This window comes from Singulisphaera rosea, assembly GCF_054877945.1.
In genome coordinates, this window is record NZ_JBTYIP020000017.1 from 57,672 (window position 1) to 115,342 (window position 57,671).

Consider the following 57,671-nt stretch of genomic DNA (forward strand, 5'->3'; position numbering starts at 1 on the left):
GGCCTGGCCGTCGCCGGCTCGATGGCGGGGCGAGTCCCCGTCATCGGACCGCAGGTCGTCCGGCTCGTGCTCGGGGGGCCGGTCATCGGGGGCGACTCGCTGAGCCGGTTCTTCACCTTGCACGTCTTCGTGATCCCGGGTGCCCTCCTCGCGTTCGTCGGCCTGCACCTCTGGCTCGTCTTGAAGAAAGGTGTGAGCGCCCCGCCGGTCCCCGGCCGCCCGGTCAACCCCAGGACGTATGACGCCGAATACCACGAGGAGTTGAGGCATGGCGTCCCCTTCCTGGGCGAAGCCATGCTGAAAGACGCCTTCTTCTCGGCCCTGACCGTGATCATCGTCGTCACGATCGCCGCGCTCATGGGCCCCAAGGGGCCGACGGAGCCGCCCGATCCGCTCCTCCCCGGCGCGAACCCGCGCCCCGAGTGGCCGTTCCTCTGGCTCTTCGCGATGCTCTCCCTGAGCCCGCCCGCGGCGGAGACGTTCGTCATCCTCGTCTTCCCGGCCCTGCTCTTTGGCGCGTTGTTCCTCGTCCCCTGGATCAGCCATCGCGGCGAACGGGCCCCGAGCCGACGACCGGTCGCCGTGCTCTCCGTCATTGTGATTTACACCACCCTGAGCGCCCTGACCTACCTCGGGGCCACCGCCCCCTGGTCCCCCGAGATGACCGCCTGGAGCGGCGACGCCGTCCCCGAAAACCTCGTCCGAGGCCGCAGCCCGCTGGAGCTCCAGGGCGCCGTCATGCTCCAGAACAAGAACTGTCGCAACTGCCACGCCCTGGGAGGCGTCGGCGGCCGTCGAGGCCCCGACCTGTCGGCGGTCGGCACGCGCCTGACCCGCGACCAGTTGATCGACCAGGTCAGCAACGGCACCCCCGGCGGGGGCAATATGCCCGCCTACGGCAAGCAGATCACGCCTGCTGAGATGACCGCGCTGGTGGAATTCCTGGTCAGTCTCCGCCCGCCCGGCGAGCGACCCGCCAACGAGGCCTCGCCCCCGGTCTCGGTTTCGGTCTCGGCCGTGCGATGAGCCCGATCCTCGACGGATTCCTCCGCTCCTGGCCGTCCGCGCCGTGGATCGACCTCACGCTGCTCGTCTCGGCTCTCCTCTACGCACGCGGCTGGTTGATCCTCCATCGACGCGATCCCAGGGCATGGACCGTCTACCGGCTCGCCTCCTACCTCGGTGGGCTCGGCACGCTCTTCCTGGCACTCGCCTCCCCGATCGAGCCGTTTGCCGGGCTGCTGCTCCAGGCCCACATGGTGCAGCACCTCCTCTTCATGATGGTCGCCCCTCCCCTCCTCTGGCTGGGGGCCCCCCTGTTTCCGATCATCCGGGGGCTGCCGCCGTCCGTCCGCACTTACTGGGTCGTCCCGTTGTTGAGGTCGTCGAGCCTGCGTCGACTGTTCGGGCGGTTGACCCATCCCTCGGTCGCGTTACCCCTTTTTGTCGCGGCGACCTGGATCTGGCACGCTCCGCGAGTCTACGAGTCGGCGCTTCGCTCGGACGCCTGGCATACGGTCCAGCACTTGTGCTTCCTCGGTTCATCGCTCCTCTTCTGGTATCCGGTGGTCCGCCCTTATCCCAGCCGGCCACGATGGTCCCCCTGGCTCCTCTGTCCCTACCTGATCCTGGCCGACGTCCAGAACACCGTACTCTCAGCCTTACTCACGTTTTCGGACCGGGTCCTGTATCCCCACTACACGCGCGTCCCTCGGCTCGGCGGACTCTCGGCCCTACAGGACCAATCAGCCGCGGGCGTGATCATGTGGGTTCCCGGATCACTTGCCTATCTCCTTCCTCTGTTCGCGATCGGCGTCAGGCTCCTGTATGGGACGCGATCTGCACCGCAGCGGTCGGCGCCGAGGGTTGATGTCACCACGATTGCCCTCCCAGTCCTGGATGAGGTCTCGATCCGCCGATCTTCGAGGGTGACTCGATTCGATGCGCTGCGAATACCGGTCCTAGGGACGATCCTGAGATGGCGATATGCTCGCCAGGCAATGCAATGTGGGCTCGCCATCCTCGCCGTACCGGTCATCGTCGACGGCTTGACGGGGCCGCAAGTCGGGGCGATGAACCTCGCCGGGGTGCTCCCCTGGATCCACTGGCGGGGCCTCCTGATCCTCGGCCTGCTCGCCGCGGGGAACGTCTTCTGCATGGCCTGCCCGTTCACCCTGCCCCGAGCCCTGGCGAGGCGCTGGCTCCCCGAGGGGCGCGCCTGGCCTCGACATCTCCGAAGCAAATGGCCGGCCCTGGCCCTCGTCCTCCTCTTCCTCTGGTCATATGAGGCCTTCTCGCTCTGGGATAACCCCTGGTGGACGGCCTGGATCGCGGTTGGATACTTCGTGGGCGCGTTCGCGGTCGACGCGACCTTCCGAGAGGGCTCCTTCTGCAAATCCATCTGCCCGATCGGCCAGTTCAACTTCGTGCAGTCGCTCGTCTCGCCGTGGGAAGTCAAGGTCCGCGAGCCCGACGTTTGCGTCTCTTGCCGGACCAAGGACTGCATCCGAGGCCGCGACGACCTCCCCGGCTGTTCGATGGGCCTGTACCTCCCGAGGAAGGTCGGCAACCTCGACTGCACGTTCTGCCTCGACTGCGTCCGCGCTTGCCCTCGAGAGAATGTCGGGGTGCTCGCCATCGTCCCGGGACAGGATCTCGCGAACCCCGCCCGGCACTCCGGCCTGGGGCGGCTGGCGGAACGTCCCGATCTCGCGGCCCTGGTCGTCGTCCTGGTCTTCGGAGCCTTCGCCAACGCCGCGGGGATGGTCGCCCCGGTGGTCGAGTGGCAGGAACGCCTCGCCGAAACCCTCGGCGGGATACCCCCTCGGCTGATGACCAGCGTCTTCTACCTCCTGGCGCTCGTCGTCCTGCCCGCCACGACCCTCGGCATCTCGGCCGCGCTAAGCCGACGCTGGGGATTGGTCGCCGAAGGCCCCCGCAGGCTCGCGACGCGGTTCGCCTACGCCCTCGTCCCGCTGGGATTCGCGATGTGGTTCGCGCATTACCTCTTCCACTTCATCACCAGCTACGAATCCGCGATCCCCACCACCCAGCGTTTCGCCGCCGACGTCCTCGGCATCACGTCTCTGGGCAAGCCCACCTGGAGCCTGGCGTGCTGCGGGCCGGTCGTGGAGTGGCTCCCCCACCTCGAGATCCTCGCCCTCGACCTGGGATTGCTCCTCGCCCTCCACACGGGCTACCGGATTGCCCTCGGACTCACCCCCCGGCCCTCCCTTGCCGTGAAAGTATTCGCCCCCTGGGCGATTCTGAGCCTCGCCCTCTTCGCCGCCGGCGTCTGGATCGTCCTCCAGCCGATGCAAATGCGAGGCACCTTGCCTGCGATGGGTTGAAAGACCGGCAGGAGTTTCCTCCCTTGGGATTTCGAGCGAACCGCATCGGCCTCATGGTGCTGTGGCTTTCGGCGGCCTGTTGCCCTTCGAGGGCCTTCGGCGACGGCGGCACCTTGCGCTTTTGGGATCGGCTCGAGGGGTATGAGATCGCCGTCTTCACCTCGCCGAGCCCGTTCGTCGCGGGCCCGGTCGACATCAGCGTGCTCGTCCTCGATTCCGAGTCGGGGAGCCCCGTCCTCGACGCGTCGGTCGACATCGAGCTCACCCCGATCGGCCGCCCCGGTGTGGGCGTCCACCACCCGGCCACGACCGGGGCCGCGACCAACGCGCTTCTCTACGCCGCACTTTTCGACCTCGATGGGCCGGGCACTTGGGCCGTCGCGGTCTCGATCCAAGGGTCGAGGCCAACGGCCAAGGCCCGATTCGAGCTCGAAGCCGCCAGACCGTTCCCCCGTTGGTGGGCCTTCTGGCCATGGGTCGCCTGGCCGGTCATACCGATAGCGCTCTACAGCGTCCACCAGTACCTGGTCTGGCGAAAGACGCAATCCCGGCAGCGTCGGTAGGCGGAGTCTTCACCACCCACCAATGGCTTTTGCCACTACCCCCGCCTTCTGATCATCGATCCGAATCCGCGGGGAGGGGCGGTGCTGACGACCTTTATCGCCGTGATCGAAGTTTCGGTCGAGATCGCACGTCCTGAGGGATTCTCTCCCGTTCCGAGAGCGAGTAAATTATTGACCTGGGTTATGGTTTCAAGAGCCTCCCGACAGGATTTCATGGCCCGGGCGCGAGCGGCCGCATCTCCTGCGAGGCCGAATGCTCTCCGGGGACGATGAGGCGGGAGGTCGATTTGCAACCAGGCTCCACACTCTGCCGACGGGCGAAGCCGACGAGGTCGGTCCCCGTCGAATCCGCGAATCCCGCAACGAACGCACGATCCTTCATCATGAAAACCCGGCTTACACTCCCATCCGCCAAGGACGCCACCGGCGTCCTTGGCGATTCGGAGCGAGTCGGCCGGGGGGATGGTCTATGAATCCAGTCGTCTTCGCGATGCGGCATCCGATCACGACCCTGATGCTGGTCGTGGCCCTGGTCAGCGGCGGTCTGCTCTCCGTGAACCGGATGCGGGTCGATATCTTCCCCTCGCTGAATACCCCCAAGATCTACGTCTTCCTCGACTACGTCGGCATGAGCCCCACCCAGATGGAGGGGTTCATCGTCAACCAGCTCGAGCTGTATTTCCAGTACGTCGACGGCATCCAGGACATCGACACAAGGAACATCCAGCAGGTCGCCCTCTGCGAGCTCTCGTTCTTCCCCGGCACCGACATGGGCCAGGCCATGGCCCAGGTCGTGGCGATGTCCGACCGGGCCATGTCGTGGATGCCGAAGGGGACGCTCCCCCCGATGATCATGCGGATGGACGCGGGTAGCGTCCCCGTCGGCTACCTCGTCATGGAGAGCAAGGTCACGTCGCTGGGCCGGATGGGCGACCTCGCGCAGAACGTGATCCGGCCGCTGGTGCAGAAATATGTGCCGGGGACCGTCGCGATCTCGCCGTTCGGCCCGAATATGCGGTCGATCATCGTCAACGTCGACCCGGATAAGCTACGCGACTACAACCTGACGCCCTGGGACGTCGCCGAGGCGCTCCGGAAGGGGAACGCCGTCATCCCGGCGGGGAACATCTACGTCAAAGGCTCGATGCCGATGGCCCCCACCAACGCGACGGTCAATAACATCCAGGACCTCGGCAAGATCCCGCTCAAGCTCGGCGAGAACGTCTATATACGCGACGTGGCGACGATCAAGGATGACGTCGACATCACATATGGATATGCACTCGTCAACGGCAAGAAGTCGGTGTATCTGCCGATCATCAAGAAAGACACCGCGTCGGCCCTGACCGTCGTCGCCGACATCCGCAAGTCGATGCAGCTCTTCCGCGACGTCGTGCCCAAGGACGTGACCGTCAACTTCGAGTTCGACGAGTCGCCCACCGTCGTCCAGGCGGTCCGCAGCGTCGCGAGCGAAGGGGTCATCGGCGCGACGCTGACGGGCCTCATGATCCTGATCTTCCTCCGGGACCTCCGGAGCGTCGTCGTCGTCGTGACCAACATCCCGCTGGCCTTGCTCGGCTCGATGTTCGGGCTCTGGATGACGGGGAACACGATCAACATCATGTCGCTGGGCGGACTGGCCCTGGCGATCGGCATCCTCGTCGACGAGGCGACGGTGACGGTCGAGAACGTCCACGTGCAGATGCGCGGGACGTCGAACGTCGCCACGGCCGCGCTCCGGGGCAACAACGCGACGGCGGTCCCCAGGCTCCTGGCCCTGCTCTGCATCCTCTCGGTGTTCATCCCCGCGTTCATGATGGGCGACCCGCTCCGGTCTCTGTTCATGCCGCTCACGCTGGGCGTCGGGTTCGCGATGATCTCGTCGTATGCCCTCTCCAGCACCCTCGTGCCGATCCTCTGCGTCTACTTGCTCAAGCACATGGGCGAGACCGAGGAGTCGGGGGGCTTCTTCGACAAGATCCTCAAGGTCTTCGGCTGGGCGGTCGGTCATCTCGTCCGATTCCGCTGGCTGGTCGTGCCGCTCTATCTGGGGATCTGCGGATTGGTCCTCTGGCAGGTCGGCACTCGGATCGGCACCGAGTTGTTCCCGCAGATCGACTCGGGCGAGTTCGTGCTCCGGTTCCGGCCGCCGCCAGGGTCGCACTACGAGATCACCCGGCAGATGGCGGTGAAATGCCTCGAGGAGATCGAACGCGAGGCGAAGCCCGAGAACATCGAGATCACGATGGGATTCGTCGGTCAGGTCGCGCCGAACTTCGGCATCGACAACATGCTTCTTTTCATGCGAGGCCCCGACGACGGCCAGTTGCGGATCGCCCTCCGCGAAGGGAGCGGGATCAGGCTGGACGAGTTCCGGGAGCGGCTCCGCAAGATCCTCCCCGAACGGGTCATCCCCTGGCTGGCGGAACGGTTCGAGCAGGAAGGGGTCTCCAAGGTCGAGGCGACGCGGCTCGCCAAGCTGTCGACCTTCGGGTTCGAGCCGGGCGACATCGTGACCGAGGTCATGAGCTTCGGCTCGTCGACCCCGATCGCCGTCCAGGTCGTCGGCACCGACCTCTCGGTCGTCCGACAGCATGCGACCCGGATCGCCACCCAGATGAAGCGGATCCCGTTCCTCCGCGACGTCATGTTCACGCAGGCGCTCGACTACCCGACGGTCGAGATCGACGTCGACCGCGAAAAGGCCGGCCTCAGCGGCGTGACGGTCGAGGACGTGAGCCGGACCCTGATCCCCGGCACGTCCTCGACCCGCTTCGTCTCGCTGAACTACTGGATCGACGTGAAGACCGGGTTCGACTACCTCGTCGAGGTCCTGGTGCCGCCGGTCCAGATGAAAGAGGCGGCCGACGTCGCGACCCTGCCGATCGAGCAGGTCAACAGCCTGGTGAACCTCATGATCCGCGACGTGGCCAAGGTCCGGCAAGGGTCGGAGCCCGGCGAGATCGACCGGTCGATGTCCCAGCGCTACCTGACCCTGACGGCGAACGTCGAGGGCGAAGACATGGGCCGGGCTTCCCGCCAGGTCCAGCAGGCCATCGACGCCGCGGGAGAACCCCCGCGCGGCGTCCGCGTCATCCCGATGGGCCAGCTCCCGCCGATGAATGAGATGTTCTCGGCCCTCGGGAGTGGCATGGCGGTCGCGGTCTTCGTGATCCTGATCCTCTTGACCGCCTACTTCCAGTCGCCTCGGCTCGCCCTCGTCTCGATCGGCGCGGTGCCCGGCGTGTTCTCCGGGATCGCGACGATCCTCTACGTGACGAACACCACCATGAACATCGAGTCGTTCATGGGTTCGATCATGTGTTTGGGCGTCTCGGTGTCGAACTCGGTCATGCTCGTGACCTTCATGAACGATCACTGGAAGACCGGGGCCTCCTCGGTCGAGGCGGCCATCGTCGGGGCGAGTGACCGGCTCCGGCCGATCCTGATGACGGCGTGCGCGATGACGGTCGGCATGGTGCCGATGGCGCTCGCGATCGAGAAGGGGAGCCAGATGCAGGCCCCACTCGGCCGCGCGGTGATCGGCGGCCTGGTGATGTCGACCTTCGCGACGTTGCTTTTGGTCCCCTCGATCTTCGCCCTGATCATCGGCAAGAGGGTTGCCACCTCGCCGTCGATCTACCCCGACGACCCCGACAGCGCCCACTACGACCCGCACCTCCACGACAACAGCGGCAAGGCCGACGCCGAGGCGTCCGCCCAAGCACCGGCCGGTGCGGCCCCGACGTCGCCCGACGGTCACGCGGAACACCCCTTGCCCGGAGAATCCTGATGCGCCGCCCCCAACGACCCTCGGCCTCGGGCCGGCTCGGGCTCGCCCTCGCCCTGCTCGTCCCCCTCGCCGCGCCCGGCTGCAAGCCCGAGCCCAAGATCAGCTTCACGAGCGTCTCGGAGCCCCCCGACGTCCAGATCATCCAGCCCCGCATCCGGACGATCGTCCGGAACGTCGGGCAACCCAGCTTCATCCAGGCTTATGAGCACACGGCGATCTACGCGAAGCTCACCTCGTACATCGAGAAGTGGATCGTCGACATCGGCGACAAGGTGAAGAAGGGCGACGTCCTCGCGACCCTCTTCATGCCCGAGCTCGTCGAGAACTTCAAGACCAAGAAGGCCGACGTCGAGGTCGCCAAGGAGTTGATCCAACAGGCCTTGAAGCTCGAGGACGTCGCCAAGGCGGACGTTGACGCCGCCTCCGCCCACCTCTCCGAGGCGAAGTTAATCCTCGCCAAGTACCAGGCCGAGGTCGAGCGTTGGGATTCGGAAGTGGCCCGACTCGCCCGCGAAGTCGAGAAGGGGGTCGTGAGCCCCCAAATCCTCCTCGAGTCGAAGAATCAGCTCAAGTCGAGCACCGCCGCGCGTGAGGCCGCCAACGCGACCGTCGCCGCCGAGCAGGCCGACCTCGTCTCGAAGCAGGCCTCCGACGGCAAGGCCAAGGTCGACGTCGGGGTCGCACGCGCCCGCCTGGTCGTCGCCGAGAGCGACGCGAAGCGACTCGAGGCCCTCGTCGGCTACCTGACGCTCACCGCCCCCTTCGACGGCGTGATCGTCTCCCGCAACGCGAACACGGGCGACTTCCTCGTCACCTCGACCGGCGATCCCTCGGCCCGAGACATGTCCCCCTACCAGTCCCCCGACCACGCCACGCCCGTCTACACGGTCGACCGCACCGACGTCGTCCGAATCTTCGTCGACATCCCCGAGAAAGACGCGAACTTCGTCAAGATCGGCACGAAGGCGACCGTCCTCGCCCGGGCCTATCGCGACGCCGAGATCCCGGCCTCCGTCACCCGGACCTCGTGGGCCCTCAACGTCACGAGCCGGACCCTCCGCGCCGAGATCGACATCCCCAACCCCAACAGCCAGATCCTGCCGGGCATGTACGCCTACGGCAACGTCATCATCGAGCGTCCCAACGTCCGCGCCCTCCCCCTCAACGCCCTTGTTTACAGCGGCGAGCAGACCTTCTGCTGGATCCATGAAAACGGGAAGGCCGTGAGGATCGAGATCGAAACCGGTGTCAGCGACGACAACTGGGTCGAGGTCACCAACCATCGGCGTCCCTCCTCGACCGTCCCCGCCGACAAGGTCGCCTGGACCCCCTTCGACGGCACCGAGAACGTCATCCTCGGCGACCTCTCGATCCTCACCGAAGACTCGCCGGTCAAGGTCAGCACCCCGACCACCGAGAAGAAGGTCGCGAGCGTGACTGCACAGTGAGCCCTGTCTGAGGGCCCCCGGCGAGGGGGCCCTGCTCCACTCGTCCCCTCCGCAAACAGACACCACGCTGCGTGTCAATCGCGTTTCGCATAATCCGGCCCTCCCCGATCGCCGATGAATCCTAGAGATTCGGCTCGATCAGGATGACCGATGCCGGCAACGCGCCAAGGAACCGGTGGGGGATGGGGCAAGATGAAACGATATGCTCGGCCTTGCGGCCTCGTCGCCGCCTTGCTGATCTCCTGGGACGACCCGAGAGGATGTCAGGCCCAGTCGCCACCCTCGCCGACGGCACCCGCAATCTCGACCGCGACGCCCGTGGTCCCCTCGGCGGTGGTGCCCCCACGACCGGCCCGTAGTGAACGACTCGTGAAGCCGAGGCCCGTCCCCACGCCCCCTAGTACACCAGGAGCGATGGGAGGCGTGCCGAGCCCGACGACCAGGAATGTCGCGGCCCAGGTCACCCCACCGGCCCGGGACGGGCTCTCGGCGGACCCGCTGCCGGGGGCCTCGGCACCGACGACTCGGCCACGGAGGACGACCCTGGAGCCTACGATCGGGGCGGATGGGCTCCCTCCAGGTCTGACGCCGGGGGCCCCCGAGCCGGTTGATATGGCCCTGCCGATCAACCTCGCCACCGCCCTGAAGCTTGCCGACGCCAGGCCACTGGTCGTTGCCGCCGCGCAGGCCAGCGCGTGGGTGGCCGAGGCCCAGCTCACCCGGGCCAAGGTCCTCTGGATCCCCCAGCTCAACATCGGGTTCGACTACATCCGACACGACGGCGGCGGCCCCGACTTCAACAAAGGAATCCTCACCGCGCCCAGCGTCAACTTCTTCTACGGCGGCGTCGGCATGTGGATGAACGTCGCCCTGAGCGACGCGATTTACCAGCCCCTGGCCGCCCGGCAGGTCCTGAACTCGCGCCAGTGGGATATTCAGGCCGCGAAGAACGACGCCCTGCTCGAGACCGCGAAGGCCTACTTCCGGGTCCACCAGTCGCGCGGGATGTACACCGGCACCCTTTACACCGTCCAACGTGGGCACGACCTCGTCAATCGCATCGTCCGGCTGAGCAAGGACCTGGTCCCGACCGACGAGATCGACCGGGCCAAGAACATGGTCGCCGACCTCGAACAGCGTGCGGTCTCGGCACGCGAGGCCTGGCGGGTCGCCAGCGCCGACCTCACCCAGGTCCTCCGGCTCGACCCTCGCGCCGTGATCGTTCCCCAGGAGCACGACCATCTCCAGATCACACTCATCGACCCCGCGAGGCCGCTCGACGACCTGATCCCCGTCGGCCTCACGAATCGCCCCGAGCTCGCCTCGAACCAGGCGCTCGTCCAGGCGGCGTTGGTGCGCATCCGGCGCGAGAAGATGCGGCCCTTGCTCCCGAGCATCCTGATCAACGGGTTCCAGACCCCGAACGAAGAGCTCCAGGCGGGGATCTTCGGCATCGGCCCCAACAGCAGCATGAACCAGTGGTCGGGACGCGTCGACCTGAGCTACCAACCCCTCTGGCAGCTCGACGCGTTCGGGATCGGGAACGTCGCGAGGGTGAAAGAGCAGCGAGGAGAGCAGTCGAAGGCGATCATCGAGCTCTTCAAGGTCCAGGACCGCGTCGCGGGAGACGTGACCCGCGCGCAGGCCAGGCTCCAGTCGGCGTCGAGCCGAGTGGGCCAGTCCGAGCGTGCCTTGAAGTCGGGCCTCGTCACGTTCAACGGGAACTTCGAAGGGCTCCAGCAGACCAGCCGCTTCGGCGACGTCCTGGAACTGGTCAACCGGCCCCAGGAAGTGGTCTTCGCCCTCCAGCTCTTGAAGGTGGCCTTCGACGAGTATTTCACGACCGTGGCCGAGTACAACCGAGCCCAGTTCGAGCTCTTCCACGCCCTCGGCTACCCGGCCAACGAAGTCGCGAGCGCCCGGCCGCCCGGCCCGATCACACCCGTGAATACGGACCGACCGACTTACCTTCCCCCGGTCGGCGAAGGGCCGCCCCCGGCCACCCGCTAAACTCGCGTCAATCGAAAGGGGCGACGCGACCGGACCACCTGTCGTCGTACGGAGAGGCGGATTCGACCCTTCAGCTCAAATGCGTGATGAGCAACCGGCAGAATTGCCGACGTAGTTGAGCGGTTGGATCCGTCTTCTTCGAGCCAGTGAGGGCTTGATCCGTGCGCGTTCGCCCGACTCTGAAATACCGTCCTGGCGTCGAACGATTCGAGGACAAGCAACTCCCGAGCACGGGCCAGTTGCTGGCCCACTCCGCCCACGTCGACGCGATCCGGGCGAATGCGACGAACGCCAGCCAGGCCCAGGCCCAGGCAAACGCGACCTCGGCCTACCAGCTCTTTCGCATCACGATGCCGACCCCGAACAACGCCCAGCTCAATCCCCCCTTCACCCAGGTCGCCGTCCAGCCGACCCCTCCCAGGACGGGGGGGATGTACAACGTCCTCTCGATCAGCGTGAGGAACGGGACGGGCCAGACCCTCGACGCCAGTAGTGGCTTCCAGGTGCGGGTCACGGGGCAGAAGCGAGCGTTCCCCGTCCTGACGGGGGACCAGGTGTGGAAACCGGGACAGGTGATGGTCTTTTATATCCTGTCCAAAAAATATTATCCCCTCTCGCCGATCACGGGGGCGGGCTTCGAGTTCGACATGAACGGGACGAGGGGCGTCGCGATCCCGGGCCCCTCGGGGATCTTCCTCCGGATCAAGTACAACCCCGCCACGTTCCCGAACACCCTCAACTGGATCGTCGCCCACGGCCCGGGCTCCAAGGGCCACACCCTGGGCCTCCCCGATACGGCGATCTGGGAAATCACCTCGGCCAAGAACCCGATGATCTCCCTTTGACCTGGGAGTTTCTCGCGGAACGTACGGAGAGGACTCACCACAAGGGCAGAAAGAGCACAAAGGACGACGAGAGAAAGAATTTTTCATTCTTTCCTTGCGTTTTCCCTTGTGCTCTTTGTGCCCTTGTGGTGAGTCCCGCTTGCCCCCTTCCGATCAACATATCGACCCAAGAATCCAACTCCAGGGCGACCGATTATTCCGATAATTCATGCGGAGGCTTCGATTCCGGGGTAGACAACCCGGTTTTTCGAAGCAATCGGCCCATCACGTTGGCCGATGTATCGTGAAGATCCGGCATGTGCGGATCGTCCGATCGCAGGACGCGTATCGGACTCGGTCATCGTGTAGGGGGAGTCAGATGGAACGAACCGCATGGCCATGGATCCTCGTCGTGGCCTTGCCGCTCGCCGGCGCCGGTCCCGCGTCGGTCCCGGCACGGCCCCCGGCGTCGACGGTGGGCCTGGTGACCCCGGTCACCTCGGGCCAACGGACCTCGTCCGATCCCCCCCTCGCACCCCGCACGGCCCGGTCGAAATCGAAAACCCCCTCGCAAGCGGCCCCGACCAGGGATCCCGCCGTCCGGCCGGCCCGGACGACCGGCGTCTCGCCCACGATTTCCGGTCCGGGGCCCGGGCCCGGGTCGCCGCAACCCGTCCCGCCGCCGACCCGAGTCGCGAACGCGGCGACACCACGCAACCTTGCTTCTCCGGAAGCGGGTCGAGAGGACGCGGCCCGACTGAAGCCGGCGACGCTCGAGCCGATCGACATGGCCTTGCCGATCAACCTCGCCACGGCGTTGAGGTTATCCGACGCCAGGCCGCTCGTCGTCGCCTCGGCCCAGGCGAGCGTCTGGGTGGCCGAGGCCCAGCTCGCTCGAGCGAAGGTCCTCTGGATCCCGCAGTTCCTGTTCGGATTCGACTACATCCGGCACGACGGCGGCGGCCCCGACTTCAACAAAGGCATCCTCACGACGCCGAGCGTGAACTTCTTCTACGGCGGCGTCGCGATGTACCAGAACCTGAACTTCACCGACGCGGTCTTCGAGCCGCTCGTCGCCCGCCGGGAGTTGAAGTCCAGGCGGTGGGACATCCAGGCCTCCAAGAACGACGCCCTGATGGACACCGCGAACGCCTACTTCGGAGTCCACGAGGCGAGAGGCCGATACACCGGGGCGCTCTACGCCGTCGAGCGTGGCCACGACCTGGTCGCGAGGGTCACGAGGCTGAGCCGCGACCTCGTCCCCGACGATGAAATCGCTCGGGCCAAGAACGTGGTCGCCGACCTCGAGCAGCAGACGACCACCCACCGAGAAGCCTGGCGGGTCGCCAGCGCCGACCTTACCCAGGTGCTCCGCCTCGACCCCCGTGCCGTCATCGTCCCTCAGGAGCACGACCATCTCCAGGTCACCCTCGTCGACCCCGCGAAGCCGCTCGACGACTTGATGTCGATCGCAATCCTCAACCGCCCCGAGCTCTCGTCGAACCAGGCGCTCGTCGAGGCGGCGGAGGCGAGGATCCGCCGGGAGAAGATGAGGCCCCTCCTCCCCGTCCTCCAGATCAACGGTTTCCAGAGCGCCCAGATGTACATCCAGGCCGGGCTTTTCGGCATCGGCCCGAACAGCAGCCTGAACCAGTGGACCGGCCGCGTCGACCTGAGCTATCAGCTCGTCTGGCAGCTCGAGGGCTTCGGTATCGGGAACATGGCACGGGTCAAGGCGCAGCGGGGCGAGCAGTCGAAGGCGATCGTCGAGTTCCGCAAGACGCAGGACCGGGTCGTGGCCGAGGTCACCCGCGCGATCGCTCGGCTCCAGTCCGCGGCCGAGCGAGTCGGCCAGGCCGAACGGGCATTCCATTCGGCCCTGGTCACGTTCGACGGGACATTTGAAGGGCTGAGTCAGACGAAGCGATTCGGTGACGTCCTGGTGTTGGTCAACCGCCCCCAGGAGGCGGTCTACTCGCTCGTCACCCTGAAGAAGTCGATCGACGAGTATTTCATGACGGTGGCCGAGTACAACCGAGCCCAGTTCGAGCTGTTCCACGCCATGGGCTATCCGGCCCATGAAGTCGCGATCCAGCGCCCCCCCGGCGAGCTCCTCCCCGTGAACACCGAACGACCCGGCTACCTGCCCCCCGTCAACGACGGTCCGCCCCCGGCGACACGTTGAGAGAGTGTCGCATTCCCTCTACGAAACCCGGTGTCTTCTTCAACACCGGGTTTCTGGCACGGACCCGGCCGGTCCACTCAGGAATCGTCGCCCAGGGCAGTTCCCAGATCTATAGCCCACAAATGCAGGGCAGGAGTGCCCCGCTTACCGGCGGTTTGCGGAATTCGCAGGGTAGGCGGGGCACTCTTGTTTCTCAGGAGAAACCGGGTTTCGGAGAAGGGATCAGCGGCGGACGCCGGTCAAGCTCGATACCCTGGCTGAGAGAACCTGTTCTTTGGATTCGGAGCGGGGTCGGACGGTCAGCGAGAGTTTGCCCTCGGTGGCCGCGTTCGCGACGATCCAGGCGAAGTTGCCGGGCTCTTCGGTGAAGTAACCGTTGATGGAGAGGACGACGTCGCCGACTCGAAGGCCAGCCTCGGCGGCGGGAGATCCGGGAGTCACTCGCGTGACCTTCATGCCACGCACGCCCGAGGCGTCGACGACCGGCTCGTCCTCGACCCCGAAGGTATGAAGGGCCGAGGGGGGCTTGAGGCCGGTCGGGTCGGCGGGCATGTCGGGGAGCGAGGGATCAAGCGGCAACGCGCCCGAAGAGCTCGGGAGGTCCCTGTCGCGTGCGTCCTTCGTCGCGTCCGAAGCGGCGGCGGCCGCGACGATGCTCGACAGAGGCGCGACGGGGGGAGCCCCGGTGAACTCGCCGAAGGCCCCGTAGGTGACGCCATAGGTCACGTTGCCCGGGTAGGGAATGCCCCAACGCGCCATCGAATCTCGGCCGTAGAAGGGCTGTTCCCCTTTGCGGTGCTTGGGATAGCCGTAGACCATCCCATAGCCGCCGTAGAAGGGCTTGCCGTAGGCGATGCCGCAGTATTCTCCGCGGTGTGGGCCGTAGCCGTAATCGCCCCACAACCCGATGCCGTCACAACCTCGGCCGTCGTCGAGGGCCATGGACGGAGAACCCGAGAACGCCCAGGCCACGGACGCCAACGCCCCTGCCGAGGCCAGGAATCGGCGACCGCCACGCCACAGTGAAATCATCGGGTCGGCTCCCGGAGTGCGATCCGCGAACATAACGGCATTCTGCCCGAGCCGCCAACGCGTGCCCGGTCGAACCACATGAGCGTCCGCTTAAGGGTATATACCACAATTCCTCCGTCGGGCCGGTTGAGGACGCATCCCTCGCGTCGACCCGCCCGGCACGGACCGGAGAGGCCCTCAGGGCCGATTTCCCCGAACGGCCCGATCGACCGGCAAGGGCCGCTCAATGCGTCCCACCCGGCCGTTGTCAACGGCCGATGGATCCCCGGCGTCCGGGCGTCGAGCGGCGTTCGGCGTGGGGACCTTCGCCGAAACGGGCACGGGACCGGACGGGGCGGGTTCGGTCGGTTCGGGGACCGGAGGAGGTTCGACCCCGCCGCGCTGGAGGCGTTCCTTCAAGATCGCCTCGGTCGCCCGCAGCCGCGAGGAAACCCCGGGTTGGGGGAAGACGCCGCCGCCCAGGATCAGGGCCGAGAACGTCAGGAGGGCGGCCCGCTCGCGTCGGCCGATCTTGAGGGATACGGTCGACGAATGCCGGGCACCGGTAAAGAGCAAGAAGTAGGCCCGGAGGACGGCGATCCCGTTCAATGCGGCCGCGACGAGCACGCCGACCCCGACGTAGAGATTCACCTCGACCGCGCCGTCGACGAGCATTTCGGTCGAGATGAAGCCGATCGTCCCGGGGAACCCGACGCTCGCCAGGCCCGTCAGGAGGAAGCCGACGGCGAGGGCGGGGCTGCTCTCGTAGAGCCCGAGGTAGGAGGTCAGCGAGAGCCGGCCGAAGCGGGTCTCGAGGCAGCGGAGCGTCAGGCCGAAGCCCCCGAGCGAGAGGATCACCGCGAACCAGAGGCAGAGCGCCCCGGTCAGGGAAAGCTCGTTGTGCAGCTCGAGCCCGACGAGCACGAGCGAGGCGTGGCTGAGGAAGAGGTAGGCGAAGAATCGTCGGGCCTCGCGCTGGACGGTGGCCATCCCCGCCGCGTAGACGGCCGTCGTCAGCGAGACGATCCCGATGCTCTTCAGCACCCACGCCGGGCCGAACGGGATGACGAGGCGGACGGCCGCATAGACGCCGCTGAGTGGGATCACGTACAGCAGGGCGATGCCGATCGAGGCGTGCTCGAACCAGTCCGTCACCCAGCAATGCGCCGGGACGGTCCCGCACCGCACGAGGATCGCGGCCAGGAGCGCCATGGTCGCCCACCACGGGGCCTGCGTCGAGTCGAGCATGTGGGACTCGACGCCCCACCACCCCAGCACGAGCAGGCCGACGAACAGGAGCATGTGGACGACGTACACCCGGGTCGGTCGCTTGCGGATCCGGAGCTCGACGTACGGGGGTAGGGTCGAGACGGACAGCAGGCCGATCAACGTCCAGGGATCCCTGCAACTGAACATGGCGAGCCGGATCACCTCGGCCGTCAACGACCACGTGAAGGAGAACCGCCGCATGTGATTCCGCGCCGTGGCCAGCGTCGTCAGGAAGTGGAGCAGCGCGACCGCGGGCAGGAGCGGCGCGTTCAGCTCGTCGAGCGCGAAGAGGGTGCGGCCGAACAGGGACGGCTGCACGCTCGAGCTCGGCGACATGCCGAGGTAGAACGCCAGGCAGGCCAGGCAGGAGGAGGCGAACGCCGCCCCCGTGAACACCATCCCCCAGCGGTGCGCCCGGAACGGGTCGCGCAGGCGGCTCACGATCAGGGAGCCGACCGATGCAACGCCGATCGCCTGCTCGAGCCAGGGCAACTGGAGGATACTCATAGGGTTTCTTCGATAAATTCAAAGTGGGGCTTGATCCGGTCCGACTCGCGGGACGACTCGCCGAGCAGGAAGTCGGTCCAGCGGCGCTCCAGGGCATCGCACCGGCGGAACGTCCGGACGAACGGGCCGACGACGTACTCGCACAAGAGGACGTCGAGATAACCCCGCTCGAGCGCGAATCGGTAGAGCCAGTCGTACTGGCCCGGGTTCGCGATCCGTCGCAGTGGGGCGCCCGCCCTGGGGAGGCGTTCCCCGATGGCGTTCTCGAGGGTCCGATAGTCCTGCATCAGCGAAGGCGCCCGGATGAACTGGAGCGTGCGCAGGCAGGCGTGTCCGAGCAGGTGGACGAGCGCGACGTACCGCAGCCCGATCCCGATCTCGGCGACGATGATCCCGACCTGCGAGAGCGACGCGAACGACAGGGCCGACTTGATATCCGTCTGCACGCTCCCCGCGACGTAAGCGAAGACGGCCGTCGACAGCCCCAGCAGGACGACCGCGGCGGAGAGGGCGCCCGATCGTTCAAGTAGCGGGCTCACCCGGAGCAGCAGGAACGCCCCGAGGTGGACCGACAGGGCCCCGTAGAAGACGGCGCTCGAGGGGGTCGGCCCTTCCATGGCCCTGGGGAGCCACCCGGAGAACGGCACGAGCGCCGACTTCCCCGCCGCCGCCATCAGGAGCAGCAACCCCGCCCAGAGCGCCTGGCCCGACGTGATCGACGCGCGCCCGTACGGCCAGAGCCCCGCTCCCACGAGCAGGTCGAAGTCCCCCTCGCCCCGCAAGTGGTGGACCGTCACCGCGGCCAGGAGCAAGGCCGCGTCGGACACCCGGTAGACCGTCCAGACCCACAGGCCGTTCCTCGACGGTGCCGGTCGCTCCTGGAAGAACGCGACCAGGAGCGCCGAGGAGAGGCCCACCAGCTCCCAGCCGGCGAACAGGGTCTCGATCGTCCCCGCCAGCGAGGTCACGATCATCCCCAGCAGGAAGAGCGAGTAGAGCACGAAGAAGCGGTTGAAGCCCCACTCGCGGTGCATGTACTTCGACGCGAACGCGGCGATCGTCCCAGAGAGGACGTACGAGAGGATCGCGAACGGGACCGAGAGCCGGTCGAAGACGAACTTCACCGAGAAGCGGTAATGGTGTGGGATGACCACCCAGTCGCCGAGCACGATCGGGACGTGCCGGACCCCGGTGCCCAGCATCAGAGCCAGCACCGCCAAGGCCGCGGACAGCCCCGAGACGATCGCGACGTAGACCAACAGCGACGTCGTCTCCTCGTCCGGCTTATGCCCCAACAGCGACGAGACGCCGAGGATGGACGTGAGGACGAGCGGGCTGCCGACGACGACGAGGCCGAGAAGCATCATCGCATGTGGGTAATCGGGCATGGTCATCCTTCCCAACCGAGGGGAGCATTCGGCGTCACGGCCCGATCTCCGCGAATTCCAGATGGTCCCGCCAGCCGCGATACCAGTCGAACGACGAAGACGCCCGGGGAAGGACGGAGGCCCGCGGCCGGTAGGGGCGGAACTCTCCGTCCCGGAAGACGTGGATCGCGCGGGTCTCCGGGTCGAGGACGGAGAGCAGGATCCACTCGTTCCGGCAGAGCCGGCCGATGGCCTCGTCCCGCTCCATGATCCCGAGCAGGACCGCCGGGGTCGTCTCGACGACGAAGAGGGACCGGACGGGCTCGTGGATCTCGACCATCTGCCAGGGGAGCCCGGTCCGAAGGTCGCTCGACGCCCCGTCCATGACGCCGAGGAGCGCCGAGAGGTTGTGCGGCAGCTTCGTGCCGGCCCCGAAGCCGACGTTGTCGACGTTGGAGAAATAATACTCGAGGTTGATGCCGGCGCAGACGGGGATCACCGCCTGGAGGATCCTCGTCAGGACCGGCGCCCCCTCGCCATCCCGGGTCGGGTCGTACGACGTGAGGAACGCCCGGCGGTCGAGGAACAGGCCGCGGGACCACTCCCGACGTCCGACGATGGTGATGGCATTCGTCGCGTGGCCGAGCTCAGGCCGGGTCTGCGCCAGGTCCTCGGACCGCTCCTCGACGTGCCGTCGGGCGGCCGCGAACGAGAGCGTCAGGGGGGCCGACATGAAGCGCCGGCTCCGCTCGTGGGCGTTGCGGTCGCAGGCCGACTCCACCGCCTTGCGGGCCGCCTCGAACTCGTCGCGGTGGGAGCTCGGGATCCTCGAGAGGTCGTAGAAGGTCACCGACTCGGCGCAGGTATTGTGGAGCCCGCCGACGAAGACCGTCCCTTCCGGCACGACGACCCCCCGGCTGGCCAGGTGTTCGCGGACCCTGGGGTCGTTCAGGATCTGCACGAGGGCCCGGGCGTTCGGCCCGCCGGCCGCACCGCCGCAGGCGCCGCAGTTGTAGGCCGAGTTGTGGGGGTTGTTCTGGCTGTTCGAGCCGTGGCCGAGCAGCACCACGAGCCGGGCGAACCCGGAGGTCAGCCCGATGTCCTCGAGCACCCGCCGGCCGATGTCGACCATCTCCGCGATCGTGAACCCGAGCGCCCCGTTCGCCGGCCCCGGCTCGGCCTCGGACCGTTCGAGTCGCAGATGCGTATGCGGCGAGGCCTGGACGAACCCTCCGAGGACCTGCCGGATCCTCGCGGTCAGGCGGGGGAAGAGGATCCGGGCGACCAGGGGGAACGAGGCGAGGACCCCGACGGCCCCCGTCAAGAGCGCCCCGAGGGCGAAGCTCCGGCTGCCGATGTGGAACCGGTGCGAGGCGGTCCCGAGCGTCTTGCGGGTCCGCGCCCGACGCCGATGGGACCGGCCCAGCTCGTCGCCGACCTCCTCGACCACCCAGCTCCCGGGCCGGATGACCCCCGGGCAGAGCGGGACGAAGTGGGCGTCGGCCGCCCCTCGGTAATACATCGCCACGCCGAAGAAGCCGGCCACGCCGAACGTCTCGACCCCGGGCGCCACCTCCTCCATGTGTCGTCGGAACGATTCCTCACGCTCGTCGATGCAGCAGACGAGCTGGAACTGGGGGGCGCGGGGGCGTTTCTCCGCCCGGCGATCATGGAGGCCGATCGCGTCGAGCGCCTGGGTGCAGAAGTGCCGTTCGTAAGCCAGGTGGAAGAGTCGCCGCCGTTCGAGCCCCGAGAAGCCCTCGATCTCCTCGACGACCGCGGACCACTCGAGGCGCTCCAGGCGGCGGAGGACGTCGGGAGAGAGGCCCGCCACCTGCGCGAGCTGGAAGACGAGGAACGCCCGCTGCTCGACACTCGGCGGCCAAGGCACGCGGGTCTTCCGTCGGGCCGCGTCGCGCAAGCCCGAGAGCGGCCCCGTATATCCGAGCGCCTCGGCGGCCGTCTCCGCCAGCGAGAAGCGGTCGAGGATCAGCCGGACCGCGAGGAACTCGACGAGACTCCCGGCGGGGATCGGGTGGACCGCCTGGTCGCTCCGGACTTCCAACTGGCGGATCATCCCGCCCCACCCCCGCAGCGCCAGCAGGGTCTCGGAGAGAAAGCGTTCCCACTCCGTTTCGGCGACGCCGAGGATCTCGAGCGACTCCCGGATCGATTCGAGCGGGCCGACCTCCCGATCCTGCAACCGGCCGAGCTCGCGGGCGAGCCCGCGACGCCAGCGCTCCGGCGGCCCTTGCGGCTGTCGGTACGACGCGCAGAAGGCCCGATAGAACCCCTCCTCGCGCCTCGGCATCGGCCAGCGCGAGAACCCCTGGTCGAGGAACGCGGCGCAGAACCGGATCAGCAGCTCATGCACGGGCGAGTCGGCATCCGCCCCCGACGCCTTCAAGAGCAGGTCGCGATGCCGGGTCGGGGGCAGCGGCGGCGGGGTGAACGGCGGCAGGTCGCGGACCCCGTCGCAGCAGACCCGCCAGAGGGCCTGGAGCGTGAACTCCTCCCACTGGACGTCGCTCCAGCTCTCGATCGTCGATGCGTTGAATCGACCGAGGAGCTCGACGAGGCTGTCCGACATCCCCTCCGCCGAGGCCCGTCGCCTCCAGCCATTCCCCTCGCGGAGGTCCCTCATCACCCACCGCCGGGTCTCCGCGATCATCCGGGCACGGACCGCGGACGAGGCTTCCTGCCGCAACCGGCGCAACGCGTTAACCTGCGCGACGTACCAGAGCAACTCCTCCGTCGGCCCGTTCCAGAGCGGATACTCGAGCATCGCCAGCCGCAGCTCCTGCCGGCTCTCGAAGGCGGGCACCGCCGCCCCGGCCCCCTCGCCAAGGTCCTGTTCGAGGACTTCCCGGAGCTCCGAGAACCGGATCCGCCCCTTTCGCAGCGCGTCGCGATAGAAATCTTCGGATTGATATGGGTGACACCCGAAGACCTGTCCCCCCTTCTTCACACCTTCGTGAAACGGGAGATCTTCGAAGGCATGCAACGTGTTGTGGTGGATGAAGACGGCGATCGGACCCTGCGCCGGCAGCAAGTGGGCCGCATGCTCGATGATCGCCCCCAAGGAATCCGCCCGAGGTCGAGCCCTTGCCCCGCAATCCATCTGACTGTTCTGACTATTTGATATTTTCATGTCGATCAAATTTAAAACATTTACATCTTACCCATACTGGGACCGGCACCATTTTGGGAAGGAACATGCAAACGGGTCGAGTCAGACCACGCACGACGGGACCGACTCGAAGACAACTCGGGCCGTGCTCGATGGGGAACGCGGGGGTTCAAAAAGGCCAACACGCCGAATCAACGTCGATAACCGGGCGCGAGACGGATTGGGATTTTGGGATTCGCATCACGGATTCCGAGGAACCGGGCCCACATTCCCCGGTCCAGGATAACGAATCGCCCCCCCGCCGCAAATCAGAGTTTCGAGGGCTAGCCCTGGCCGTGCCCATCGCCGGGGCCTCCGCCATGCCCCAAGAGTCGGAGAGGCATGCGGATCCGTCCGCACAAGCCTCGTGCCGACGAAGCGGGCCGGCCCGCCTGGAGCGTCTTGCGGTCGACTTGCACACGGGCCCTGACGCGCGGTCTGCCCTCTCACTGACCGATCCCGCGAGAAGTGGCCCCAGAAAGGAGCTGCAAAGCAGAGGGCCAATCAGTCAAACGGGCCGATCGTCAAGGCTGCATTGTCTGTCTTCGCTGTCTCTTTGTCCTCGCTGTCACTTACGATCCGAAGGGCGGTCTTTGCTCGTTTCAGTTCCCAGCAAAATCCTCATGGCCCCGGGGAGCCTCGAAACTGACACTGGCTAACTCGACCCTTCGGGCTCGATCGGGCCCCGAGCGCCATGGCGGATATGATGTAATACGACCATGTTCTCTTTGATGGAAAAGAGGATGCGGAACGTGCCGGGCTTCTTGCCGTAGATCATTTGTCGAAGGACGATGCCGAATCGCTCCGATTCCTCCGCCGCGACGGGATGCCGCTCGGGAAAGGTGCTCAGCTTGTTGATCGCTTTCTGCAGACCCGCATACCAGCGCGTGGCAACGGTGACGGACTTATCGGCCTTCCAGCGGAATGCCTCGATTGCGTCGGCGTTGGCCCTGGCGGTGACGACGATGCGGTAGATCACTGGCCTTGCTTCTCAGCCAGGATGCAACGCATTTCGGCCAGCATGTCTTCGGCCGGGATGAGGCGGCCTGCCCGCATGTCCTCAATCGACGCTTGCAGCGATTCCATCCGCTCGGCCTTCTCGGCGAGTTCGATCAGCCGTTGGTAGGAAGCGGTGTCCTGCACGACCAGTTCGGCCTTGCCGTTGATCGTCAAGACGACGGGATGGCCGGTTTCCTTGAGCTGGGCGAGGAACTCGGACGTGTTGCGTTTGAAATTCGAGAGTGAATTGATGTCGCGGTTTACATCGAACATGGGAAATCCTCTGGCTTTGAATTCGCACCAAATTTGATGCTACGCCAATCGAGGAGATTTGGCAAGCGGCACCTGCATGGCTGTGTGGGTGGCCACATACCGCATTGGCCGGCGAACTGCGAACCGAGAGCGGCCCCAAAAGGATATGCAAAGCAGAGGGCCAATCAGTCCAACGGGCCGATCGTCGAGGCTGCATTGCCTGTTTTCGCTGTCCCCCTCCCGCAGGGTCATTCTCGATCGCCGCCCGGCTCGTCCTCGACATCGAGCGAACGGGTGCAGTCGATCATGAGCCAGCACGCCGCGCTGCCCAGGTACATGCCGGCCAAGAGCAGGAAGAGCGGCCCCCAATCGGTGGTGGCCGCGGCCCCGGCGACCTCCGGGCGGGTGGTGAAGGCGTCGAGCAGCTTGCCGAAGATGATCGGCATGACGACGCCGCCCAGGGTCCCGGCGGTGTTGATGATGCTGAAGACGGTGGCGCTGAAGCGGCCGCCGAGGTCGGTGCAAGAGCCCCACGTGGTGGGCTGGCTCCAGTCGCTGAAGAACTTGGCCATGAAGAGGACGAAGCCGGCGGTGGTGACGTCCGACTGTCGCACGACCAGGGCGAGCAGCGCGCACCCGATGACCTTGCCGACGAACCCCACGAGGCTCCGCGACCATCGCCGATTGCCGGTCCTCGCGATGAACCAGTCGTTGAGCCACCCCCCGGCGATCCCGCCGAGGGCGCCTCCCCATAACGGGAGGCTCGCCAGCAATCCCGTCGTGCCGATGTCCAATCCCCGCGCGCGGTGGAAATACGTCCCGATCAGCGAGACGAACGCGACGTCGGACCCGGCGTCGAGGTATTGCTGGGCGACGAAGAACCGGAGACTGCGGCTCCGCCAGGCACGCCCGGCCGGCAGCACGGCGCGGGACGTGGACTCGATCGGAGCCGACCCCTTCTCGATGATCTGACGCTCCTGGGGGTTCACGCCGGGGTGCTCGGCAGGGGAGTTCCGGAAGAACCTCCAGAACGCGACCCCGAAGGCCACTCCGACGACCCCGAGCAGGACGAGCGACGTCTGCCAGGTCAGGCCGCACCAGCCCACCAGGACCGTCCCGAGCACGATCGGGGAGAGGGCCCCGCCGCAACGGCCGAAGGTCGTGGCGATCCACCCCTGGAGCACCGTGCGCTGCGAGGCCGGGAACCAGCTCCGGGTGACCTTCGAGAGCGCGGGGTAGCAACCCGCCTGGGCCGCGCCGAACAGGAGGCGGGCGGCCCCGATCAGCGCCAGGTTGCGGACCTGGCCGATGGTCGTGATCGCCAACGACCAAGCCACGATGATGACGCTCAGGAAGGCGTGGGGGCCGTACCGATCGGCGACGACGCCGCTGGGGATCTGCCCCGCGGCATAGGTGTAATAGAAGAGCGAGAAAAGGAAGCCGGCCTCGGTGTTGGTGAAGCCGTATTCCTCCTGGAGCTTCGGCCCGACGATGTTCCAGGTATAGCGATGAAGATATAAGAGAAACGAGGCGCCGCAGGCGAAGCCGAAGACTTGCCAGCGGACGGTCGAGGGGCGTTGCCCGAAGTCGGCGTCCGTCATCGATGGGGGTCCCTTCGCAGCCGACCGCCTCGACCGAGGGGTCGTCGAGGCTCGATCTCGAGGCGGGGCGGAGGCGACCCGGCCCCCCTTTCGGGCATCAACGATCACGGAAACACGATCGGCTCCGGGCAGAACCTCTTGAGCTTCCCTGGGTCGATCTCGACGCCGAGTCCGGGGCGCGTCGGGATCGTGAGCATCCCCCGGTCGTCGAGGACGAACGGCTCGGCCATGAGCTCGTCGATGTAGGCGCAGGGGCTCAGGTATTCGACGTAGCGGGCGACCGGGATGGCGGCGGAGAACTGCAAGTCGGCCGCGAGCCCGATCGCGGTGTTCCAGCCGTGGGGGACGACCTGGATGTTGTGGTCGGCGGCGGCGGCCGCGATCCGGCGAGACTCGGTGAGCCCGCCGTTCTTGGTGCAGTCGGGCTGGAGGATGTCGACCGCCCTCGCCTCGATCCAGGGCAGGAACGCCTGCCGACGGGTGAGGACCTCGCCCCCGGCGATCGGGACCGGCGAGACTCGGGTCAGCTCGGCGTAGCCGGCGAGGTCGTCCGGCGGGAGCGGCTCCTCGAACCAGACGATGCCGAAGTCGGCGAGCATGTTCGCCGTGTTGCGGGCCCAGTTCGTCCCGTGCGGCCAGAACTGCTCGCTCCCCCCGGCGTCGACCATCAGGTCGATGCCGTCGCCGACCGCCTGTCGGGCGGTCCTCACGATCAGCTCATCGAACTTCCGATCGCGCCGGCCGAACGGCCGCCAGCCGAGCTTGATGGCCTTGAAGCCTCGCTCGATCACGCTCGCCAGGGTGCGCTTGAGCGGCTCCGGCTCGTCGAAGAGGATCGAGCCATAAGGCTTGATCGACTGCCGGTAGTTGCCGCCCAGGAGGCGCGAGACCGGCTGCGAACAGGCCTTGCCCATCAGGTCCCAGAGCGCGATGTCGATGCCGCTGATCGCGTGCTCGACCGAACCACCGCGCCCTTGCCAGAAGCTGGACTGCCGGAGCGTCTCCGAAACTCGCTCCGGTTCGACGCCCGATTCACCCCGGAGTAAAGGCCAGAGCAGCTCGACCGCCCCCACCACGAGCTTGCCCGAGGTGAAGCAGCTCCCGAACCCCTCGAGGCCCGAGTCGGTCCGGACGCGGAGCAAGGTGTGCAGATTTTCCTGCGGCTCGTGCCCCTGCGGCCACCCGCCGTCCACGGTCGCCCCGGTGAGCGGGTAGACGTCGATTCCCACGATGTTCACGGCGAATCCCCCGGTCGCTTCGAAGTCACTTAGTACCTGTCCCGATACCCGAAACCTGTTCTATTCTTAAAAACCGGGTTTCTGACGCGTACGATATCGACAACCCCTTGCGGGATGTCGCGGTGGCCCCCACGGAAACCCGTCCTTCAAGAAAAGAACGGGTTTCGGGACAAATTCCCAAGAGGAGGTCATCATGCGAGTTCGCGTCCGACGACCACGATGTGCTGACCTCGCGGTACCGGGGCGACCCACGCCTGGGCAAGGACGACCCCGTCGACCCCCGCCACCGCGGGCCAGGGGTCCATGTCGATGTGGTCGAAGTCGTGGAGCAGGCCGACGACGTCGCCTTTGCGGACGCTCGTGCCGCATTCCAGGATCGGCTCGTAGTGGCCGTCGAACGGGGCGACGGTGAAGCAGTCGCGGTCGACCATCTCCACCTTGCGCTGGGTGCCCGCCTTGTGAAAGGCGATCGGCTCGATGGTCCCCCGGAGCTGCCCCTGATGGATGCAGGCCGCGAGCACCCCGTGGCGGCCGTGGCGGACGCCGTCGACGTTCACCGCGCGTCCCCAACCGAGCTCGGTCCCCACGGTGATCTTCCCGAGTCGCTCGGCCTCGCTCGGCAGGAGGCCCGGGGTCACGTTCTGGTAGACCATCAGGCAAGGGGTGCCGAACCAGCGGGCGGTTTCCTCGATCTTCGAGGCGAGCGCGGGGTCGTCTACCGGGTGGAAGTTGGCGCAGAGCGCGAACCGGGCGACGTCGCCCCCCGAGTGCAGGTCGAGCACGACATGAACTCGAGGCCAGATCATCCGGCGGACGAAGGCCGCGATCCTGTGCGTGATCCCGGCGAGCGCGGGGGTCACCCCTGCCCCCTCGACGAACGCCCGGTTCAGGTTGACGTTGTCGTCCGGCCGGCTCTCGCGCGTGCCGGCGCGGAACGCCGACGGATTCAGTACGGGGACGAGGATGATCCGCCCTCGCACATCCTCGAGCTTGATCTCTCGGATCAGGTGCTTGAGGGCCACGGGGCCTTCGTATTCGTTCCCATGGTTGGAGCCGAACGCGACGAGGCCCTCGCCCTCCTTCGTCTCCGGCCCGACCCACACCGTCAGCGGGATCAGGTGATCGCCCCAGATGCTGTCGTGCTCGAGCGCCACCCAGTAGTCGCGCCGGCCGGGAGAGTCCAGGTCGACCTGATCGGGACGGGCCACAACTCGCGTCATACAGTCATAACCTTTTCTCTGGAACCACAAGGGGGGAGGCGTCGAAGGCCGTTCGGCCGACCTTCTCTCCGCCGAGGGGGGTCGTCGAGATCTCGTCCGCGACGACCCCGGATTGATCCGACGAGTTTACGTGAGGAGAGGGGGCGATGCCACACCGACGGAGGAAAAGCCCGGATCGTCCTCAATCGTCTTCGAGTCGCCTGCGTCCCCCCCCTGCCCCGAGTCGGCCTGAGCACTTGCGACATCGAAGAATACGGCCTCCCGGGCGTCGCATGCGCCGGTCGGAGGTTCTCCCATCGTCCCCCCCGGGGAGGATTCGCCGGCCCCAAAACACAAACAGGTCTATATATTAAAAATCGACAACGTAATTGACGACGGATCGTGTGACAGGAAGATTTGGGAGCTAACCGGCACGATTCGCCCACGAACGGTTCATCGGTCGTCGGTCTGGTCGACTTGCCGTCCCGGCGATTTTTGAAGGGCGTCGGCGGCGCCGAGGCCGCCAGCTCTGGACGTCGATTCTCGGGTGACGGGTTCGGGCGTGGCTGGGGCAGGGAGCGGATGGACCGCGTCTCCGTCTCCGAGGTCGTCGTGCTGGAGGACGCGATTGCGCCCGGCCCGCTTGGCCGCGTAGAGGGCGCGATCGGCCCGGTCGAGCAGGGCCGTGAGTCCCGGGGCGGGTTGCGTGACGGTCGCCACGCCGAGGCTGGCCGTCACCGGCCGGTTGGGCCAGGGATGGGACTCGATGGCGTGCCGCAGCCGCTCGGCGAACGCCATCGCCTCGGCGGCGCCGGCCCCGGGCAGCAGGACGACGAACTCCTCGCCGCCGTAGCGGGCCGCGACGCCCTGGTCGCGTATAAGTTCGCGGAGGGTCGCCCCGACGCGGACCAGGACGTCGTCCCCGGCCGGGTGCCCGAAGGTGTCGTTGTACTGCTTGAAATGGTCGATGTCGAGCATTACCAGGGACAGCGGCGAATTCTGGCGAGACGTCCGGCTGGCCAGCCGATCCAGGTCATCCTGGAGATGTCGGCGATTCTTGACACCGGTGAGCGGGTCGGTCGTGGCAAGCTCGACCAGTTGCGCGTTGCGGCGGTCGAGCTCCTCGTGGACGCCGAGGATCCGGGCGGCGATCTCCAGGCGGACGGCCAATTCGTCGGGATCGACGGGCTTGGTCAGGAAGTCGTCGGCACCGGCGCGGAGCCCCTTCAGGCGGTCGTCGCGGCCGGTCCTCGAGGTCAGGAGCATGACGTAGATGTAGCGCCCGCCCGCGGCGGCCCGGATGTGACGGCAGAGTCCCAGGCCATCGACGCCGGGCATCATCCAGTCGGAGATCAGGATCTCGACCCCGCCGCAGCCCAAGGCGTCGAGGGCGACTTCGCCGTTGCGGGCCACGGAGACATCATGCCCCATCCCGAGCAGGATCCGTCGCAGGAATAGGGCCGCGGTCGGCTCGTCCTCGGCGATGAGAATCTTCATATCTCGCTCCACAAAACCGTTCGAGGGCGGTCAAGAGCCGCTTTGAGGTCTCCCGGACGGACGGCCACTCATCGGCCGCGAGGTCGAGCCGGCCACGTCGAACCGCCTCCTCGACGGTCAGGCAAGCGTGGGCCAGGTCGTCGGAACCGACCGTCGCCGAGGTCCCGATCAGGGTATGGGCCGCAAAGGCCGCGGCGATGGCATCGCCGCGGCCCAGCGCCTCCGCGAGGTCGGCGATGATGGCCGGGGCCGAATCGAGGAAGCAGGAGGCGAGCTCCTTGGCGAAGTCACCGTCGCCTTCGCATCTCGCGTACAGGCGAGCGACGGGGTCCGCCCCTGGTCCGGAACCGGCGGCCGCGGGGGGCGCCGGGCCCTCGAGGACCGATCGGAGTGTGTCGCGCCTGATCGGCTTGGACAGGTAGTCGTCGAACCCGCTCTCCAGGCAACGTTCGCGGTCCCCGTTCATGGCGTGGGCCGTGAGGGCCACGATCCGGGTGTGTCCCCCGGACTGGGCCTCGCGGACGCGGATGGCGGCAACGGCCTCGAAACCGTCCACCTCTGGCATCTGTAAATCCATCAGGACGACGTCGAATCGCCCCTCGAGACACGCCGTGACGGCTGCGCGGCCGTCGAGAACGGCCGTGACCTCCTGGCCCAGTTCCTCGAGCATCCGGGTGGCCAGGAGTCGGTTGACCGGCTGGTCCTCGACCAGGAGAACACGAAGCCGGCGACCGGTCGTCTTGGCGACGTGGCCGGTCTCGCCCCGAGCGCCCTCGGGCCGAGGCCAGCCGCCAAGGATCCGGGTCAGGACGTCGTGGAGTTCGGACGGATGCACGGGCTTGAGCAGGAATCCGTCGATCCGCAGGTCGCGGATCGAGACCGAGTCGTCCGGTTCGCCGCCCGAGGAGAGGATCAGGATCCCGGTCTCGGCGAATCGCGGGTCGCCCCGGAGTCGTGCGGCCAGTTCCAGCCCGTCCATCGCCGGCATCATGCGGTCGAGCAGCGCCACCCGGAAAGGCTCGCCGGCCCGCTCGGCGGCGTCCATCGTCTCAAGGGCCTCCGTACCGCTCGCGACCGAACGGACCGAGATGCCCCAGCGGCCCAGTATCTCCTCCAGGATCATTCGGGTGGTGCCGTGATCGTCGACGACCAGCACGCGAGTTCCCGCGATGTCCGCGGACCCCGCCTCGGGTCCGGGCGTCCGGCGTTCGCCGTCCGGTTCAAGGCGGACCGTGAATCGGAAGATCGAACCGCCGCCGGGGTTTTCCTCGACCCCGATCCGCCCCCCCATCAGCTCCACCAGCCGGGAAGAGATCGTCAAGCCCAGCCCGGTCCCCCCGAAGCGCCTCGTGGTCGAGCCGTCGGCCTGCTCGAAAGGGGCGAAGATGGCCTCCCGCTTCTCGGGCGGGACACCGATGCCGGTATCCGCCACGGAGCAGAAGATCTGGAGGGATTCGCCCGAGCCCGGTGCCAGCCCGAAGTTGAGGAACACCTCGCCGGCCTGGGTGAACTTGATGGCATTGCCGACCAGGTTGACCAGCACCTGCCGCAGCCTCCCGGCGTCTCCCACGACCGCGTCGGGCACCGCGGGGTCGAACCGACAGGCTAGCTTGAGCCCCTTCTCCTGGGCCCGCAGGTTGAGGGGCCGCAGGGTGGTCATGACCGCGTCCCGGAGCGAGAACGGCGCCGGCGCCAGGGTCAGCTTCCCGGCCTCGATCTTCGAGAAGTCGAGGATGTCGTCGATCACCTGCAGGAGCGAGTCGCCCGACGCCTTCACGAGCCCGAGGTACTCGCGCTGGCGATCCTTGAGCGCGGTGCCCAGCAGGAGCTCGGTCATGCCGAGGATGCCGTTCATGGGGGTGCGGATCTCATGGCTCATGTTGGCCAGGAACTCGCCCTTGGAGCGGCTGGCGGCCTCGGCCGCCTCCTTGGCCCGCGCCAGCTCCGCCGTCCGAGACTCGACGCGGCGCTCGAGGTCGGCGTTCAGTTCGCGGATCGCCGCCTCGGCCGACTTCCGCTCGGTGATGTCGCGGGCGATCTTGGAAATCCCCGTGACCCGGCCGGACGGATCCTTGACCGGCGAGAGCGTCAACGAGACGTCGATCAGCCGGCCGTCCTTGGTCCGATGCACCGACTCGAAACCCTCGATCCGCTCGCCGCGTCGGAGCCGCTCCAGGATCTCCTCCTCCTCCCGTTCGCGACCCTCCGGAATCAGGAAGAAGATCGTCCGCCCTACGGCCTCGGCGGCCGAGTAGCCGAAGATCCGCTCGGCGCCGGCGTTCCAAGACTTGATGACGCCGTCGAGGCCCTTGCCGATGATCGCGTCGGCCGAGGTCTCGACGATCGTCGCCAGGTAGGTGCGATCTTCCTCGGCCCGCCTCAGGTCGTCGATGTCGGTGCTGGTGCCGAACCACCGGACGATCCGCCCCATGTCGTCGCGGACCGGCAGGGCCCGGCCGAGGTGCCAGCGGTAGAGCCCGGTCCTGCGGTCGACGAAGCGGTACTGGACCTCGTAGGGCCGGCCCGTGGCGATGGATCGGTACCAGCTGGCGACGCAGCGCTCGAGGTCGTCGGGGTGGAGCACCGGCGTCCAGCTCTCATCGCCGCCCGCGCCGCGGTCGAGTCCGGTGAACTCGTACCAACGGTCATTGTAGTAGTCGGCGTAGCCGTCTGGCCGGGCCGACCAGACGATCTGCGGCATGGCGTTGGCCAACTGTCGGAGCGTGAGCTCGCCCTCGCGGAGCCTCTCATTCGCCCGGGCCAGTTCCCCGGTGCGCTCCGCGACCCGTGACTCCAACTCCTCGTGGGCCCGGCGCAGCTCGTCTCGGGCCGCCTTCTCCGCGGTGATGTCGGAGCCGATCCCGAGGAAACCGGTGATCCGACCGGCGGCGTCGCGGAGGGCCGTGACCGAGAGCCGGACCGGGAACCGGCCGCCGTCCCGGCGGACGTAGGTCCATTCCCGCTCGTCAGCCCCGCCCCGTTGGGCCCAGGTCACGAACACCTCGAAGCCCGGCTCCACTCGCCTCGACAGCTCGCCCGAGAGCTCGTCCGCCCGGGCCGCGACCTCGACGGGATCGTGGATGACGGCCGGCGTCATCCGGCCGACGACCTCGTCCGCCCGGTATCCCAGCCAGCACTCGGCGGCCGCGTTGAACGTGCGTATCGTGCCGTCGACGTCGGTCGAGATGATACTGTAATTGGCGGCATCCAGGATCGCCTTCTGGAGTACCGCGAGCGAGCGATGCGAGGCCTCGCTCACACGGAGTCGCGCCTGGGTATCCTTGAGCCTGCCGACGGCGCTCGTGAGGACCAGCACCGTGACCTGGATCGTGGACAGGAAAATATGGAGCAGGAATGCGCGTTCGGCGTGGGTGCTCGTCATCCAGGAGAAAGGCCCGCGTCCCCGGGTCGTGTGCCAGGCAATGAGCAGGCCTAGCAGGAGGCCGGCGAAGGCCCCCGCTCGCTGCCCGAAGCGTAGGCCGCTCCAGAGCAGGAACGGGACCGTGTAGAGGTACGGCAGCCGCCAGATCGCCTCGCCGGGCGGCCTGGCGCACCCGAACGAGTAGCCGACGAGCGTCAACAGCGTGGCCAGGACGAATCCGTACTCCACGAGCCGCAGGAGCCGACCGCCCCGGATCGCACCCGAATCCGTCCCGGGGACGAGCAGGACTGGGACCATCAGGAGGATACCCAGGGCGTCCGCCTCCCACCACATCCTCCAGGAATGCCAAGAAAAGCTGCTCGTCCCCGACAGCGACAGGGCCGCCGTCCCGACCGAGGCGCTGATCGTCGTGCTGAGCAGCGAGCAGAGGACGGTCAGCACGAGCACCTGCTGGGGCGACGAGCACCGGAACGGGGAGTCGGTGAAACGTCGGAGAAGCCTCGCGCCAACGCAGGCCGCGGCGGCATTCCCGGCCCAGAAGGCCAGGCCCAGGATGGGCGGCTTGCCGTGGATCAAGAAATCGGAGGTGAGGTTCGCCGCGAGAGAAGCCGCCAGGAGGCCGGGCCAGGTCCCCGACGGTCGCGCGACCAGGACCGCCAACAGCAGCCCGCTCGCAGGCCAGAAGGTGGCGAACGTCTCGGGCCGGAACGATAGGAAGTGGCCGACCTCGGCGCACAAGAGATAAGCCAGCGTGAACAGGGCGAGGCCCGCCCATGTCGGCAGGGCCGTCCAAGGTCGACCCAGGGGCTCCTTGAGAATCGACATCGGGGATTTTCTCATCCAGGCCGGACAAGTCCTGACGGTTTCCGTGATCGACGATGAGGCGGTCGACGAGCCGAAATCGCTCGAAAACAAGCCCGACCATCTTCAGCCGGAGACCGCTTCGCCAGGTAAGCTGTCCTGACCGTACACCTGACCCTCGGCAGCCTTTGAGAACGTGCCCGACATCGCAACTCGCTGCGACGAGCGAGAGGGGCCCAGCCCGGCCTCGCGGCGATGTGCCGGCCACTCTCTGCCACTATAGTACCAGATTCCCGAGCAGGGTGGATCCGACCAGGAATGAGGAGGTTGCGAGGTTGCGGAGATCGACGCGAGGCGGCTTGCTTTCAATGATTCGCCTGCCTGAGTAACTCGGGCAGTTTGTCGACCGTCTTCTGAAAGCTATCGGTGCCGTTGCGAGTGTCGAAGCGTCGGGCGATCTCCTGAGCCTGGGTGGTGAACCAGTCGCCGAGGGCGACGATGTCGATCCGTGCCTTCTCATCGAACGGGATCGTTCCGCTCGGGAGGCGCAGCTTCACCTGGGACATGCCGAGCGCGGCGAGGCGGGCCGCCCAGAATCGGGATGCCTGGAGGAAGGTGAAGCGATTCTGGATGGACACCGAGCCCAGGGCATTGGCGAGGTGTCGTTCGAGCAACCGCTTGGCCAGGGTGAGGTCGCCGATCAGCACGGCGAATTCCAGGTGCTTCGCATGCGGCCCCACGAATTGGTTCGCGTTGCCGACGAGGCGATAGCCTTGCTTCTGATACGCCTTCGCCTCGTCGATGCGGCCCAGTTGGAACATCGGGCGGAGGACATACGCCAGGACGCGGTGGGGTTCTTCCCGGCAGCTCAGCCGGCCCTGGAGGACCGGCTCGGCGGCCCGGTACGCCAGGGTCCACTTCCCCTGGGAGGAGAAGTAGCTGCAATCGTTCCTCGCGCAGCAGGCGGCACAGTCGCTCAACGAATCGCGACGACGCCGGCGGTACTCGGCGTGGGCGGCCCGCGCCTTGGGCCAGTCACCGAGGTGTCTCTGGTATTCCCGCCGCATCATCGCGACGACCTGCAGGGACGAGCCCCACTCGCGATGGCGCCGCTCCATGTCGTCGAGCAGTCGCTCCAGTCGATCCCGGTTGATTTCGGGGAAGGTCCAGCTATTCGCGACGATCCATTTGTACTTCCAAAGCATCCTCCACGTATCGAAGCGTTCGGGGGTGCGGTCGAATTGCGCCAGGCACCACGAAAAGCCGACGATCGCGATGTCCGGCCGTCCCGAGAAGATGGCCGCATCGATCAACTGATTTCGCGCCTGATACGCGAGCTCGACATCCTTGAGGGAGTCGGCGATCCGGACGGCCTCTTCGAGCAGGGAAACCTGGACCGGCCCACTCGGCAGGTCGCTCGCCTCCGTCATAAGTGCTTCAACCCGTCCGCGGTCGGCCATCATGGCTGGTCTCCTCCCGGCGTCGCCGGCTCGTTGGGGGCGACGAATGCGTCGATCAGCCCGGAGAGGCCCTGGGTGAGGACCCCGAGCTCGGTCGACGTCAGCGGTTGGTGGGCGAGGAGCAGCCCCTGGACGTAGAGGACGCGTGCGACCTGCCCGAGCACGGCCCTGGATTTGACCTTGGCCAGGCGGCGGATCATCGGGTTGTGGAAGTTGAAGATCAGTTGGGCCTGCGGGGCCGGCCCCCGCCCCGACTCGAGGCTTTCCAGGACCCCCTGGAACAGCGGGTCGGCCGTCTCCTTGCTCTGCTCGAGCGAGCGGAAGAAGCGGGCCTCGGCCCCGGCGCTGAACATCACGGGCAGGTCCGCGGGCTTGAACTTCCGCGCCTCGGGCCGGCAGTGGTGCGGGCGGAGCTCGTCGGTCGCGGCGACCAGGAGGGCGTGGACCTGGTCCTCCTCGTCGGGCTCGAGTTCCTCGAAGTCCTGGGCCAGGTCCGTCGGCTCGACCCTCCGGATGTCCACGTCCGCGTCGAGCTCGGGGAGCCGGGCCAGAAGGTCCGCCTCATAGACATATCCGGCGTTGATCAGCAACGAGCCCTGGGCGGCGGCCACCTTCTCCATCTGGTGATACTGGGTGACGTCGTCCACGTATCGGAGCAGCCCCCCTTGCTGTCGAAGGGCCCCGATCGTCTGCCGCCCTTGCGTGGTCTCGAATGGCAGCCAGTCGATGAAGAGGCGATAGCACTCGTCGTCCTGGGCGGCGAGCGCCTTGAGCGCGAGGTGATGGACCGCCAGGAACCGCTCGAACCGGCTCGAGTCGTGCGTCGCGAGGTTGACCAGGTAGTCGCGGAGACAGGTCCCGAGCTCGGCACGCGTGGCCTCCAGACGATCATCTTCGTAAAAGCTCTCGCGCGAGGCCGTCGGCCGGAGGTCGTCGGCGTTGACGATCGCCTTGACGAAGAACGCCCAGTCCGGGAGGAGGTTGTCCGCCTCTTCGCTCAGGAGCATGTTGCGGAGGTAGACCCGATGCGTCCGCCGGCCGCTCATCTTGGCCGAATGCGGCAGGACGAACGCAACCCCGTCGACCTTCCCGGCCCTCGCCTTCAACGGGATCGCGTCCAGGAACGGGGTATCGAACGCCTGCTTGCCGAAGCGCAAGAGCGCCTGAGTGCGGGCCTTCTCACTGGAATACGCCCGGCGCCAGGGGGCTCCCTCCTCATTGACGACGACGCTCGATCGCCCGTTCGAGACGCGGATCGGATAGGGAAGGAGGACCCCATAGCGTTGTGCCAGGTTCTTGATGGAGTCGCCTTGAAACAACTCCTCTTGGCCCGGACGGCACGTGAGATAGACCTGCGTCCCGGGGGCGATCGGGGTGTCGAGCACCCGCACGGAATAGGTGCCGTCCTCGCGCCCGCGCCACTCGACGGCCGGCCCCTCGTCCCGGGCGCTTCGGGTGATGACGACGATCTCCTCGCTGACCACGAAGCAGGAGAGCAACCCGATGCCGAACTGACCGAGGAAGTCGGCCTCGCGTCGGCCGTCGACTCCGCGTTTGGACGTCTCGCCGATGGTCGCGAGGAACCGGTGGATCTCCTCCTCCGTCAGGCCGATGCCGTTATCGGTGACTTCCAACGTAGGCGGCTTGCCCCGAGGCGCCGTCACCGCCATCGTGATCTCGCCCGCATGCCCGGGCGTGATCCGCTGCCTCGCCGTGATCGCGTCCACGCCGTTCTGCATCAGTTCGCGGACGAAGACCTCGGGGCGGCTGTAAAGGTGATTCGACAGCAGGTCGATGATGCCCCGGAGATTGATCTGAAAACGATGTGACAACGCCTGGTCTCCGGTCCCCGTAACCCGCTCGCGACCCGACGTCCCGTGGACGTCCTTGCCTTCACCCCGAGGGCGAACGTCGGATCTCCATGTCAGGATGACAATCTTAGGTTCTCGGAAGTTCGAGGTCGAGAGCGGTGCCCCAAAGCCGGGACACCGCCGCCAAACCGGGACCGGGTAGGACGAGGGAGTTGATGGAGTCGAGCGTGCTCAGGCCCTCGTCCGGTACCGAGGGAGTCGCGGTCGTGAGCGGGGTCTAGGTCTAATATCGTGGCCGCATCAGTGATGGTGAGGCTGCAACGGGCCGTCGAAGGCGGCGTGGACCTTCCGAATACCAAGCAAGGGAATACCCCATACCGGGCGGAGGTATGGTCAAGAGTTGTGTTTGGGGATTTTTCAGGCGGCGGTCTTCTCCTTGACTCCGTCCTTGAAGATGGTCCCTTTCACGACTCCCTCAAGCAGCGGCGAACCATTCAACGAGCGCCAACTCTTTGATGCACTCTCCATCAGCTTGAACACCATCGTCAGGCACGACACCCGGTCCCCGCTCCCCTTCGTCTTGTCGTGCCTCAGTCGCACCATCGAGTACACGCTCTCGATCGGGTTCGTCGTTTGGATGTGCCGCCAATGTTCCGCAGGGAAGTCGTAGAACGGCAGCAGCTCCTCCTTGTCTTTCTCCAGGCACTCCGTCGCCTTCGGATACTTCGCACCGTACGTCTTCACGAACAGGTCCAGCGCCTTCTCCGCAGCGGCCTTGCTCTCGGCCCCATAGATTTCGTGCAACGCCCCCTTCGCCTTCGGTTGCGCACCCTTGGGCAGCTTGTCCAGGATGTTCGCCATCTTGTGTACCCAGCAACGCTGCTCCTTCGACTTGCCCCAGACCTGACGGATCGCCTTCCAGAACCCCAACGCCCCGTCGCCGATCGCCAGGCTCGGCTCGACATCCAGCCCTCGGGCCTTGCAGTCGAGCCGCAGCTCCTTCCACGATTGCTCGCTCTCCCGGTAACCGTCGGCGATAGTAATCAGTTCCTTCTTCCCTTCCGGCGTCACCCCCATCAGCACCAGGATGCACTGCCGGCCCTCCTCGAGCCGGATTCGGAGTCCCGTCGAGGCGGTACGTGTCGTTCGCCTCGGTCAGCCGTGATCCGAGACTGTTGAGGGCGATAACCATCGGATTGTTCGGGTCGGAGGTTCGCGACGGGACCTCGTCGGGATTGCCGGCGCGATAGGGTTTCGGCGGGGGTCCGAGTTCGAGCCGTTCCCGCGCACGGCGGATGGTCCCCGGGCTGACCCCGATTCGCTCGCCGATTTGCGTGTCCGACATGGCGCACCGGAACAGGTGCCTGACCAGAGGGTCGTGGGTGGCGGGGCAGTAGCGTGTCATGGGCGGCCCACGTTCTTGGCGTCGCGATGCTTCTTGGCCCTCCGATAGTTTTTGCCCTGGCCGGCCGCCACGCTCGCCTGGGGAATGCCGTTCTCCTGTACTTTTCGCGTAAGCGTTCACGGGCTGGTACTTGACGATTGGGGAACGATTTGAACATCCTCGAGGCATGACACGGCCCGAATGCCTCCCCAACGAATTTTGGAACGCCCTCCCGGCCGAACTTCGGCCAGGCTTGTTAGCGATCGTCGCCGTGTTCGACGCACGGATCGCCGAACTCGAGTCCAGGCTCAGACAGAACTCGTCGAACCCTTCGCGGCCGCTGTCGTCCGACGGTCCTCAGGTCGAGCGGGGCGTGCCGCGATCCCCTAGCTGGCGACGACGCGGCGGCCAGCAAGGTCATCCCAAGGCCCAGCGCACCATCCTGCCACCCGATGAAGTCGTCGATCAAAAGTCGACGCAAAGTTCCGACTGCGGGACCCCTCAGGCCTGCGACGATCCCGAGCCCTACATCGACCAGGTCATCGAATTGCCCGTCAAGCTCCGGCACGTCACCCATCATCGGCGGCACACTCTGGAATGTCCGAGGTGCCGGGCCCGCAGCACTGCGGCATCCGTCCTCGAGGCGGCCTGCATCTTCGGACCCAGGCTCCAGGCGAGCGCGACGTATCTTGCCGGCGTCGGCCGGCTGGGCAAGCGGGCGATCCGTCGATTCTTTGTCGACCTCTGCGGCATTCCGATCGCCACCGGGAGCGTCAGCAAACTCGAGGTCAAAACAGGCGCAGCCCTGGAGGCGATCCACGCCGAGACGCTCGATCACGTGCGGGGTCTCGACGCCAACGTCGAGGAGACCGGCTGGAAACAAGGCCCGAGGAAAGTTTGGCTCTGGGTCGCGGCGACGAAGACGGCGACCGTCTTTCTAGTCCGCAAGAACCGCGATCGGGCCACGTTCGACGAGTTGGTCGGGCCAAGTCCCAGCGTGCTGACGACCGATTGGTTTTCGGTCTACAAGCATCTAGCCGATACGAAACGTCAGGTCTATTGGGCACATCTTCGCCGAGATTTCCAGGCGATGATCGACCGCCGCGATCGGGGTTCACCAATCGGTGGGGAATTGCTGATTCATGCGGACGTTCTCACTGACCAATGGCGGAAGGGCCGTCAATGCGTCCGGACCCGGCCGTGGTTTCGCCGGGCGATCCTGCCGTGGCTGCGTGACGAGGTCCGCGGCCTTCGAGAAGCGGGAGCGCGGTGCGTCGGGATCAAGACGGCTCGGGTATGTCGCGAGTTATTGAGTCTTGAGCCGAGCCTGTGGACGTTCTCGAGTCGCGAGGGGTTGGATCCGACGAACAACGCGGCGGAGCGTACAGTAGGCCACGCGGTATCCTGGCGGAAAACGAGTTACGGCACCGCCGGCGAGCGTGGGAACCGATTTGTCGAGCGAATGCTGACAGTGGTGTCGAACTGCCGCAGCCAGGGCCGTGACGTGCTCGATTTTCTTGTCGAGGCGATCCACGCCCGTCGCTCAGGCAGCACGCCGCCTACGCTCATCCCCGCCGAGGCGTGAATGGTTATTCCAAACCAATTAGGATGTCCCCTTTTCTGTCCTCCCCTTTTCTGTCCCGAATACGGTTCGTTCCCGACACCTTATTCCGTCACTTTTGATGCAGACTCGGTGCTCATCGGAGATCTCGTAGCGTACGCTACGATGGTTCGAACGAGGGAAGATCCTGTCCCATCCTTCTCGAAATCCGAAATATTCATCCACATAACTCAATCTATATCGCATGGCTGATGTAACTCAAATCCTGCGCAGGATCGAACAGGGGGAACCCGGGGTCGCGGAGAGATTGTTGCCGCTGGTTTATGAGGAGCTGCGCAGGCTGGCGGCGTGGAAGATGGCGCAGGAGGTCTCGGGACAGACGATACGGCCCACGGCATTGGTGCAGGAGGTGTATTTGCGGCTGTTGAATGGTGAGCAGCCGCAGAGGTGGGAAAGTCGTGGGCACTACTTCGCAGTCGCGGCAGAGGCGATGCGCCGGATTCTGGTCGAAAATGCGAGACGACGGAAACGACTCAAGCACGGTGGCGAACTGCAACGGCAGGAATTGACGGACGTAGCCATCGTCATCCCGGAAATTCGCGAAGACTCGCTGGCGCTCGATGCGGCGCTTGATCGGCCGAAAAAGGTCGACGAGCGAGCCGTGACGTTCGTTCACCTGAGGTATTTTGTAGGGCTTTCCATCGACGATTCGGCGAAATCCTTGGGTATTTCCCTTCGGACGGCGGACAGAGTCTAGGTCTATGCTCGGGCATGGCTGCATCGGGAAATTGGCAGGGCGAAAGCGGAACTCGAAGAATAACCGACCGAATTGTCGTCGGTTGGGAATTCCGACGCATGGATCTTCGGGAAGCCGTTTCACCTACGTGTCGAGAGATCCTCGTTGTGAACGAACGCGATCTTTTTCTAGCAGCACTGGAAATCTCCGACCCCGTCGCTCGCCGGACGTATCTATGTTCCGCTTGCGAGGGAAATGCTGAACTTATAGCGGCCGTTGGGTTACTGCTGGCATCACATGATGGCCAGAGTCAATTCCTAAACGTACCCGTCGTCGGGCAAATTGCGGAAGGATCGTCATTTTGTGGCAATCCCACGATGGAGTATGACGGCGGCAGCGGGGACGACAGACTCGCCGAGACGCGAGCCGCCACAGTCGGAAGGTCGCCGTTGAGAGACAGTTCTGAGGACCGGACGGAGGATCTCCCTCTCAGCTTTTTGCAACGGTCGACTCAGCCGGGCACTCTCGGGCGGCTGGGCCATTATGAGATCACCCATGTTTTGGGACGCGGGGCCTTTGGTATTGTCCTGAAAGCGTTCGACGAAAAGCTGCATCGCGTCGTGGCGATCAAGGTCCTCTTGCCGGAGATCGCGGCGACCTCGCCCGCTCGCAAACGATTCTTGCGAGAAGCCCGCTCAGCCGCGGCCGTTCGACACGAGCACGTCGTCAATATCCACGCGGTCGAGGAACTGCCTCTTCCGTATCTCGTCATGGAATACATCCCCGGTCTGACGTTACAGCAGCGGCTCAAGGCGAAAGGGCCGCTCGACGTGGTCGACGCCTTGCGGCTGGGAATGCAAATTGCCGAGGGACTTGCCGCCGCCGCCGCGAAGGGGCTGATTCACCGCGATATCAAGCCGGGGAATATCCTCCTGGAAGAGGGGATTCCGGAACGGGTCAAGATCACCGACTTCGGCTTGGCGCGTGCCTCGGACGATGCCAGCCTGACGCAAAGCGGCCTGATCGTCGGGACGCCGATGTACATGGCCCCCGAACAGGCGCTCGGGAAGGTGCTCGACCCACGCGCGGATCTCTTCAGCCTGGGGAGTGTGCTGTATCAGATGGTGAGCGGCCGTCAGCCCTTCCGGGCCTCCTCGACGATGGCCGTCCTCAAACGTGTTGTCGAAGATACACCCCGTCCGATTCGGGACATTATCCCCGAAACGCCGCAATGGCTTTGCGTTATCATCGCCAAGTTGCACGCCAAGGACCCGGACGACCGTTATGTTTCGGCCGCGGAAGTCGCCGATCTGCTAAGAGACTGCCTGGTGGAACTTCAGCACGGACGTATTCCCGTCGTCGAAGCGCCGGCAACCGCGACGAATCTCTCCCTCGTACCACCGCACGACACAAGTTCACTCGCACCGGCGCGACGCTCACGCCACCCGCGACTCAAGATCGCAGCGATCTTCTTGGTCTTCCTCACGGGACTTGGGATCACAGAAGCGACCGGCGTGACAAAGCTGATACCGACCGTCATCCGATGGACCGATGGATCGGGCACTTTGGTCGTCGAGACCGATGATCCCGATGTCGGAGTCACGATCGACGGCAAAGCCGTTTCGATCCGCGGCGCAGGGGTTGAGGAATTCTCCTTACGCCCCGGCAAGTACCACATCGCCGCTCTCAAAGATGGCCGGGCGGTCAAGCAGGAACTTGTCACGATCACCCGCCACAGGCGGAGCCTAGTACGGATAAGTTTGGACTCAGCCGCGACCAGACCGCGCGAACGCTGGCACGGTTGGCCCGCCGATGCGCCGATACCCGCAATCGCGCCCTTCGATTCCGGGCAAGCGGAGCAGTATCAGGAAGAATGGGCTGCCTATCTTAATGTGCCGGTCGAGTTTACCAATACCCTCGGCATGAGGTTCCGCCTCATCCCGCCGGGCAAGTTTCTTATGGGACGGTCGAATGCAACAACGGAACAGTTACTCGCCGCACCCGAGCTCAGCGATCTACCGGAGTGGCTGAAAGCCGAAATCCGTGCGGACCCGCCCGAACGCACCGTAACGATTCGAGAGCCGTTCTATCTCGGTGTCCACGAGGTGACCCAGGGCCAGTTCCGTCGCTTCGTCGCAGCGGAGCAATACAAGACGATCGCGGAACGAAGAGGCGGAGGTCTGATCTGGAGTGGAAGTGAATTCGTCCAAGCTCCGGAATGCATCTGGAACAACCCAAAATATGCAACCGATGACGCACTGCCGGTCGGGTTCCTCCATTTAGGCGATGCGAAGGAGTTTTGCACGTGGATGAGCGGCGAAGACGGAGTGAGCTACGCGATCCCCACGGAGGCCCAGTGGGAGTTCTCCTGTCGCGCCGGAACCACCACACTCTGGAATTTCGGAGACAGTCCACAATTGATCCGAGACTTTGCTTGGACGCGATTGAACTCTTCCAATACGCTCCACCCTGTCGGCAAGCTGAAGGCGAATCCATTCGGCTTATTCGACATGCATGGCAACGCCATGGAGTTGGCGTTCGATGGGGTCCAGTGGGTGTCCCGAAGCGGGAAAGCGACCGAGCGAGTGTACTTCAACGTGTCGACGTGGCGAGCACCTCCAAAACCGAACTTCGACTACATTTGTTACGAGAGCGGTTTTCGGGTCGCAATCACCGGCGACCTTCGGAACGTGGCCAAGTTCCTCGCGAATCGAAAAACAGCGCCAATGGCCACGAAAAACCGAAGAGAAAAATAGTATCCGTTCACCGACCGGACGGAGGTCGCCCTTGGCGGGATAACCGGGCTACCGATTCGGCATCTTGATGCCCGCGGAATCGCCCTGACGTTCGACCTCAGTTACTCGATGATTTTCCCGTAGTACAAGATTTCGGCCAGCATCTTCCAACTAAATAGTCTTGTCGAATTCCGGGACGCGCGGGGTCATGCGACATTCGCCTTGGCATAGGTGTGACGACCACGTCGGTTTCGTGCCGCGAGGTACCTTCGCACTTCTACCATCAATTCTGCCATCGTCGCGCAGCGGTGGTTGCGAGTGACGTTGTCGTGCAAGTCCTTCCAGATGCGCTCGATCCGATTGTGATCAGGGCAGTAAGGCGGCAAGAAGTGGAGCCTCAACTTCTCCGCCGCGGGGGACTTCAACGTCAGGCGTACCTGCAAACTGTCGTGGATGCCGTAGTTGTCGAGGATCACATGAATCCGCTCGGCGTTCGGATAGACTTTCGTGGCCAACTTGTGCAGCAGTTCCAAGGACAGCAGGCTGTTCTTTCGCTCTCCCTCGACATAGATCAGTCGGTGGGCCACGGGATCCCAGGGCACCGGCGAGATAGCACTTCCGGTTGCACCCGGGGGTCAAGACCTCCTTCTGTCGGCCCGGCTTCATCCAGTCGGGTCCGATCTTGGGATTGAGATGGATGTCGACTTCATCGACGTACAGGACGACCTCGCCGACGGGGAGATGATCGACCAATCTCCGGATCTCCCGCAAGCGACGAGTCCGACGTGCCTTCTTCCAAGGGCAGCCGACGATCGGCTTGGGCCGCTTCAGCTTGACCCCCGACCGGGCCAGGAGCCGGCTCATGGGAGGGATGCCGATCGGGACCGCGGTCCGTTCGGCCAGGACCAGGATCAGGAGTTCTTGGGTCCACGTGGGGCGGCAAAAGCCGAACTCCCGTGGCGACTGCTCGACGAGACGGAGCAGTTCACTCTCGTAGGCTCGGGTGATCTTCCGCTCGCCGTTATCTTCGCGCCTGTCGGCGAGTCCCGCCAACCCGTCGGTGATGAACCGGTCGGCGATGCGGTACACTTGGGACTTCGCGCAGAGCCCGCCCCGCGCGATCATGGTGGGCGTCGTGCCCTGAACGAGAGCGAGTATCGCCTTGCATCGACACCGCAGACCCGCGTCCTTCGCTCGCATGGCGAGCCGCCGAAGTTCCTTCCTTTGAGACGGCGACGACTTCTGCCACGCGTGGATGACTTTCGCTTGAATCAAGGGGAGGCTCCTTCCATCGGTGTGTTGGCCGACACGACCGAAGTGCTTGGAGCCTCCCCTTTTAACCGATCAATCCGACTTCGCGAGAGGATTTGGCCAGGATCGCCTTCGCCCGAGGTCAACTTGGGATCGCAGCACATCCAACCATCGGCGCGTCCCAGGATCGGGCAAGACTATTTAGAGCGGATCTCGCATGCATTGCACACGTCGAAGGGAAACGGGGACTGGCTCCCGGCAGAATCAGACTGGGCTTATCAAGGATCAACAAAGAGGCCGGGTGCCTGTCCCCGTTTCCCGGGCCGTCGCCATCCGCTGCGGCGAAAACGGGGACAGGCAGCTGCGCTTCGCTGCGGAGCCAGTCCCCGTTTTCGCCTCCGCTCTCGGGTCACAGACACGCCGTGCCGTGTGCAACCCGACCATTTGCCGCTCAAATAGCCGTCGACGCACTTGCTTCCTCGCAGATCCTCATTTCCCGGCAAGTCCGGAGTGAAGGGGCCCGCGCCGTGAAACATACCCTCTTCCTCGACCGCTTCGAGGGCTCCTTCGCCGTCCTCCTGGCCAAGCAAGGCGATCAAATCAACGTACCGATGGCGATGCACCCGAAGGGCGACAAATCGTGAGCGGGACGGAGATGATCGGTCCCTGGATCCTCCTCCTGGCCTGCGGATGGCTGGCAGCGACGGTCTCAGGGGCGGCGGGATTCGGCGGGGCTCTCCTCCTCTTGCCGACACTGGCCTTCGTCGTCGGTGCCAAGGCCGCCGTCCCGATCCTGACCGTCGCCCAACTCCTCGGGAATCTCTCTCGAGCCGGCTTCGGTTGGCGTGAGATCCAATGGCGGCCGGCCCTGTTGTTCAGCCTGGGTGCCGTACCTGCCAGCCTCCTCGGTTCACGACTTTTCGTCGCCATGCCGACAGCTCTCGTATTGAGGGCGATCGGCCTCCTCCTTCTTGGGGTGGTTGCCCTGCGCCGTACCAGCCTCGGCAAACGGAAGGTGCCCGACCGGTTCCTTCCTCCGTCCGGGGCCGGAGTCGGGTTCGTTTCGGCCATCGCTGGGAGCGCGGGTCCCCTTGGTGCCGCGGTCTTCCTGGGCCTGGACCTCGAACCGCAAGCCTACGTCGCGAGCGAGGCGGTAACGGCGGTCCTGATGCACCTTACGAAGTGCCTCGCCTACGGACGCTTCGCGGCACTGTCTGTCGCCGACTTGCTGCGAGGGATCCTCCTCGGCGGATCGCTCGTCTTGGGCTCTTGGACGGGTCGAACACTCATTGTCCGGATGCCGGAGCGGGGCTTTTCGCTCCTGGTTGAGTCGCTGCTCATCGTCTCGGCGTTATCGCTGATCGTCAGGCCCGGGTAGCCGTGGCCAGCGTCAGGATCACGAACGACTACGGGCATCCCAGCCCCCAAACGCTCGCCCAGGTGGAACGTCAGGGCATCCGGATCCTCGTGTCCGTCCGGTGAAGGCCACCTTTGACACGGCGGACGAGCGGACGTAGTCCGACCGACCGTCCTCTGGCGGCCAGCAGACTTGGCCTGAGGTCCGAGCGATCCCCTGCCGCGACCTTCCGATCTTCGAGCCGCAAGCCCATGTCGGGACGGCGGCCGTTCGGACTCATCCGAGGATTATCGGTCCGGACGTGGATCACGAGAGCCGGCCTCGCACGACCCGGTGGTCCCCGCGAACCACGACGCAACGTCGATCGGCGACGTCGGTTCTTCGAACGGGTCGGTGCCTCCTCGAGGCTTCTCCGTGAAGCCGTCGCGGCACCACTCCCACAAACGGCGTCGCTAGCGGAGCTCCAGGCGCTGCCAGGGATCGGGAAGACACTGGCGAGGCGAATCGTTGAGGGTCGGCCGTACGGCTCGGTCGAGGAGCTCGAGTGAGTGCCGGAGATCGGGCCGAAGAGGATGGCGGAGATCCGGCCACTTGCCTCGGCGATGTGAGGAGTGGCGACGACTCAGCTCTCGCTCCCTCGGGACGATCCGGCTTGCCGTTTGCGTATCCCTTGCTCCCGCGACAATCCGGCGCATCGGCAGATTGGAAGGGGAAGTGATGATACGCGCGGCGATCTTCGACATAGACGGCACGCTCATCGACTCGGTGGACATGCACGCTCGGGCGTGGCAGGAGGCCTTTCGCCACTTCGGTCACGAATTCTCCTTCGAACAGGTCCGCGGCCAGATCGGCAAGGGTGGGGATCAACTCATGCCCGCACTCCTGCCGGAGGACGTCGTGAAGCGACGCGGCGAAGAAATCGAGAAATACCGCTCCGAACTCTTCAAGCGCGAATACCTCTCTCAAATCCGTGCGTTTCCGGGGGTCCGCGACCTCTTCAGGTGGATCCAGGCCGATGGCAAGAAGATCGCCCTCGCCTCCTCCGCGAAGGCGGACGAGTTGACCGTTTACAAGCAGATCGCCGGGATCGACGGGTTGGTCGACGTCGAGACGTCATCGGACGATGCCGACAAATCCAAGCCCCATCCCGATATCTTCGAGGTGACGCTCCAGCGTCTCGGCGCGATGCCTCCTGCGGACGTCATCGCGATCGGCGACACGCCCTACGATGTCGAGGCGGCCTCCAAAGCGGGGATTCGTACCATCGGTGTGCTCTGCGGCGGCTTTCCCGAGCACGACCTGCAAGGGGCCGGCTGCATCGCGATCTATCGCGATCCCGCCGCCCTCCTCGCCGGTTATCCGGAGTCTCCCCTGGTGCGAGGCTGACGCGTCGACTTCAAGCCCGTGTTGCCGACCGTTGGTCCCACCCTCAGCGACTTGAGCAAGGTCTCGTTAGTGGAATGGCACGGCGAAACCCCATCCCGAACCAGCGAGATAAACTCACCAGCCCATTCGATGCAATCCCTCTCCTCGGTCGGACTTCATGGAAATGGTCGGGCGTGGCCCTCTCACTTTTGCCGATGGCCAGTGATACCTTGAACAAGACCGTCTCCAATCGAGGGATCATGGGATGAGTCGCATCGTCATCCTCGCCGTGGCTTTCTCCACGCTGTCGGGATGTAGCATCCTCAGCCGCGTCGATACCACCATCGCGGAACTCGACACGGCCAATAAGACCTTGTCGGGCACGAACGGGCAGATGGCGGTCATGAACGAGCAGATGACCGACACGCGGGCGCTTATGGTCGAATCCAATCGTCTCATCCTCGAGTCCAGCCGCCAGGTCGCCAAGAGCATCGGCGGTGTGGCCGAGTCGAGCGCGAAGCTCGACTTGTCGAACGCGAACATGACGAAGACCATCGAGGGCGTGACGAAGTCGAACGCAAATATGGATAAGACCAATGAGAACATGCGACGGACGCTGGAGCTGATGGCCGAGATGAACAAGAACGTCGCACGAAGTAATGCTCTGATGACGGAGATGAATGAGAAACTCGGCGTCATGACCAAAGTGATTGAGAAGATCCCGGGGCTGAAGCCGTGACGTTTGTCCAAAGCACGCGTGTCTCAACCGAGAGTCCGCACAGAAGTCCGACGGCGATGAGGTGAGGTGAGGGAAAAACGGGGCGGAGATAGGGACTCGGGATCGCGCCTTCGTCCTCCCTCGAGAGACCGATGCGACCCCATCCTTCAACGATCCCCTACGCCGAAAATCGGGAGAGAACCGACCCCACGTTCGCATCTATGTTGTCGGCGAATCGTCGCCGATTGCGAGGCGTGGCGAGCATCCCCAGGGAATCGTTCGATCAACTCCCCGAGCGGGTCCGTTTCCACTTCCGGACCTGCCTCCAGGTCGAGTATGGCACGCCCGTCGAGCGTGACGACCGCACACCCGCTGGGCTTGTGAAGGCGGTAGGGAGGGTCTTCGACAGACCCGGTATGTGGGCGACTCCATCCGCAGTCGCAAGACGGTGAGGACGGCTTTGGTCAACGGTCGTTCGCCGCGCTGCCGTGAGCCAAAGCGAGATGTTTCGCAGGCGAGGTTGTGAAAATGGGCGATGCTGGATTCGAACCAGCGACCCCCGCCGTGTGAAGACGGTGCTCTAACCAACTGAGCCAATCGCCCGATCTCGGGGACGAGTGCAACCTCTCACACTCGTCGCCGCAAATTCTATCTCCTCAAGGCCGACCGTCAAGAGAGGATGCCCGGAACGCCAGGCCGACCTCTCATCGTGAAGATGAGTCGCCCGAACGTTTCAAGACCCCTTGGACTGGTCGTCCCCGAGGAGACACACAGACTGTATCCAATCCCCGAGAGTCGGACAAGTCTGTTTGGGAACCGGTTCGCGAGCCCGCGGCGCATGAGGCCGTTGGCGACAAGAACGTCACCTACCCGACCGAGTGGTCGGGCAGGTGCCTCGGGTCGCCAGGGGATTACGGGGTCCGCAGGAACGTGCCACTGCGGAGGATCTCGTCCTGGGTCTTGACGAGGTCTTGGTTCGCCAACCAGAGCGACTTCGACGCATCGGGGCTCCCGTACACGCGGACGGCGACGTCGTTGATGGACTCGCCCTCGAAAACTTCGGTGAATGCCTTTCGGGGTTGGGGGGGAATCGGGCCGGCCTGCTTTCGACGTGAGGCGGTCTGGACGCGAGAAAGGGCCTCGGACGTCGTGGGCCGGGGACGCGTCGCGGCCTTCTTCGAAACGGGCGGGGTCAAATTCGCGGTCGCCACGCTGGGGACCGCGATCGTCCGAGGGGGCTCGGGACGCGAACGGACGACGGCGGAGGGTACCTTGCGGACCTCCTCGACGGCCACGGCAGGCTTGGCGGTCGGCGGCTCGACCAGCGGGACGCCCGGAGTCGGTGGGGGGGCGGCCTTCGTCACGGAAGGATCGGTCGGAGTCGGCGCGGGCAAGGGCTCGGGAACCGGGGTGGGTGGAGACTCGGTTGCGGTCGGACTGGGCGAAGGCTGGCCGGGTATCGGGTCGGGACGGTACAGGACGACGGCGAAGAAAATGACGGTCAACACGCTCAAGGCGGTGCTAGTTCCCATGTGCCGGTTCATACGGGCGAGATCCTTCGGCCGACGACTCAAGGTGTGGTCCACAATGGGGCATCGGTTCTATCGGCCGGCCATCGAGGCCGCTTGAGGATTTCTTTCGAGAATCCTTCTCGGTCGTCAAGATAAAGGAGTCCCTCGGTTGCCGGACGGATGCCCAGGTCAATCGGGAGCCTCGAGATCACTCGTCGGCGAGGTGAGCTGTCGGCGTAGGGGCCGCAGGATGACTGGTGGTGCGCGGCGAAGGGATGACCGGGCGGCCAGGGCGGCTCGTCATCCAGGCCGTGGGGATCAGGACGAGGGCGAATCCAAGGAGGCCGATCGGCGTCAAGCTGCGGCCCCAGAAGACCATGTCGAAGACCATCCCGAAGACGACCTGGCTCAGGCCGATGACGGCGACCTTTGCCGGGGATCCCGAGGCGAAGGCACGCGTCAGGAAGTACTGCCCGACGGTCCCGGTCGCCCCGACTCCGAGGAGCATGAGCACGGTCATGCTGTCGAATCGACCCGGCGAGATCGACCGCCAACGCACCGCGAGCCAGGCCGTCGCGACCAGGCTCGCAACGGCCGCGAAATGGACCACGACGGCCCGGGGGTCGACTCCCTTCAAACGGTTCAGGCCGATCATCGCGAGCGCGGTCGAGACCGAGCTCACGAGCGCGACGATGACCGCCAGATTCGTGCCTGCTAGGTGGGGGCGCTGGATCAGGGCCACGCCGAGCATCCCGCTCAAAACCCCGACGATCTCGCCGGTCGAAGGGGCGCGGTGGAGCATCGGCGCGGAGAGGACGACGATCCAGAGCGGGTAGGCGTTCGTCAGGGTGAGGACGTCGGCCACGGGGAGCCGCGTCAGGGCGAAGAAGTTGCAGACCAGGCTGAAGCTCCCGGCCAGGCTCCGGAGCCAGAGCGTCCTCGGCCGGAAGAAGACGAGTGGCACGCCCATCGACCGCGCGATGATCGCGGTCGAGATCAGCATGAACAGGACGCGGACCAGGGCGATGAGGAGCCAGTCGCACCGCGGGCCCAGGGCGGAGGTGATCGCCCCCATCGAGGCGAAGGCGAAGGCGCTGCAGAGCATCCAGAGGGCGGGGCGGACGGGGTCGGTCATCGATTCTCGGGGCGGAGGAGTTACGGTCGGCCGTCCGGCAAGTCGCGGGGGACTCCATTGTGTCGCCTGAGCGGCCGTCGTGGAAGTCGGATCGCGCGATCTCGACCCTCGACGAGGCCGCCGGAAGACGCCCTGGCTCGCATTCGGACCCCCCGAACCCCTGTACAACCGTCCGGGATTTCCCCGGCGACTCGTGTTATGTTGGAGTGGATGGGGATGGCTCCGCGACGGGCGGGGGATCCGTCGCCAGGTCTCGCGCTTCCGCGGGAAAGGGAAACATGACGCAACATTCGGACGGCCCAGGGGCCGAGGGAACACCCACGACCACTTGTGACTTCTGTGGGAGGCCGACCAACCAAGTCGGCCCCATGGTCGAGGGCAACGCCCTGGTCTCGACAGGAGTCCGGGACACGTCGTCGCACATCTGCGCCCAGTGTGTGGACGCGTGCGACCGCATCTTCGAGAAGCACGAGCAGAAGAACGCCCTGGAGGGCGGGCTGCCCACCCCTCGGCAGCTCGTCGAACATCTCGATTCCTATATTATTGGACAGGATCGCGTCAAGAAGACGCTCGCCGTCGCCGTCGTGAACCATTACAAGCGGCTGATGGCCCTCACCAGCGAGGTCGACGACCCGGCGCTCAAGGGGGTCGAGGTCTCCAAGAGCAACGTCCTCCTGATCGGCCCGACCGGCTGCGGCAAGACGGCGCTCGCCCAATCGCTCGCGAGGAGGCTCCAGGTCCCCTTCGCCATCGGCGACGCGACGACCTTGACCGAGGCCGGCTACGTCGGCGAAGACGTCGAGAACCTGATCCTCAAGCTCGTCCGCGAGGCCGACTTCGACGTCGCGCTCGCCGAGCGAGGGATCATCTACATCGACGAAATCGACAAGATCGGCAAGACGTCGCAGAACGTCTCGATCACCCGAGACGTCTCGGGCGAAGGGGTCCAGCAGGCGCTCTTGAAACTCCTCGAGGGGACCGTCGCCAACGTCCCTCCCCAAGGGGGGCGGAAGCACCCCGAGCAGCAGTATCTCCAGGTCGACACCTCGAACATCCTGTTCATCTGCGGCGGGACGTTCGTCGGGCTCGAAGAGATTATCGGCAAGCGGCTCGGCAAGAAGATGATCGGCTTCGGCCACTCCGAGTCCGAGAACCGAGAGATGGCGCGGAACGAGATCGTGGCGCAGGTCACGCCCGAGGACCTCGAGCGGTTCGGGATGATCCCCGAGCTGGTGGGCCGGCTCCCGGTCATCAGCACGCTCGATCAACTCTCGATCGAGGACCTCGCCAAGATCCTGACCGAGCCGAAGGACGCCCTGCTCAAGCAGTACCAACTGCTCTTCTACCACGACAAGGCGAAGCTCGAGTTCACCGACGAGGCCGTCCGCGAGATCGCCCGCCTCGCCAAGGCACGCGGGACCGGCGCCCGGGCCCTCCGCTCGATCCTCGAGCACCTCATGCTCGACGTGATGTACGAGCTGCCCGAGCGTCCCGAAGGGCACACGTATGTCATCAACGAGCGCGTCGTGCGCGGCGAGGAAAGCGCCCTCGACCAGGCCGCCGCCTGAACCGATCCCGACTCCGGCGGGGCCCCGCCCCGCCGGAGCCTCGCGACCCGCGAGGACTCCTCGCGGGGCGATCCCCAAGGATTGGGCCGCCGAATGTCGACCTGATGCGAACCCGCGGAGGCGGCAGAAACGCGAGGGAGTCGACCCGAAGCGCGGAATTGACGGAGCTCACGCCAGGGGAGGCAAGGGCGTCCCTCCTGACCTCTTCCCGCAGACGTCCCTTCACGTCCTCACACACCGTGGATCGTGATCCACGCATCACCTCACGATTTCTCGCTGTCGTGGGACGCCCTCCGCCCTCGAGACGAGGCGGGGCACCAGCAACTCAAAAACACATTCCTTTGTTTTCTAATTTCTGACTTCATAATATTTCGTCGGACGGCCGAATCCGCCGGACCTTCCTGCTTGACACTACCCCAAGCCAGCATTACAGTTGAGCCGAGTGAATCCTGGCCGAGACCGACTGCGCCCCTTGGGAATCCTCGCCGTGACGAAGAAAGAAATCGTCAGAATGATTTCCGAGGAAATGGGGCTGACCCAACTCCAGACCAAGGACATCGTCCAGCGGACCCTGGATGAGATCACCCGCACGCTGGTCGCCGAGGGTCGGATCGAGTTGCGGAACTTCGGGGTCTTCGAAATCAAGCGCCACGCGCCCCGGAAGGCCCGCAACCCCAGGACCGGCGAGAAGGTCGACATCCCCGCCAAGAGCGTGGTGACCTTCAAGCCGGGCAAGGAGATGGAAGAGCTCGTCCGCAAGATGGAGCTTGAGGTCGGCGAAGATGAGGGGGACGACCGAGACCCGGCTGAGGACGGGGACGGGGACGATCGAGACCAGGATCCCACCTCGACGGCGGAGAGGTTCCCACGCCTCGCCTAACAAGATCCTCGAGCCCGCTCCGGGAAAGAGAGGATTCCCCGATCACATCGCCACGGGCTTATCGAGTGAGCGGCGCACCGCGACGAACTGCCCGGAATGCATCAGGGTGTGCGACCCGATCAGGTGCATGATCGAGGCGACCGTGGGGGCAAACGAGACGCCGGTCGGCTGCCCGAGCTTCTCGGCCGTGAGGTCGTTGAGCACGGCGAGTGCCGCCGCTCGCTGGGCGTTCCAGAGCGCGAGGTAGCCGTCCTTCGTGAGGTAGCCCGACTCGCCGCCGGACGTCGCCGCCTCCTTGCTGTGCGCCGCGGCAAACCCGTCGGGCAGGGCCGGCGAGGCTCCAGGGGCGACCATCTCCAGGAACTGGCGCTCGGACTCGATCAGGTGGCCGAGCTGCCAGGCGATCGGGTTCATCCCCGCGACCGGGCGGACTCGCAAGTCCTCGTCGGACAGGTCGTTCAGGTAGACCTTCACGACGTGGTCGGCCATGTTGAGACTCATCCGGATCACGTCTTTCGCGTCCATCGTCATCCCTCGTCGCATGCCGATAATTTCATGGCCCGGCCGGAGGCGAGGCACCAAGCCCCCTGCCCCGTCCGCGGCCAGCTCAACGGCCCGGCGGCCGCGCAATGTCGCCGATGCAATCCCACCCGTCAACCCTCGCCACCACTTCGGACGTCGGACCCATCACGCACACCCCTTGAGGGGCCGCCGTGGTTGCATCACCAAATCCATGCCGGTACGATTAGACCTGAAAGTCAAGAAAAAACCGGTCGGCCACCTACCAAAAATTTTACCCCTTTCATTACAACCACTTACACCAGGCCCAGGGCGGCCGACGACCGCATTTGCACGTCATGTTGGACAGTCGCAAAGAGGGCGACTCAGGACGAGGGGAGATTGGAACCGTGCTTTTCGAGCGACCCGATGGTAGGGGCATCCGCATCGCACCGATGCCGCGACAACGAGTGAAGATCGAGGGCCAACGAGCCCAGTTGGCGGCGCGAAACGCCGCGCTCCTGATTCTCGCCGAGCGAGGGCTGACCAGCGCCGAGATCGCGGCGCTTCCGGGCATCGACCTCGACGAGCGAACGGTCCGGGAGGCGATCTCCCGGGCGAGGCGACTCCGCGAAGATTGGCGACAGGAAAACGCGCCGAAGGTCGACCCGAAGGTCATACCGCTCTTCGGCTGCCAGCCCTGGGAGAAAGCGAAGGAGGAGTTGCCGAAGATCGGTGCGAGTTGTTCGCACTGCGGCAAGCGGATCGAGCGGGGGGCGCCCACATACTGCCCGAAATGCGCCGCGACGGGCCACGACCAGCGTTTCGCCCGAGAGCTCGGCGAGGCGATCCGACGGGTCCCGCCCCCCGCTCCCCCGGCCCGGAGCAAGCTTCGAGGCCGCGACGAGGAAGGCCTCGCCTCCTCGTCCCCTTGCGCCTCGACGGCTCCGCCGAAGCTGACCCCTTCGCATCGGGTCGAGCTGGCGAGGACCCCGCAAGGCTTCCTCTGGCTCCAGTCGATCGGCCAGCTCCCCGAGGAGCCGACCGCGTCCGGCAAGCGTTCCCGGACTTCGAAGTCCCAATGAGCCCCGGACCCCGACCTCGAACCAGGAAAGGAGACGCCGTGCTGGTCCTCGGCAGGAAAGACGGCGAGTGGATTACCGTCGTCCACGACGCCTCGGGCGACGTCCTTCGCATCCGAATCTCCAACGTCCGAGGCCGCAACGCGGGGGGCTCTCCCCGTTGCGACCTCGGATTCGAGGATCCCGACTGGCGTTTCCTGATCGATCGGCCCGGCCGACGCGAGCCGCTCTCGGCCACGACGACGCCCGCCTCGGAGCCCCCTTATCTTGAGAAAAGAAGCGTTCAACGAATCGTGACAGGTCCAATCAAGGCGACGCGGTCCACCGAACCTCACCCCAATCCGACGGCGTCCTGAACCAGCCCCGGCTCCCGACAGTTCATACACATCCGTTAACAAAGCACACGAGCAACACCGAATCCCGCTCCTCGGCCTCCTCCACTCGAGGCCGAGTCGGGTCGGTGCGCCTTCGCCGGCACTCCCATTCGATCGCCGGGCCCTGCCCTGCCGACGGGCCAAGGCCTCTTCACCTCCAGACCGAGGTTCTCCCGTGGCCGAACCGATCTTGCCGTATTACGCCGCCTTCTCGACGAGCGCCAGCGAGCTGGCGGCCGCGCAACAGAAGCACGAGGCCAACGCCAGGGCCTTGCTGGCCGCGATGCCCGAGGGCGTCCTCTTCTCGACGGTCGAGGACCCTCCCCCTTTGATCAAGAAAGTCGGTGGGCAGATCTTGGCGGAGACGCCCCCCTATCTCGGACATCCCTATGAGGTGAAATCGTGAGCCAGGTGATCCTCTGGCCGGGCATCCCAACGACGCCGGCGCCCTCGAACAAGGCCACCGCATCGCCCCAGACCCAGACCCCGACCCCAACCCCAACCCCGAAGACCACCCCGATCGTGTGGTTGTCGCCGATCGTCTCGGTCGTCTTCGCCGGTCTCGTCGTGGGAGGGTCGTGGTGGGCGGAGGGGCGCTGGCCGTTCGAGACGTCCGCCCCCCCCGACGGCGCGACCCTGGGCCGGTCGTTCGCCCCGCTCCTGGCCTCGGCCCTGGCCGACGGCTTCGAAAAAGGGGCGGACCTCCTCGCCCAGGGGAAGTCGGTCAAGGACGCCGACGACGCGCTCAAGCAGACGTTCCTCGACTCGCGTGAAAAAGCCTTCAAGGACAAGGCCGCACCCGCGTTCGCGGCGATCGTCCCGTTCGACACCGAACCGAAGGATGCGGCCGCTCGCGAGGCCTACACGGCGCTATTCCGCGACTTCGCCAAAGGCCTGAGGAGGGCCCGATGACCGCACCACCGCTCCACCTCTGCGGCTGGGTCGACCACCCCGGCCGCCACGCCCTGGCCGCGACTTTGCCGTATCCGACGTTCTCCAGCGCGGCCCCCCGACTGGTCGGGGCGGCCGGGGCCGACCAGGACGTCTTCCTCTACAAGGCGTTCAAGGACACGATCGGCGGCTACCCCGACTACGTGGCCCAGCAGATCGGCGACTGCACGAGCTTCGGCTCCGGCCACGCGCTCGACGTCCTCCAGTGCGTCGAGATCGCGCTGGGCAACCAGCCGATCGGGTTCCAGGAGACCTGCACCGAGGCGATCTACGGCCTCGGCCGCGAGGTCGGCGGGATGCTCGGCGGCGGCGACGGGTGCTACGGCGTGGCGGTCGCGAAGGCCCTGACCGACTTCGGCGCGGTCACTCGCAAGCTCGTCGGCCCCTACTCGGGCAACCGGGCCAAGGAGTGGGGAGCCAGGGGAATTCCCGCCGAGATCAAGACGGCCGCGGCCTCGTTCAAGCTCGGGGCGGCCACCCTGGTGACGACCCTCGACGAGATCGACGCGGCCCTCACCAACCTCTACCCCTGCGCCGGCGGATTCAGCCAGGGCTTCACCATGCATCGCGACGCCGACGGGGCCTGCCACCAAAGCGGGTCCTGGGGCCACGAGCAGGCCTGTGTCGCCAAGCGAACCCGCAACGGCCGACGCCAGTATCTCCTGCTCCAAAGCTGGGGCAACAACGTCCCGGACGGCCCGACGACCGACGACCAGCCGTCGTTCTCCTTCTGGATCGACGAGACGTCGATGGCCAGCATCCTCTCCCAGCGCGATTTCCTCGCGTTCTCGAAGTTCCCCGGCTTCGAGCAACGCCCGATACCCATCCACTGGACCTACGACGAGTTCATCTGATGACTTCTCTCTGCCTGCTCCTCGCCGTCGCCGTCGACTTCCTCGGCGACCCGGCCCCCGCACCTCGGCCGCGGGGATCTCCCGAGACGTCAAGTTCGTTCCTCGGCGACCCCGAGCCCGCGCCTTCACCGTTCGCGACCCCGCTGAAGCCACGTGAGGAGCCGGTCCCCGAATCGAGGCCCGAGCCGCCCCCCATCCCCTCCGAGCCCCCCGCGCCCTCGGCCCTTGAGACGCCCTTGCCCTCGACGGAAAAGACGCCTCCGGAGCCGAAACCTCGGGAGGAGCCGGAGAGCGTACCCCGACGCCCTGACCCGTGTCCCTCGACGTGCGCCTGCTCGACAAAAGGCGAGTGCGGCGGGACAGCCTGTTCGTGCAGTCTCAAGGCGACAGCTCCCCTCGAGCCGGCCTGGGATTCGGCCTTGCGGACCTATCGGCTCGCCGACGCGAAGGGGACGGTCTGGACCTGGCCCGACCCGTCCTGGCTCAAGGAGGTGGTGCGCCGAAAGAACGCGGGCGACACGAGCCTCGTGTGGGATCGACGGACGAGAACCGCCTCGCCCCCGACACGACACTAGAGCAGTTAACGTCCGAGCGACACTTTTTGATACAAGCCCGAAGGGCCAGCGAGCGAATCTTCTTCGATTTTTCGCATCGTGATTCACTCGCTGGCGCTTCGGGCTTGTAAAGGTCATTCCGATGGAACCATCGGAAGGCTGCCCCGAGATCGCCGACCCTGCTCGAACGAATCAATGAATCTCTTGACGATTGCTCCTTTTTCATGAAAGGCCACCGATGTCATTGGCATCGATCCTCGCGACCTTGGGCACGCTCGGCAGCGGCTACCGGACCTACCTCGCCGCCGCCGGCCTCTTCGCGTTGGCGTTCTACGACCTCACGACCGGCCAGATCGAGCAAGCGATCCAGCAAACCCTCGCGGCCCTGGCGGCGGCCGGCCTGCGACAGGCGATCGCCCAGAGCCAGCCGGAGAAACCATGACCCGTCACGCCTTCGCCCGCCTCGGCGCGGCCCTCGACCGGTTCTTCGCCCCCGTCGACGGCTCGAGGGCCGGCCGGGTCACCGGGCCCGAGTGGGCCCGGATCCTCAAGGTCGCCTTCGCCTCGGCGACCTTGGGCTTCGCCTCGATGGTCGCATCGGAGTACCACGACCATCCCGAGGAGATCTCCCGAGACCCGGCGGTCTCGGCGTTCGTCGTAGGCCTGACGTCGCTGGTCCTCTCGTACCTCCATCGCCGCCAGGATGGCACGATCACCGGGCAGGGAAGCCTCGATCGCCGGCCGACCGAGCATCCATGACACCTCCGGAACTCGCCGCCGCGGCGGCCCTGGGCGCACTGGGCCTGTTCGGCTTGAGGCTCCTCCTCCAATTCCTCGCGGGGACGCTCGAGCGCGGCCTCCGCCGCCGCGACCGTTAATCGATCATGAATGAATTCCATCATCAAACCGGCCTGTTCGCCACGTCGTCCCTGGGCTCGTTCTGGTGGGTCGTCGACGTCCTCTGCCGCCACGGGCCGAGTTGGTCGATCGTCCCGCCGATCTTGATCGGCTCCGCGTCGCTGATCGGGGCGATCCGGGGCTACCAGAACGACGTCCAGGCCCGTCGGCATGCAGAGGAGCGGCATCGCGCCCAGATGGGCCAACGGCCCAACAACGCGTCCTCGCCAACCGACGCCCCGGATCGCTAACCACGAAACCGATTGGGGCCACCCCACGTGCCCTGCGTCCACCCGGCCCGACGTCCTCGGAGCCTCGGCCATGATCCGCGAAACCGACTTCCTCCTGACGGCCGTCTTGCTGCTCCCCGAGTTGGCCTTCGTCTTGGCCGTGGCCGTGGGGGCCGCGATCGCCCGAGCCTGGCCGCGACCTCGAGGACGTTTCAACGACGCCGAGATGCAGAGGCGACTCCGGATCCCGACCGACCGGGCGTCGCGATTCCGGAGCAACTGAGGGCGCCCGCA

At 65.8% G+C, this 57,671-nt stretch carries 45 protein-coding genes, 1 tRNA gene and 2 pseudogenes (1 of these 48 only partly in view); 28 read left to right on the forward strand and 20 right to left on the reverse strand.

The features are described 5' to 3' along the window. The 8 genes from ACYOEI_RS25070 to ACYOEI_RS25105 form a co-directional block, all read left to right on the forward strand. Positions 1-1,026, forward strand: the 3' portion of a protein-coding gene (locus tag ACYOEI_RS25070) for a cytochrome b N-terminal domain-containing protein (protein WP_462852369.1). It extends 462 nt beyond the left edge of the window; 1,026 of the gene's 1,488 nt are visible here — the last part of the coding sequence; its start codon lies off the left edge, out of view; its stop codon occupies positions 1,024-1,026. Then, on the forward strand, positions 1,023-3,350 hold the full coding sequence (locus ACYOEI_RS25075; RefSeq protein WP_462852370.1) for a cytochrome c oxidase assembly protein: 2,328 nt from the start codon (positions 1,023-1,025) through the stop codon (positions 3,348-3,350). The genes ACYOEI_RS25070 and ACYOEI_RS25075 overlap by 4 nt, the downstream gene beginning before the upstream one ends. Before the next feature lie 23 nt (positions 3,351-3,373). Then, positions 3,374-3,913, forward strand: a complete 540-nt coding sequence (locus ACYOEI_RS25080; protein ID WP_462852371.1) for a FixH family protein — start codon at positions 3,374-3,376, stop codon at positions 3,911-3,913. A 469-nt stretch (positions 3,914-4,382) separates the two neighbouring features. Next, positions 4,383-7,706 (forward strand): efflux RND transporter permease subunit, encoded by a 3,324-nt coding sequence (locus ACYOEI_RS25085; RefSeq protein WP_462852372.1) that lies wholly within the window; start codon positions 4,383-4,385, stop codon positions 7,704-7,706. Further along, positions 7,706-9,154, forward strand: a complete 1,449-nt coding sequence (locus ACYOEI_RS25090; RefSeq protein ID WP_462852373.1) for an efflux RND transporter periplasmic adaptor subunit — start codon at positions 7,706-7,708, stop codon at positions 9,152-9,154. Before ACYOEI_RS25085 ends, ACYOEI_RS25090 begins: the two co-directional genes overlap by 1 nt. A 192-nt stretch (positions 9,155-9,346) precedes the next feature. Continuing rightward, a complete protein-coding gene (locus ACYOEI_RS25095) occupies positions 9,347-11,164 on the forward strand; it encodes a TolC family protein (protein ID WP_462852374.1) in 1,818 nt (605 codons plus the stop codon). 161 nt (positions 11,165-11,325) lie between these two features. Then, on the forward strand, positions 11,326-12,009 hold the full coding sequence (locus tag ACYOEI_RS25100) for a hypothetical protein (RefSeq protein ID WP_462852375.1): 684 nt from the start codon (positions 11,326-11,328) through the stop codon (positions 12,007-12,009). 358 nt (positions 12,010-12,367) lie between these two features. Beyond that, positions 12,368-14,173 carry a TolC family protein gene (locus tag ACYOEI_RS25105; RefSeq protein WP_462852376.1) on the forward strand — a complete coding sequence of 602 codons (1,806 nt, stop codon included), beginning with the start codon at positions 12,368-12,370 and terminating at the stop codon, positions 14,171-14,173. Positions 14,174-14,395: 222 nt separating this feature from the next. Here the strand turns inward: ACYOEI_RS25105 and ACYOEI_RS25110 are convergent, their stop codons facing one another. The 14 genes and pseudogenes from ACYOEI_RS25110 to ACYOEI_RS25175 form a co-directional block, all read right to left on the reverse strand. Then, positions 14,396-15,205, reverse strand: coding sequence for a PDZ domain-containing protein (locus tag ACYOEI_RS25110; RefSeq protein ID WP_462852377.1), 810 nt, complete (start codon positions 15,203-15,205; stop codon positions 14,396-14,398). A 177-nt stretch (positions 15,206-15,382) separates the two neighbouring features. Then, positions 15,383-16,960, reverse strand: a complete 1,578-nt coding sequence (locus ACYOEI_RS25115) for a proton-conducting transporter transmembrane domain-containing protein (protein ID WP_462852378.1) — start codon at positions 16,958-16,960, stop codon at positions 15,383-15,385. After that, positions 16,957-18,348, reverse strand: a complete 1,392-nt coding sequence (locus ACYOEI_RS25120) for a proton-conducting transporter transmembrane domain-containing protein (protein ID WP_462852379.1) — start codon at positions 18,346-18,348, stop codon at positions 16,957-16,959. Before ACYOEI_RS25120 ends, ACYOEI_RS25115 begins: the two co-directional genes overlap by 4 nt. Before the next feature lie 34 nt (positions 18,349-18,382). Then, complete coding sequence (locus ACYOEI_RS25125) at positions 18,383-21,409, reverse strand: DUF2309 domain-containing protein (RefSeq protein ID WP_462852380.1); 3,027 nt, start codon at positions 21,407-21,409, stop codon at positions 18,383-18,385. A 742-nt stretch (positions 21,410-22,151) separates the two neighbouring features. Beyond that, complete coding sequence (locus tag ACYOEI_RS25130; protein WP_462852381.1) at positions 22,152-22,475, reverse strand: type II toxin-antitoxin system RelE/ParE family toxin; 324 nt, start codon at positions 22,473-22,475, stop codon at positions 22,152-22,154. Continuing rightward, positions 22,472-22,768, reverse strand: coding sequence for a type II toxin-antitoxin system Phd/YefM family antitoxin (locus ACYOEI_RS25135; protein ID WP_462852382.1), 297 nt, complete (start codon positions 22,766-22,768; stop codon positions 22,472-22,474). Before ACYOEI_RS25135 ends, ACYOEI_RS25130 begins: the two co-directional genes overlap by 4 nt. A 227-nt stretch (positions 22,769-22,995) precedes the next feature. Continuing rightward, complete coding sequence (locus tag ACYOEI_RS25140) at positions 22,996-24,348, reverse strand: MFS transporter (RefSeq protein ID WP_462852383.1); 1,353 nt, start codon at positions 24,346-24,348, stop codon at positions 22,996-22,998. A gap of 104 nt (positions 24,349-24,452) precedes the next feature. Then, complete coding sequence (locus tag ACYOEI_RS25145; RefSeq protein ID WP_462852384.1) at positions 24,453-25,586, reverse strand: mandelate racemase/muconate lactonizing enzyme family protein; 1,134 nt, start codon at positions 25,584-25,586, stop codon at positions 24,453-24,455. A 191-nt stretch (positions 25,587-25,777) separates the two neighbouring features. Next, positions 25,778-26,806, reverse strand: coding sequence for a succinylglutamate desuccinylase/aspartoacylase family protein (locus ACYOEI_RS25150; RefSeq protein ID WP_462852385.1), 1,029 nt, complete (start codon positions 26,804-26,806; stop codon positions 25,778-25,780). 432 nt (positions 26,807-27,238) lie between these two features. Beyond that, a complete protein-coding gene (locus tag ACYOEI_RS25155; protein WP_462852386.1) occupies positions 27,239-28,282 on the reverse strand; it encodes a GGDEF domain-containing protein in 1,044 nt (347 codons plus the stop codon). Further along, positions 28,206-32,489 carry a PAS domain S-box protein gene (locus ACYOEI_RS25160; RefSeq protein ID WP_462852387.1) on the reverse strand — a complete coding sequence of 1,428 codons (4,284 nt, stop codon included), beginning with the start codon at positions 32,487-32,489 and terminating at the stop codon, positions 28,206-28,208. Before ACYOEI_RS25160 ends, ACYOEI_RS25155 begins: the two co-directional genes overlap by 77 nt. Before the next feature lie 341 nt (positions 32,490-32,830). Further along, positions 32,831-33,928 (reverse strand): hypothetical protein, encoded by a 1,098-nt coding sequence (locus tag ACYOEI_RS25165; protein WP_462852388.1) that lies wholly within the window; start codon positions 33,926-33,928, stop codon positions 32,831-32,833. Continuing rightward, positions 33,925-35,757 carry an HSP90 family protein gene (locus tag ACYOEI_RS25170; RefSeq protein ID WP_462852389.1) on the reverse strand — a complete coding sequence of 611 codons (1,833 nt, stop codon included), beginning with the start codon at positions 35,755-35,757 and terminating at the stop codon, positions 33,925-33,927. The genes ACYOEI_RS25165 and ACYOEI_RS25170 overlap by 4 nt, the downstream gene beginning before the upstream one ends. A 396-nt stretch (positions 35,758-36,153) precedes the next feature. Further along, a pseudogene (locus ACYOEI_RS25175) lies at positions 36,154-36,852 on the reverse strand (IS256 family transposase); the annotation flags it as partial. A gap of 455 nt (positions 36,853-37,307) precedes the next feature. Here ACYOEI_RS25175 and tnpC point away from each other — a divergent pair. The 3 genes from tnpC to ACYOEI_RS25190 all read left to right on the forward strand — a co-directional run bounded on the left by tnpC (position 37,308) and on the right by ACYOEI_RS25190 (position 42,173). After that, the gene (gene tnpC, locus ACYOEI_RS25180; protein WP_462852390.1) at positions 37,308-38,705 is read left to right on the forward strand and encodes an IS66 family transposase; all 1,398 of its coding nucleotides are present in this window, start codon (positions 37,308-37,310) and stop codon (positions 38,703-38,705) included. A 220-nt stretch (positions 38,706-38,925) separates the two neighbouring features. Further along, positions 38,926-39,438, forward strand: coding sequence for an ECF-type sigma factor (locus ACYOEI_RS25185; protein ID WP_462852391.1), 513 nt, complete (start codon positions 38,926-38,928; stop codon positions 39,436-39,438). A 146-nt stretch (positions 39,439-39,584) separates the two neighbouring features. Further along, positions 39,585-42,173 carry a bifunctional serine/threonine-protein kinase/formylglycine-generating enzyme family protein gene (locus ACYOEI_RS25190; protein ID WP_462852392.1) on the forward strand — a complete coding sequence of 863 codons (2,589 nt, stop codon included), beginning with the start codon at positions 39,585-39,587 and terminating at the stop codon, positions 42,171-42,173. 185 nt (positions 42,174-42,358) lie between these two features. Here the strand turns inward: ACYOEI_RS25190 and ACYOEI_RS25195 are convergent, their stop codons facing one another. Further along, entirely contained in the window at positions 42,359-42,739 is a 381-nt protein-coding gene (locus ACYOEI_RS25195; protein WP_462852393.1) for a transposase, read from the reverse strand. A 430-nt stretch (positions 42,740-43,169) separates the two neighbouring features. Further along, positions 43,170-43,352 (reverse strand): annotated as a pseudogene (locus tag ACYOEI_RS25200) (helix-turn-helix domain-containing protein); the annotation flags it as partial. Between the two features lie 691 nt (positions 43,353-44,043). On the opposite strand from ACYOEI_RS25200, the gene ACYOEI_RS25205 reads away from it, so the two are divergent. From ACYOEI_RS25205 to ACYOEI_RS25220, 4 genes are all read left to right on the forward strand, one after another. Further along, positions 44,044-44,781, forward strand: a complete 738-nt coding sequence (locus ACYOEI_RS25205) for a sulfite exporter TauE/SafE family protein (RefSeq protein WP_462852394.1) — start codon at positions 44,044-44,046, stop codon at positions 44,779-44,781. A gap of 230 nt (positions 44,782-45,011) precedes the next feature. Beyond that, complete coding sequence (locus ACYOEI_RS25210) at positions 45,012-45,308, forward strand: ComEA family DNA-binding protein (RefSeq protein ID WP_462852395.1); 297 nt, start codon at positions 45,012-45,014, stop codon at positions 45,306-45,308. 169 nt (positions 45,309-45,477) lie between these two features. Then, complete coding sequence (locus ACYOEI_RS25215) at positions 45,478-46,146, forward strand: HAD family hydrolase (protein WP_462852396.1); 669 nt, start codon at positions 45,478-45,480, stop codon at positions 46,144-46,146. A gap of 244 nt (positions 46,147-46,390) precedes the next feature. Beyond that, entirely contained in the window at positions 46,391-46,864 is a 474-nt protein-coding gene (locus ACYOEI_RS25220; RefSeq protein ID WP_462852397.1) for a hypothetical protein, read from the forward strand. 508 nt (positions 46,865-47,372) lie between these two features. On the opposite strand, the gene ACYOEI_RS25225 is transcribed toward ACYOEI_RS25220, so the two are convergent. The 3 genes from ACYOEI_RS25225 to ACYOEI_RS25235 form a co-directional block, all read right to left on the reverse strand. Next, positions 47,373-47,446 (reverse strand) — tRNA-Val (locus ACYOEI_RS25225). A 308-nt stretch (positions 47,447-47,754) separates the two neighbouring features. Beyond that, positions 47,755-48,387 carry a hypothetical protein gene (locus ACYOEI_RS25230; RefSeq protein WP_462852398.1) on the reverse strand — a complete coding sequence of 211 codons (633 nt, stop codon included), beginning with the start codon at positions 48,385-48,387 and terminating at the stop codon, positions 47,755-47,757. A 175-nt stretch (positions 48,388-48,562) separates the two neighbouring features. Next, positions 48,563-49,489, reverse strand: coding sequence for a DMT family transporter (locus tag ACYOEI_RS25235; RefSeq protein WP_462852399.1), 927 nt, complete (start codon positions 49,487-49,489; stop codon positions 48,563-48,565). A gap of 278 nt (positions 49,490-49,767) precedes the next feature. On the opposite strand from ACYOEI_RS25235, the gene clpX reads away from it, so the two are divergent. Further along, positions 49,768-51,057 (forward strand): ATP-dependent Clp protease ATP-binding subunit ClpX, encoded by a 1,290-nt coding sequence (gene clpX / locus ACYOEI_RS25240; protein WP_462852400.1) that lies wholly within the window; start codon positions 49,768-49,770, stop codon positions 51,055-51,057. A 487-nt stretch (positions 51,058-51,544) separates the two neighbouring features. Next, the gene (locus ACYOEI_RS25245) at positions 51,545-51,937 is read left to right on the forward strand and encodes an HU family DNA-binding protein (protein WP_462852401.1); all 393 of its coding nucleotides are present in this window, start codon (positions 51,545-51,547) and stop codon (positions 51,935-51,937) included. 42 nt (positions 51,938-51,979) lie between these two features. Here ACYOEI_RS25245 and ACYOEI_RS25250 read toward each other — a convergent pair whose 3' ends face one another. After that, the gene (locus ACYOEI_RS25250; protein ID WP_462852402.1) at positions 51,980-52,462 is read right to left on the reverse strand and encodes a DinB family protein; all 483 of its coding nucleotides are present in this window, start codon (positions 52,460-52,462) and stop codon (positions 51,980-51,982) included. A gap of 383 nt (positions 52,463-52,845) precedes the next feature. Here ACYOEI_RS25250 and ACYOEI_RS25255 point away from each other — a divergent pair, with 383 nt between their 5' ends. The 11 genes from ACYOEI_RS25255 to ACYOEI_RS25305 all read left to right on the forward strand — a co-directional run bounded on the left by ACYOEI_RS25255 (position 52,846) and on the right by ACYOEI_RS25305 (position 57,660). Continuing rightward, positions 52,846-53,520 carry a hypothetical protein gene (locus tag ACYOEI_RS25255; protein WP_462852403.1) on the forward strand — a complete coding sequence of 225 codons (675 nt, stop codon included), beginning with the start codon at positions 52,846-52,848 and terminating at the stop codon, positions 53,518-53,520. 38 nt (positions 53,521-53,558) lie between these two features. Next, the gene (locus ACYOEI_RS25260; RefSeq protein WP_462852404.1) at positions 53,559-53,873 is read left to right on the forward strand and encodes a hypothetical protein; all 315 of its coding nucleotides are present in this window, start codon (positions 53,559-53,561) and stop codon (positions 53,871-53,873) included. A 193-nt stretch (positions 53,874-54,066) separates the two neighbouring features. Further along, a complete protein-coding gene (locus ACYOEI_RS25265) occupies positions 54,067-54,297 on the forward strand; it encodes a hypothetical protein (protein WP_462852405.1) in 231 nt (76 codons plus the stop codon). Next, positions 54,294-54,803, forward strand: coding sequence for a hypothetical protein (locus ACYOEI_RS25270; RefSeq protein WP_462852406.1), 510 nt, complete (start codon positions 54,294-54,296; stop codon positions 54,801-54,803). The genes ACYOEI_RS25265 and ACYOEI_RS25270 overlap by 4 nt, the downstream gene beginning before the upstream one ends. Further along, the gene (locus ACYOEI_RS25275) at positions 54,800-55,696 is read left to right on the forward strand and encodes a hypothetical protein (RefSeq protein WP_462852407.1); all 897 of its coding nucleotides are present in this window, start codon (positions 54,800-54,802) and stop codon (positions 55,694-55,696) included. Before ACYOEI_RS25270 ends, ACYOEI_RS25275 begins: the two co-directional genes overlap by 4 nt. Then, positions 55,696-56,271 (forward strand): hypothetical protein, encoded by a 576-nt coding sequence (locus tag ACYOEI_RS25280; RefSeq protein ID WP_462852408.1) that lies wholly within the window; start codon positions 55,696-55,698, stop codon positions 56,269-56,271. The genes ACYOEI_RS25275 and ACYOEI_RS25280 overlap by 1 nt, the downstream gene beginning before the upstream one ends. Before the next feature lie 217 nt (positions 56,272-56,488). After that, the gene (locus ACYOEI_RS25285; protein ID WP_462852409.1) at positions 56,489-56,692 is read left to right on the forward strand and encodes a hypothetical protein; all 204 of its coding nucleotides are present in this window, start codon (positions 56,489-56,491) and stop codon (positions 56,690-56,692) included. Then, positions 56,689-57,009 carry a hypothetical protein gene (locus tag ACYOEI_RS25290; RefSeq protein WP_462852410.1) on the forward strand — a complete coding sequence of 107 codons (321 nt, stop codon included), beginning with the start codon at positions 56,689-56,691 and terminating at the stop codon, positions 57,007-57,009. Before ACYOEI_RS25285 ends, ACYOEI_RS25290 begins: the two co-directional genes overlap by 4 nt. After that, positions 57,006-57,128: a hypothetical protein gene (locus tag ACYOEI_RS25295; RefSeq protein WP_462852411.1), complete on the forward strand. Its 123-nt coding sequence runs from the start codon at positions 57,006-57,008 to the stop codon at positions 57,126-57,128. The genes ACYOEI_RS25290 and ACYOEI_RS25295 overlap by 4 nt, the downstream gene beginning before the upstream one ends. 6 nt (positions 57,129-57,134) lie before the next feature. Next, complete coding sequence (locus ACYOEI_RS25300) at positions 57,135-57,398, forward strand: hypothetical protein (RefSeq protein ID WP_462852412.1); 264 nt, start codon at positions 57,135-57,137, stop codon at positions 57,396-57,398. A gap of 70 nt (positions 57,399-57,468) precedes the next feature. Continuing rightward, on the forward strand, positions 57,469-57,660 hold the full coding sequence (locus ACYOEI_RS25305) for a hypothetical protein (protein ID WP_462852413.1): 192 nt from the start codon (positions 57,469-57,471) through the stop codon (positions 57,658-57,660). Positions 57,661-57,671 lie beyond the last annotated feature (11 nt).

Coding starts and splice junctions, on each gene's coding strand:
- ACYOEI_RS25250 (WP_462852402.1), bottom strand. CDS start 52,462: ATGGACGCGAAAGACGTGATCCGGATGAGTCTCAACATGGCCGACCAC.
- ACYOEI_RS25075 (WP_462852370.1), top strand. CDS start 1,023: ATGAGCCCGATCCTCGACGGATTCCTCCGCTCCTGGCCGTCCGCGCCG.
- ACYOEI_RS25120 (WP_462852379.1), bottom strand. CDS start 18,348: ATGCCCGATTACCCACATGCGATGATGCTTCTCGGCCTCGTCGTCGTC.
- clpX (WP_462852400.1), top strand. CDS start 49,768: ATGACGCAACATTCGGACGGCCCAGGGGCCGAGGGAACACCCACGACC.
- ACYOEI_RS25105 (WP_462852376.1), top strand. CDS start 12,368: ATGGAACGAACCGCATGGCCATGGATCCTCGTCGTGGCCTTGCCGCTC.
- ACYOEI_RS25165 (WP_462852388.1), bottom strand. CDS start 33,928: ATGATGGCCGACCGCGGACGGGTTGAAGCACTTATGACGGAGGCGAGC.
- ACYOEI_RS25155 (WP_462852386.1), bottom strand. CDS start 28,282: ATGAAGATTCTCATCGCCGAGGACGAGCCGACCGCGGCCCTATTCCTG.
- ACYOEI_RS25215 (WP_462852396.1), top strand. CDS start 45,478: ATGATACGCGCGGCGATCTTCGACATAGACGGCACGCTCATCGACTCG.
- ACYOEI_RS25295 (WP_462852411.1), top strand. CDS start 57,006: ATGACACCTCCGGAACTCGCCGCCGCGGCGGCCCTGGGCGCACTGGGC.
- ACYOEI_RS25275 (WP_462852407.1), top strand. CDS start 54,800: ATGACCGCACCACCGCTCCACCTCTGCGGCTGGGTCGACCACCCCGGC.
- ACYOEI_RS25280 (WP_462852408.1), top strand. CDS start 55,696: ATGACTTCTCTCTGCCTGCTCCTCGCCGTCGCCGTCGACTTCCTCGGC.
- ACYOEI_RS25090 (WP_462852373.1), top strand. CDS start 7,706: ATGCGCCGCCCCCAACGACCCTCGGCCTCGGGCCGGCTCGGGCTCGCC.
- ACYOEI_RS25085 (WP_462852372.1), top strand. CDS start 4,383: ATGAATCCAGTCGTCTTCGCGATGCGGCATCCGATCACGACCCTGATG.
- ACYOEI_RS25185 (WP_462852391.1), top strand. CDS start 38,926: ATGGCTGATGTAACTCAAATCCTGCGCAGGATCGAACAGGGGGAACCC.
- ACYOEI_RS25305 (WP_462852413.1), top strand. CDS start 57,469: ATGATCCGCGAAACCGACTTCCTCCTGACGGCCGTCTTGCTGCTCCCC.
- ACYOEI_RS25210 (WP_462852395.1), top strand. CDS start 45,012: ATGTCGGGACGGCGGCCGTTCGGACTCATCCGAGGATTATCGGTCCGG.
- ACYOEI_RS25110 (WP_462852377.1), bottom strand. CDS start 15,205: ATGATTTCACTGTGGCGTGGCGGTCGCCGATTCCTGGCCTCGGCAGGG.
- ACYOEI_RS25230 (WP_462852398.1), bottom strand. CDS start 48,387: ATGAACCGGCACATGGGAACTAGCACCGCCTTGAGCGTGTTGACCGTC.
- ACYOEI_RS25140 (WP_462852383.1), bottom strand. CDS start 24,348: ATGACGGACGCCGACTTCGGGCAACGCCCCTCGACCGTCCGCTGGCAA.
- ACYOEI_RS25160 (WP_462852387.1), bottom strand. CDS start 32,489: ATGTCGATTCTCAAGGAGCCCCTGGGTCGACCTTGGACGGCCCTGCCG.
- ACYOEI_RS25235 (WP_462852399.1), bottom strand. CDS start 49,489: ATGACCGACCCCGTCCGCCCCGCCCTCTGGATGCTCTGCAGCGCCTTC.
- ACYOEI_RS25290 (WP_462852410.1), top strand. CDS start 56,689: ATGACCCGTCACGCCTTCGCCCGCCTCGGCGCGGCCCTCGACCGGTTC.
- ACYOEI_RS25115 (WP_462852378.1), bottom strand. CDS start 16,960: ATGAGTATCCTCCAGTTGCCCTGGCTCGAGCAGGCGATCGGCGTTGCA.
- ACYOEI_RS25095 (WP_462852374.1), top strand. CDS start 9,347: ATGAAACGATATGCTCGGCCTTGCGGCCTCGTCGCCGCCTTGCTGATC.
- tnpC (WP_462852390.1), top strand. CDS start 37,308: ATGACACGGCCCGAATGCCTCCCCAACGAATTTTGGAACGCCCTCCCG.
- ACYOEI_RS25150 (WP_462852385.1), bottom strand. CDS start 26,806: ATGACGCGAGTTGTGGCCCGTCCCGATCAGGTCGACCTGGACTCTCCC.
- ACYOEI_RS25300 (WP_462852412.1), top strand. CDS start 57,135: ATGAATGAATTCCATCATCAAACCGGCCTGTTCGCCACGTCGTCCCTG.
- ACYOEI_RS25285 (WP_462852409.1), top strand. CDS start 56,489: ATGTCATTGGCATCGATCCTCGCGACCTTGGGCACGCTCGGCAGCGGC.
- ACYOEI_RS25220 (WP_462852397.1), top strand. CDS start 46,391: ATGAGTCGCATCGTCATCCTCGCCGTGGCTTTCTCCACGCTGTCGGGA.
- ACYOEI_RS25135 (WP_462852382.1), bottom strand. CDS start 22,768: ATGTTCGATGTAAACCGCGACATCAATTCACTCTCGAATTTCAAACGC.